This window comes from Streptomyces sp. DSM 110735, assembly GCF_016482685.1.
In the GTDB taxonomy this organism is placed as follows: domain Bacteria; phylum Actinomycetota; class Actinomycetes; order Streptomycetales; family Streptomycetaceae; genus Streptomyces.
On record NZ_JACYHF010000032.1, the window covers coordinates 1 to 57,671 of the forward strand.

The 57,671-nt window shown below is 72.1% G+C and carries 45 protein-coding genes; 23 read left to right on the plus strand and 22 right to left on the minus strand.

The annotated features are described in order from the left end of the window. Nucleotides 1–872: 872 nt before the first annotated feature. The 3 genes from IF655_RS29620 to IF655_RS29630 all read right to left on the minus strand — a co-directional run bounded on the left by IF655_RS29620 (nt 873) and on the right by IF655_RS29630 (nt 5,529). The gene (locus IF655_RS29620) at nt 873–3,176 is read right to left on the minus strand and encodes an FdhF/YdeP family oxidoreductase (RefSeq protein ID WP_199588282.1); all 2,304 of its coding nucleotides are present in this window, start codon (nt 3,174–3,176) and stop codon (nt 873–875) included. 327 nt (nt 3,177–3,503) lie between these two features. After that, complete coding sequence (locus IF655_RS29625; RefSeq protein ID WP_199588241.1) at nt 3,504–4,067, minus strand: DoxX family protein; 564 nt, start codon at nt 4,065–4,067, stop codon at nt 3,504–3,506. Nucleotides 4,068–4,158: 91 nt separating this feature from the next. Then, nucleotides 4,159–5,529 (minus strand): TrkA family potassium uptake protein, encoded by a 1,371-nt coding sequence (locus IF655_RS29630; protein ID WP_199588242.1) that lies wholly within the window; start codon nt 5,527–5,529, stop codon nt 4,159–4,161. 302 nt (nt 5,530–5,831) lie between these two features. Here IF655_RS29630 and IF655_RS29635 point away from each other — a divergent pair, with 302 nt between their 5' ends. Continuing rightward, on the plus strand, nt 5,832–7,118 hold the full coding sequence (locus tag IF655_RS29635; protein WP_199588243.1) for a YhgE/Pip domain-containing protein: 1,287 nt from the start codon (nt 5,832–5,834) through the stop codon (nt 7,116–7,118). Between the two features lie 517 nt (nt 7,119–7,635). On the opposite strand, the gene IF655_RS29640 is transcribed toward IF655_RS29635, so the two are convergent. Continuing rightward, the gene (locus IF655_RS29640) at nt 7,636–8,661 is read right to left on the minus strand and encodes a cation diffusion facilitator family transporter (RefSeq protein WP_242488992.1); all 1,026 of its coding nucleotides are present in this window, start codon (nt 8,659–8,661) and stop codon (nt 7,636–7,638) included. 288 nt (nt 8,662–8,949) lie between these two features. On the opposite strand from IF655_RS29640, the gene IF655_RS29645 reads away from it, so the two are divergent. After that, nucleotides 8,950–10,410 (plus strand): sugar porter family MFS transporter, encoded by a 1,461-nt coding sequence (locus tag IF655_RS29645; RefSeq protein ID WP_199588244.1) that lies wholly within the window; start codon nt 8,950–8,952, stop codon nt 10,408–10,410. Between the two features lie 82 nt (nt 10,411–10,492). Here the strand turns inward: IF655_RS29645 and IF655_RS31850 are convergent, their stop codons facing one another. Then, the gene (locus tag IF655_RS31850) at nt 10,493–10,570 is read right to left on the minus strand and encodes a 50S ribosomal protein bL37 (RefSeq protein ID WP_374100450.1); all 78 of its coding nucleotides are present in this window, start codon (nt 10,568–10,570) and stop codon (nt 10,493–10,495) included. 189 nt (nt 10,571–10,759) lie between these two features. Here IF655_RS31850 and IF655_RS29650 point away from each other — a divergent pair, with 189 nt between their 5' ends. The 3 genes from IF655_RS29650 to IF655_RS29660 all read left to right on the plus strand — a co-directional run bounded on the left by IF655_RS29650 (nt 10,760) and on the right by IF655_RS29660 (nt 14,066). Continuing rightward, a complete protein-coding gene (locus IF655_RS29650) occupies nt 10,760–12,151 on the plus strand; it encodes a glucose-6-phosphate dehydrogenase (RefSeq protein WP_199588245.1) in 1,392 nt (463 codons plus the stop codon). A gap of 126 nt (nt 12,152–12,277) precedes the next feature. Further along, a complete protein-coding gene (locus IF655_RS29655) occupies nt 12,278–12,754 on the plus strand; it encodes a GreA/GreB family elongation factor (protein WP_199588246.1) in 477 nt (158 codons plus the stop codon). 94 nt (nt 12,755–12,848) lie between these two features. Continuing rightward, nucleotides 12,849–14,066 carry a M20/M25/M40 family metallo-hydrolase gene (locus IF655_RS29660; RefSeq protein WP_199588247.1) on the plus strand — a complete coding sequence of 406 codons (1,218 nt, stop codon included), beginning with the start codon at nt 12,849–12,851 and terminating at the stop codon, nt 14,064–14,066. Nucleotides 14,067–14,078: 12 nt separating this feature from the next. Here the strand turns inward: IF655_RS29660 and IF655_RS29665 are convergent, their stop codons facing one another. Together IF655_RS29665 and IF655_RS29670 are read right to left on the minus strand one after the other, a co-directional pair. Further along, complete coding sequence (locus IF655_RS29665) at nt 14,079–14,360, minus strand: hypothetical protein (RefSeq protein ID WP_199588248.1); 282 nt, start codon at nt 14,358–14,360, stop codon at nt 14,079–14,081. A gap of 88 nt (nt 14,361–14,448) precedes the next feature. Then, nucleotides 14,449–17,097 carry an ATP-dependent Clp protease ATP-binding subunit gene (locus IF655_RS29670; protein WP_199588249.1) on the minus strand — a complete coding sequence of 883 codons (2,649 nt, stop codon included), beginning with the start codon at nt 17,095–17,097 and terminating at the stop codon, nt 14,449–14,451. Between the two features lie 213 nt (nt 17,098–17,310). Between IF655_RS29670 and IF655_RS29675 the strand changes: the two genes are divergently transcribed. Next, nucleotides 17,311–17,763 carry an Hsp20/alpha crystallin family protein gene (locus IF655_RS29675; RefSeq protein ID WP_199588250.1) on the plus strand — a complete coding sequence of 151 codons (453 nt, stop codon included), beginning with the start codon at nt 17,311–17,313 and terminating at the stop codon, nt 17,761–17,763. A gap of 92 nt (nt 17,764–17,855) precedes the next feature. Here IF655_RS29675 and IF655_RS29680 read toward each other — a convergent pair whose 3' ends face one another. From IF655_RS29680 to IF655_RS29690, 3 genes are all read right to left on the minus strand, one after another. After that, nucleotides 17,856–20,162: an FdhF/YdeP family oxidoreductase gene (locus IF655_RS29680; RefSeq protein WP_199588251.1), complete on the minus strand. Its 2,307-nt coding sequence runs from the start codon at nt 20,160–20,162 to the stop codon at nt 17,856–17,858. Between the two features lie 220 nt (nt 20,163–20,382). After that, on the minus strand, nt 20,383–21,345 hold the full coding sequence (locus IF655_RS29685; protein WP_199588252.1) for a Dyp-type peroxidase: 963 nt from the start codon (nt 21,343–21,345) through the stop codon (nt 20,383–20,385). Between the two features lie 139 nt (nt 21,346–21,484). Next, a complete protein-coding gene (locus IF655_RS29690) occupies nt 21,485–23,302 on the minus strand; it encodes an FUSC family protein (RefSeq protein ID WP_199588253.1) in 1,818 nt (605 codons plus the stop codon). 261 nt (nt 23,303–23,563) lie between these two features. Between IF655_RS29690 and IF655_RS29695 the strand changes: the two genes are divergently transcribed. Beyond that, nucleotides 23,564–24,487 carry a LysR family transcriptional regulator gene (locus IF655_RS29695; RefSeq protein ID WP_199588254.1) on the plus strand — a complete coding sequence of 308 codons (924 nt, stop codon included), beginning with the start codon at nt 23,564–23,566 and terminating at the stop codon, nt 24,485–24,487. A 63-nt stretch (nt 24,488–24,550) separates the two neighbouring features. On the opposite strand, the gene fdhD is transcribed toward IF655_RS29695, so the two are convergent. Beyond that, on the minus strand, nt 24,551–25,387 hold the full coding sequence (gene fdhD, locus IF655_RS29700; RefSeq protein ID WP_199588255.1) for a formate dehydrogenase accessory sulfurtransferase FdhD: 837 nt from the start codon (nt 25,385–25,387) through the stop codon (nt 24,551–24,553). 561 nt (nt 25,388–25,948) lie between these two features. Further along, the gene (locus IF655_RS29705; protein ID WP_199588256.1) at nt 25,949–28,255 is read right to left on the minus strand and encodes an FdhF/YdeP family oxidoreductase; all 2,307 of its coding nucleotides are present in this window, start codon (nt 28,253–28,255) and stop codon (nt 25,949–25,951) included. A gap of 719 nt (nt 28,256–28,974) precedes the next feature. On the opposite strand from IF655_RS29705, the gene IF655_RS29710 reads away from it, so the two are divergent. The 7 genes from IF655_RS29710 to IF655_RS29740 all read left to right on the plus strand — a co-directional run bounded on the left by IF655_RS29710 (nt 28,975) and on the right by IF655_RS29740 (nt 35,572). Further along, complete coding sequence (locus tag IF655_RS29710; RefSeq protein WP_199588257.1) at nt 28,975–30,537, plus strand: cytochrome ubiquinol oxidase subunit I; 1,563 nt, start codon at nt 28,975–28,977, stop codon at nt 30,535–30,537. A gap of 16 nt (nt 30,538–30,553) precedes the next feature. Continuing rightward, nucleotides 30,554–31,606 carry a cytochrome d ubiquinol oxidase subunit II gene (gene cydB, locus IF655_RS29715; RefSeq protein ID WP_199588258.1) on the plus strand — a complete coding sequence of 351 codons (1,053 nt, stop codon included), beginning with the start codon at nt 30,554–30,556 and terminating at the stop codon, nt 31,604–31,606. A gap of 410 nt (nt 31,607–32,016) precedes the next feature. Further along, the gene (gene moaA / locus IF655_RS29720) at nt 32,017–33,054 is read left to right on the plus strand and encodes a GTP 3',8-cyclase MoaA (protein WP_199588259.1); all 1,038 of its coding nucleotides are present in this window, start codon (nt 32,017–32,019) and stop codon (nt 33,052–33,054) included. Between the two features lie 110 nt (nt 33,055–33,164). Beyond that, the gene (locus IF655_RS29725; RefSeq protein WP_206776626.1) at nt 33,165–33,434 is read left to right on the plus strand and encodes a DUF6457 domain-containing protein; all 270 of its coding nucleotides are present in this window, start codon (nt 33,165–33,167) and stop codon (nt 33,432–33,434) included. Further along, entirely contained in the window at nt 33,431–34,678 is a 1,248-nt protein-coding gene (locus IF655_RS29730) for a molybdopterin molybdotransferase MoeA (RefSeq protein ID WP_374100445.1), read from the plus strand. Before IF655_RS29725 ends, IF655_RS29730 begins: the two co-directional genes overlap by 4 nt. A 71-nt stretch (nt 34,679–34,749) precedes the next feature. Continuing rightward, nucleotides 34,750–35,025, plus strand: coding sequence for a MoaD/ThiS family protein (locus IF655_RS29735; RefSeq protein WP_199588261.1), 276 nt, complete (start codon nt 34,750–34,752; stop codon nt 35,023–35,025). 76 nt (nt 35,026–35,101) lie between these two features. Beyond that, nucleotides 35,102–35,572, plus strand: a complete 471-nt coding sequence (locus IF655_RS29740) for a molybdenum cofactor biosynthesis protein MoaE (protein WP_199588262.1) — start codon at nt 35,102–35,104, stop codon at nt 35,570–35,572. A 19-nt stretch (nt 35,573–35,591) separates the two neighbouring features. Here IF655_RS29740 and IF655_RS29745 read toward each other — a convergent pair whose 3' ends face one another. Further along, entirely contained in the window at nt 35,592–36,227 is a 636-nt protein-coding gene (locus IF655_RS29745) for a DUF1345 domain-containing protein (RefSeq protein WP_199588263.1), read from the minus strand. A gap of 188 nt (nt 36,228–36,415) precedes the next feature. Between IF655_RS29745 and IF655_RS29750 the strand changes: the two genes are divergently transcribed. The 3 genes from IF655_RS29750 (at nt 36,416) to IF655_RS29760 (ending at nt 41,265) form a co-directional block, all read left to right on the plus strand. Continuing rightward, nucleotides 36,416–38,164 (plus strand): FUSC family protein, encoded by a 1,749-nt coding sequence (locus IF655_RS29750; RefSeq protein WP_199588264.1) that lies wholly within the window; start codon nt 36,416–36,418, stop codon nt 38,162–38,164. 160 nt (nt 38,165–38,324) lie between these two features. Beyond that, complete coding sequence (locus IF655_RS29755) at nt 38,325–40,814, plus strand: ATP-dependent Clp protease ATP-binding subunit (protein WP_374100452.1); 2,490 nt, start codon at nt 38,325–38,327, stop codon at nt 40,812–40,814. Between the two features lie 94 nt (nt 40,815–40,908). Beyond that, nucleotides 40,909–41,265, plus strand: coding sequence for a thioesterase family protein (locus tag IF655_RS29760; RefSeq protein ID WP_199588266.1), 357 nt, complete (start codon nt 40,909–40,911; stop codon nt 41,263–41,265). 15 nt (nt 41,266–41,280) lie between these two features. Here the strand turns inward: IF655_RS29760 and IF655_RS29765 are convergent, their stop codons facing one another. Beyond that, complete coding sequence (locus IF655_RS29765; RefSeq protein WP_199588267.1) at nt 41,281–41,643, minus strand: NUDIX domain-containing protein; 363 nt, start codon at nt 41,641–41,643, stop codon at nt 41,281–41,283. 99 nt (nt 41,644–41,742) lie between these two features. Further along, nucleotides 41,743–42,330 carry a thioredoxin domain-containing protein gene (locus tag IF655_RS29770; protein ID WP_199588268.1) on the minus strand — a complete coding sequence of 196 codons (588 nt, stop codon included), beginning with the start codon at nt 42,328–42,330 and terminating at the stop codon, nt 41,743–41,745. A gap of 156 nt (nt 42,331–42,486) precedes the next feature. Here IF655_RS29770 and IF655_RS29775 point away from each other — a divergent pair, with 156 nt between their 5' ends. Next, entirely contained in the window at nt 42,487–44,601 is a 2,115-nt protein-coding gene (locus tag IF655_RS29775) for a SpoIIE family protein phosphatase (RefSeq protein ID WP_199588269.1), read from the plus strand. A gap of 219 nt (nt 44,602–44,820) precedes the next feature. Then, nucleotides 44,821–46,749 carry a glycoside hydrolase family 5 protein gene (locus IF655_RS29780; RefSeq protein ID WP_199588270.1) on the plus strand — a complete coding sequence of 643 codons (1,929 nt, stop codon included), beginning with the start codon at nt 44,821–44,823 and terminating at the stop codon, nt 46,747–46,749. A gap of 46 nt (nt 46,750–46,795) precedes the next feature. Here IF655_RS29780 and IF655_RS29785 read toward each other — a convergent pair whose 3' ends face one another. The 4 genes from IF655_RS29785 to IF655_RS29800 all read right to left on the minus strand — a co-directional run bounded on the left by IF655_RS29785 (nt 46,796) and on the right by IF655_RS29800 (nt 51,500). Then, nucleotides 46,796–47,623, minus strand: a complete 828-nt coding sequence (locus IF655_RS29785) for a transferase (RefSeq protein WP_199588271.1) — start codon at nt 47,621–47,623, stop codon at nt 46,796–46,798. Then, nucleotides 47,620–48,891: a glycosyltransferase family 4 protein gene (locus IF655_RS29790; RefSeq protein WP_199588272.1), complete on the minus strand. Its 1,272-nt coding sequence runs from the start codon at nt 48,889–48,891 to the stop codon at nt 47,620–47,622. The genes IF655_RS29785 and IF655_RS29790 overlap by 4 nt, the downstream gene beginning before the upstream one ends. Before the next feature lie 107 nt (nt 48,892–48,998). Next, nucleotides 48,999–49,880: a diacylglycerol kinase family protein gene (locus tag IF655_RS29795; RefSeq protein WP_199588273.1), complete on the minus strand. Its 882-nt coding sequence runs from the start codon at nt 49,878–49,880 to the stop codon at nt 48,999–49,001. Nucleotides 49,881–49,916: 36 nt separating this feature from the next. Continuing rightward, complete coding sequence (locus IF655_RS29800) at nt 49,917–51,500, minus strand: FAD-binding oxidoreductase (RefSeq protein WP_199588274.1); 1,584 nt, start codon at nt 51,498–51,500, stop codon at nt 49,917–49,919. Nucleotides 51,501–51,604: 104 nt separating this feature from the next. Between IF655_RS29800 and IF655_RS29805 the strand changes: the two genes are divergently transcribed. The 3 genes from IF655_RS29805 to IF655_RS29815 are packed head-to-tail and all read left to right on the plus strand — an operon-like array spanning nt 51,605 to nt 54,490. Next, nucleotides 51,605–52,204: a TetR/AcrR family transcriptional regulator gene (locus IF655_RS29805; protein WP_199588275.1), complete on the plus strand. Its 600-nt coding sequence runs from the start codon at nt 51,605–51,607 to the stop codon at nt 52,202–52,204. Further along, nucleotides 52,201–53,772 carry a glycerol-3-phosphate dehydrogenase/oxidase gene (locus IF655_RS29810; RefSeq protein WP_199588276.1) on the plus strand — a complete coding sequence of 524 codons (1,572 nt, stop codon included), beginning with the start codon at nt 52,201–52,203 and terminating at the stop codon, nt 53,770–53,772. Before IF655_RS29805 ends, IF655_RS29810 begins: the two co-directional genes overlap by 4 nt. Before the next feature lie 37 nt (nt 53,773–53,809). After that, nucleotides 53,810–54,490, plus strand: coding sequence for a hypothetical protein (locus IF655_RS29815; RefSeq protein WP_242488994.1), 681 nt, complete (start codon nt 53,810–53,812; stop codon nt 54,488–54,490). Here the strand turns inward: IF655_RS29815 and IF655_RS29820 are convergent. Continuing rightward, the gene (locus IF655_RS29820) at nt 54,478–54,954 is read right to left on the minus strand and encodes a MarR family winged helix-turn-helix transcriptional regulator (RefSeq protein WP_199588277.1); all 477 of its coding nucleotides are present in this window, start codon (nt 54,952–54,954) and stop codon (nt 54,478–54,480) included. The two genes, IF655_RS29815 and IF655_RS29820, sit on opposite strands and share 13 nt — an antisense overlap. A gap of 107 nt (nt 54,955–55,061) precedes the next feature. On the opposite strand from IF655_RS29820, the gene IF655_RS29825 reads away from it, so the two are divergent. Then, nucleotides 55,062–55,481, plus strand: a complete 420-nt coding sequence (locus IF655_RS29825) for a DUF1398 family protein (protein WP_199588278.1) — start codon at nt 55,062–55,064, stop codon at nt 55,479–55,481. 30 nt (nt 55,482–55,511) lie between these two features. Here the strand turns inward: IF655_RS29825 and IF655_RS29830 are convergent, their stop codons facing one another. Beyond that, a complete protein-coding gene (locus tag IF655_RS29830) occupies nt 55,512–56,705 on the minus strand; it encodes an MFS transporter (protein WP_199588279.1) in 1,194 nt (397 codons plus the stop codon). 153 nt (nt 56,706–56,858) lie between these two features. After that, nucleotides 56,859–57,641, minus strand: coding sequence for an SDR family NAD(P)-dependent oxidoreductase (locus IF655_RS29835; RefSeq protein ID WP_199588280.1), 783 nt, complete (start codon nt 57,639–57,641; stop codon nt 56,859–56,861). Between the last annotated feature and the right edge of the window lie 30 nt (nt 57,642–57,671).

Genomic DNA, 57,671 nt, shown 5'->3' on the forward strand with positions numbered 1-57,671 from the left:
CGACGCCCAGGCAGGCGGGCACCGCACGGCGCGGCAGCGCCCACGACCGGCACATGGCGGCGGGCTGCCGCCTCCCATGCCGAGGCCGACCGCGAGGCCCGGACGGCGGCCACCGACGGCGCCAGCGGCTGCCACACCCGGCCGACCCGGCACAGCAGCGGCCTGCCACATCCGCACCAGGACCGACCGCGACGCCCAGGCAGGCGGGCACCGCACGGCGCGGCAGCGCCCACGACCGGCACATGGCGGCGGGCTGCCGCCTCCCACGCCGAGGCCGACCGCGAGGCCCGGGCAGCCGGGTGCGGGAGGCGCGGCAGCGCCCGGAGGGGCTTCCCCAATTCCGCTTCGAAGCAGGGGAACCTCGGCGTGCCGGGTTGTCGTAACGTGCCGCGCCACTAGCGATCGCGTGGGGGCCGACCCGGCACGGGGCGGCGGTGGCCTGCCGTGTCCAATGCCGAGGACGTGCGCGGCGCCCAGGCGGTGGTCGGCGGAGTCGGCAAACGTCCACTAGGGAAGCCGGGACCGATAGGGGCTGACCCCCTGCGAAACAAGGGATCCTTGGCACGCCGGATTGCCGCGCCAAGGCGCCCCGATGGCGATCCAGCCCCCGGGCCAGCCGCGGCACCCGGACATCGGACGTCGGCGGAGCGGTGGCGGCCACCAAGGCAGCTCCGCGACCGGGAAGGGGCGTCGGGGGCCGGCGGCGGAGCGGTGGCGCCCTTCAGAGCAGCCCGTCACCGGAGGGGCCGGGGGCACCGGACGCGGGCCGGAGGTGCAGGCACACGACAGCCCGCGCGCACCGCTCCCCCACGCCCCCGCACAGCAAGTGACCCCCCTCACCAGAAGGGGGCCACTTGTTCGTTGCGGAGGGTTCAGGTCGCCGGGGTGATGTGGACCCTGACCTGCTTCATGAGGGGCTGGTCGCTCTGGGTGCTGTAGTCGCACAGGGCGATGAGGACGTTCATCTCGGGCATGTAGCCGGCCGCGCAACCGCGGGGCATGTCGTACGGGATGGCGAGGTAGCCGTCGAGGTAGCGGTGGCTGCCGTCCTTCGCCGTGGAGACGATGTTCACCGGGTCGAACTCCGAGATCCCGCGCTCACGCATGTCGTCCTCGTTCATGAAGACGAGTTCGCGCAGGTTCTTGATGCCCCGGTAGCGGTCGTTGTCCGAGTAGATCGTGGTGTTCCACTGGTCGTGCGACCGCATGGTGCCCAGCATCAGCATCCCGGGCGGCGGGACCACGTCCGGCAGCGGCGCGTGGGAGAACTCCGCCTTGCCGGACTCCGTGAGGAAGATCAGCTCGCGGGCGGGCTGCTTGATGCGGAAGCCCAGCGGCAGCCGCACCCGGCGGTTGAAGTCCTCGAACCCGTCGAGCACCTCGGACATGGTGTCCCGGATGCGGTCGTAGTCCTCGATGTACCACTCCCACGGCGTGGGGCTCGCGGGCAGCGCCGCACGTGCCATGCCGGAGATGATCGCGGGCTCCGACAGCAGATGCTTGGAGGCGGGCCGCTTCATGCCGACCGACAGGTGCACCATGGACATCGAGTCCTCGACGGAGGTGCTCTGGACGCCGTTGCGCTGGTGGTCCTTGTCGGTGCGGGCGAGGCACGGAAGGATCAGCGCCTCCTTGCCGTGCACCACGTGACTGCGGTTCAGCTTGGTGCTGACCTGGACCGTGAGGTCGCAGTTGCGCAGCGCCTCGTAGCTGAACGGCGAGTCCGGCACGGCGAGGGCGAAGTTGCCGCCCATGCCGATGAACACCTTGACGTCGCCCCGGTTCATCGCCTGGAGCGTGCCGACGGTGTCGAGCCCGTGGTCGCGCGGCGGGTTGATCTTGCAGACCTCGGCCAGCCGGTCCAGGAACTCCGGCTCCGGACGGTGGTCGATGCCGCAGGTGCGGTTGCCCTGCACGTTGCTGTGCCCGCGCACGGGGGACGGACCGGCGCCCTCGCGACCGAGGTTGCCGCGGAGCAGCAGCAGGTTCACGATCTCGCGGACCGTGTCGACGCTGTGCTCGTGCTGGGTGACGCCGAGGCACCAACTGATGATCGAGCGGTCGGCGTCGGTGTAGATCCGCGCCGTCTTGAGGATGTCGGCACGGCTGAGCCCGGACTGCCGCTCCAGTTCCTCCCACGGAGTCGCCTCGCACAGCGCGCGGTACTCCTCGAAGCCCGCGGTGTGGCGGTCGATGAACAGCTTGTCGATCGCCTTGGGATCGGTCTTCGCCTGCTCCAGCACTGCCTTGGCCATACCGCGCAGCAGCGCCATGTCGCCGCCGACCCGCGGCTGGAGGTCCAGCGTGCTGGTCCGCGTGGCGTGGAACGTGGCCATGTCCAGGAAGTCGTGCGGGATGATCGCCTTGGTCGCGCCCGCCTCGATGAACGGGTTGATGTGCACGACCTGCGCACCGCGGTCGAACGCCTCGGTGAGCGAGGTCAGCATCCGGGGCGCGTTGGAGGCGACGTTCACGCCGATGATGAACAGCGCGTCGGTGGCCTCCCAGTCCTTGAGGTCGACGGTGCCCTTGCCGGTGCCGAGGGACGCCTGCAGGGCGCGACCGCTCGCCTCGTGGCACATGTTGGAGCAGTCGGGCAGGTTGTTGGTGCCCAGCTCGCGCGCCATGAGCTGGTACAGGAAGGTCGCCTCGTTGCCGAGGCGTCCGGAGGTGTAGTACGACGCCTGGTTCGGGTTCTCCAGGTTGCGCAGATGGCGCCCGACGAGTTCGAAGGCGTCGTGCCAGGAGATCGGGACGTAGTGGTCGGTGGCCGCGTCGTAGACCATGGGCTCGGTGAGGCGCCCCTGGTCCTCCAGCTTGTAGTCGCTCCACTCGTGCATCTCGCTCACCGTGTGGCGGGCGAAGAGTTCCCGCCCCGCGCGTTTGTGGGTCAGCTCCCACGTGACGTGCTTGATGCCGTTCTCGCAGATGTCGAGTTTCAGACCCTTGGTGTCATCGGGCCAGGCGCATCCGGGACAGTCGAAACCACCGTTCTCGTGGTTCATCTTCATGATCGCCCGTGGGCCCTCGACCAGCGTGCCCTCGCGCAGCAGGAACTTGGTCACGCTCGTGGCGGCGCCCCAGCCCGCGGCGGGGTGATGGTAGGGGTGGAAGTACGGCTCCCCTTTGGGGATCGGGCCCACGCGGGGTTCGAGATCCGACTCCGCTTCCATCATCTTTGACTGTTCTTCGTCCAAGGTGCTCAAGGCTCTCACCCTTCCGCCGTTGGGCAGGCATCCATATCCCATATATGGCGCTTTAAGCCAGACTATGCCGGTGAAAGACCCCCCGCCACGCGACGCGCAATAGCCGGGGAATTCGGGGCATAAACTCAACTCCCTTGCCGTGAAGGCACGTTGAGAATCGGTCGAAAGCCCGAGGACGAATGGCGGAAATGCGAAGGACCCGACCTGGAAAGCCGGGTCCTTCGTCGCATATTCGAGGCTTTTCGCTCTTTATGCTCGCATGTGCGACTCACCCGTGACCGGTGCGCGAGCAGATGCCTACTCCGTCGCCGCCGCGCTCGCCCGCGCCGCCGCCCGTGCGCTCTCCTTCGCCTCCTCCGACACCGCCCGCTCCCGGCGTCCCACGACCACGGCAGCGGCGGCGCCGCTCGCCAGGAAGGAGAGCGCGATCAGGGCGGGCCGGTCGAGGCGGTAGCCGATGAGTCGGTCCAGGGAATAGCGGCCCGGTCCGAACAGACCGACGGTCGCCGCGACGAATCCGAGGTAGGCGGGATATTCGTAGCCGCCGGAGGTGATGAAGAACCCGGACTTGCGGTGCACGGCGACGGCGCCCGACATGCCGCCCGCCACCGCGGCACCGGCAGCCGGGGTGGCAAGACCGAGCGCGAGCAGCAGACCGCCGCCGCCCTCGGTGAGCCCGGAGGCGATGGCGCTCGGCTTGCCGGGCTTGTAGCCCATGGCCTCCATCGCCTGGGCGGTGCCCTCGATCCCGCCCCCGCCGAACCAGCCGAAGAGCTTCTGCGCGCCGTGCGCGGCCAGGACGCCACCGGTGCCCAGGCGCAGGGCGAGGAGCCCGAGATCCTTGCGGTGCAGCAGACCCATGGGGAGATCCTTCCGTCGGGAGAAGCGGTCCTCCCCCAGTCTTCGGGCTCTCCGCCGCGCGCACCGCCCGAGGAGGCGCGCCCTGTGCCGCTCAGTGGTGCGGGGCGGGTGCCTCCGGGGCGGACGCGGTGCCGCCCGGGTGGGGGCAGTGGTCGCGGGAGGTGAGGGGGAAGGGGACGAAGGTCTCCTCGTCCGTCTGGAGGCAGATGCCGTGCTGGTGCGCGACCACTCCGGTGACCGGTTCGCGCAGCAGCCGGGCGAGGACGTAGGCGGCGGCGAGGCTGGTGACGTCGCGGACGGTGCCCATCGGGAGCAGGGAGCGGGTCTCCGCGATGGCCTCGTGCTCCCCGGCGCGGACGACGATGCGGGTGCCGGGGGCGACGCCGTGGGCGGCGATGGCGACGGCGATGTTGTCGAGGTCGTCCGAGCCGACGGCGGCGAGCGCGCGGGCGTGGCCGAGGCGCAGCCGTTCGAGGACGGCGCGGTCGCCGCCGTGGCCGGTCATGACGGGGATGCCGAGGGAGCGGGCGAGGCGCGCGGTCGTGGCGTGCGGGTCGCGTTCGACGCCGACGACGGGGATGCCGAGCCGCTGGAGTTCGGCGGCGAGCCGCATGCCGACCTGCCCCATGCCGACGACGATGACGTGTCCGGAGCGGGGCAGGGTGCGCGGGCCGATGAGCCCGATCAGTTTCAGGCCGAGCATCCGCTCGATGATCCCGGCGGTGAACAGGGCGCTGAAGACGAGGGTGGCGAGCATCGCGAGCCCGGAGGCGATCTCGTAGCCGGTCTCGTCCTCGCCCGCCGTCGCGGGTCCCACCCCGGCGACGACGCGGGCGGCGTGGAAGAACGCCTCGGCGGGCGGATGGTCGTGCGCGACCATCCAGGACCAGTCGCCCGCGAGGACGGCGAGGATGCCGAACAGCCCGATGAGCAGCAGCCGGGCGCCCGCGTCGTACGGCCGGAGCTGACCGGCGAGGCGTCCCACGCGGTGTGCCGTACCGCGCCGGTGGGGCAGCCACTCCTCCAGGCAGGGCACGCCGTCGCGGGCGCGTACGGCGCGCAGCCGTTCGCCGGAGCGCTCCAGGGCGAGGTTGGCCGGGTCGACGCAGGGTCCGGCGAGCGCGGGGGCGGCGAGGTCGGCGGGCGAGGTCACGTCGCACTGGGGCAGCAGGCGTTCGAGTTCGTCGGAGACGGTCCGGTCGAAGACGGTGGCGACGATGGGGGCGCTGGGCACCAGGTGGGCGACGGCGAGCGCGTAGCGCAGGGCCGCGACGTCGTCGTGCAGCAGGATCGCGACGCCCTCGGCGCCGTCCGCGAGCGCGGCGCGCAGTTCCCGGTCGCCGGGCTTGGTCAGGTGGGTGACCGTGTTGCCGCGTTCCTGGAGGGTCGCGCAGACCCGGCGGCCGAGGTTGGTGTTGCCGATCACGACGAACGGCAGGGGAGGCAGGCGTGGAGAGGTCACGGGGCCGGGGTGTCCCTTCGCTCGCGGGGCGCGCTCGCCGGGTGCCGCGGGGCACCGTCGTACGGGCGCGGTACGGGAACCCTACGAGGTCGGACCCGTCCGGTCACCCGGAAGGAGGCGGGCGTCCCCGGCTACGGAGGCGGGCGACCCCGGCGACGGCGGTGGGGCGGCGGGAGGCGTGCGCCCTCGCAGGCGAGAAGTGGCGAGAAGTGTCGTGTCGTCCGGTTCGTCCGCACGCGCTCTATCGTCGTCTGCGCGCGGGCCGTCCCGTGCGTCGTCCGCCGCCCCGACCTTGGAGTTGTATGGCCTCCGGGAAGCCTTCGCGCCCCTCCGTCCACCGGCTTACCGCGAGCCGGTTGCTGCGCAAGGGCAAGCTGTGGATCGTTCCGGCCGTGATGACCGGGCTGGTGTCGCTGCTCCTCTCCCTTCTTTACATGGGCGGCATCCTCACCCCCACCGGGAGCCTGCACCGGCTGCCGGTCGCGGTGGTCGACGAGGACACCGGCAAGCCGCTGCCGGGGCAGACCGCCAGCCTCGGCGCGCAGGCGACCCGCTCCGTGCTCGCGTCCACGCAGGGCGGCGAGGTGCGCTGGCTGAAGCTGACCCGGGCGCAGGCGCAGGAGCGGCTGGACACCGGGCGGATCTACGGCGCGCTGGTGATCCCGGCCGACTTCACGGACACGGTGGGCGCGCTGCCCACCTCCCGCGCGGCGAAGCGGCCGACGCTCACCGTGCTGACCAACCCCGGCGTGGGCAGCCTGGCCTCCTCGCTGGCGAGCCAGATCACGCAGCGGGCGGCGCACCAGATCTCGCTGTCGGTCGGCAAGCAGCTCTCCGCCTCCCCGGCGGTGCGGGGCGAGAGCGCGTCCACGCGGGTGCTGATCGCCGACCCGGTGGAGGTCCGTACCGCCGTCGGCCATCCCATCGGGGCGCACAGCGGGCTCGGTCTCAGCGCCTTCTACTACGCGCTGCTGCTGGTGCTTTCGGGGTTCATCGGCGGCAACATCATCCACAACACGGTCGACAGCGCGCTCGGCTACGCGGACAGCGAGATCGGTCCCTGGCACTCGCGCAGGCCGACGGTCCCGATCAGCCGGACCCAGATGCTGGTGCTCAAGATGGTCATGACGGCGGGACTTTCCCTGCTCACCACCTCGCTGATCATGTTGGCGACGATCGGCGTGCTGGGCATGGACGCCCCGCACCCGGGACTGCTGTGGATCTTCTCCTACTGCGCGACGCTCGCCGTCGGCCTCGGCGTCCAGGCCATCAACGCCGCGTTCGGCACCCTTGGGCAGCTCGTCTCGATGTTCGTCTTCATCGCCTTCGCCCTCCCCTCCTCCGGCGCCACGGTCCCCCTGGAAGCGGTCCCCGGCTTCTACCGCTTCCTCGGCGCCTTCGAGCCCATGCGCCAACTCGCCTCCGGCGTCCGCGCGATCCTCTACTTCGACGCCCGCGCCGACGCCGGCCTCGACCGAGGCTGGCAGATGATCGCCATCGGCTTCGCCGTAGCCCTCATCTTCGGCTTCACCGCCACCCGCTACTACGACCGCCGCGGCCTGTCCCGCATGGTGCCGCGCCCGGCGTGACGGGGGCGGGTGCCGGTCCCGGCGGGCGCCCCCCACGCGTGGTGTACGACGGCATGACCCGCCAGGGGTCGCTCCCACGCGGGCGGGGGTCGGGCATGAACCGAGACGGCACGACCGGGACGGGGCACGGTGAACCGCAGCCGCCCGGCTGGTGTCGACCCCGGGCCCGGCAGGAACAGCGCCGCTCCCGGCCGGGAAAGCGGGACTGCCCGAGACCGATGGAACCCACTGCCGCCGTCCCCAGCCCGAGACTCCGACCGGCATACCGTCCCCTCGGAGACAGGGCACGTCCGGGACCGACGCGGCTGCCCGCTGCCGGGGCGACCGACGCGAGCCGGGCACTCCACCGCCCCAGCCGCGAGCGCGGGCCAGCGGCCCGGCCGCCGTCGATGCGCGCCCCCACGTTGGCCGCCCCACACCACCCAAAACCAACGGAGGTGACAGATCAGCCCGACTCAACCTCCAAGGTATGAGCCTCACTTGCCCTACAGGCGGCAGACCGGTCCCACCCCACCCGTCAAACCGCCGGAGGTGCAGGCGTGCGCGGTGGCGTCGGGTCCAGGTACACCCGCTTCACCGCCGGAATCAAGGTGCGCAGGCGCGTCTCCGCCTCCTCGCAGGCCCATTCGATCTGGCTGGAGGTGGAGACGTCGCGGAAGTCGATCTTCGCGGCGATGAGGATCTCGCCGGGGCCCTGGACCATGGTGGTCAGTTCCAGGACCTCCTGGACGGCGTCGACGGAGAGCAGTTCGCGCCGCACGGCGTCCCGCATCGGTTTGGGCAGGGCGCGGCCGACGAGGAGTTCAGTGTTGGCGCGGCCGAGGACCCAGGCGACGATGATCAGCAGGACACCGATGAGGATGGACGCGACGCCGTCCCAGACGCCGGAGCCGGTGAGCTGGCCGCCGAGGAGACCGAGCGCGGCGAGGATCAGGCCGATGAGGGCGGCGGAGTCCTCCATGACGACGGCCTTGACCGCCGTGTCGGGGGTGTGCTGGAGGTAGCGCAGGATGGGCACGCGGAAGTGCTCGGCGCGTCCGGTGGCCTGCCTCAGACCGGTGCGCAGGGAGAGCCCCTCCAGGACGAAGGCGACCGCGAGCACGATGTAGGAGATCAGCGGGTTGCCCGGCTTCTCGCCGTGGGTGAGGGCGTGGATGCCGTCGTAGAGGGCGAAGACGCCACCGCCGACGAAGGTGGCGACGGAGGCGAGCAGCGCCCAGATGTACCGCTCGGGACCGTAGCCGAGGGGATGGTCCTCGTCGGCCGGTTTCCGGCTGCGTTTGAGGGCGACGAACAGCAGCCCCTCGGTGACGGTGTCGGCGGCGGAGTGCCCGGCCTCGGCCAGCATCGCGCTGGACCCGCTGAGGACACCGGCGACGGCCTTGGCGAGCGCGACGCCGAGGTTGGCGGCGGCTGCCACCAGCACCGTGAACGTCGATCCGCCCGCGCCCGGACCGGCCGCCGAGCCCACCCGCGCGTCCAGGTAGGGGCCCTTGCGCGCGTTCGTCCCGGGTTCCTGCTCGGGTTCACCCTGTTCGCTCATAGCCGGACAGTAATCCCCTTCGGTGCGGGACGTCCCGGCGTGGCGGCGCACGCGCGGGTGCGGCCCGGACGGGGCCGGTCCCGGGACGGCCTGGGCCGGTGCTCGCCGTCCAGTCTCGACGGCACTCGACGCCCCGGCCAGCGCTGCCGTCCGTCCGGGCGAAAGGCGTACCCGCCCAGGTCCGCGCCCGTTTCCCCGGCGGTCCGGCGCGGAAGACCTTGCCCGCACCGCCACCCGGCCCACACCCGGGACGCACTCTGAGGACACGCCGGACGAGGGGACGCGCAGATGCAGGGGTTCTCCCGCGAACCGGGGACGCACGGGCCGGTCACCGAGGTGCCGCCCGAGGGGATGCGGAGGATCTACCGGTGGGCGGCGATGATCGCCGTCGGCGGTTTCCTGTTCGGCTACGACACCGGTGTCGTCTCCGGCGCGCTGCTGTTCGTGACCGACGACTTCCGTCTCTCCCCCACCGAACAGGGCACGATCGTCAGCGTCCTGCTGATCGGCGCGATGGTGGGCGCGCTGTGCGCGGGGCGCCTCGCGGACGCGATCGGGCGCCGGAAGGCGGTCGCCCTCGAAGGCGCGGTCTTCCTGGTGGGTACGGCCATCGCGGCGACGGCGCCCGCGTACTGGACCCTGCTGATCGGCCGCGTGGTGCTCGGTCTGGCGGTGGGCGCCGCCTCGGCGACCGTGCCGGTGTACCTCTCGGAGATCTCCCCCACCCGCGTCCGGGGCCGGGTGCTCAGCGCCAACCAGCTCATGATCACGGTCGGCATCCTGGTGTCGTACCTCGTGGACCTGGCGTTCGCGGGCAGCCGCGACTGGCGGCTGATGTTCGCGCTCGGCGCGGTCCCGGCGACCGTGCTGACCCTGTGCTGTCTGCTGGTGGTGCCGGAGTCGCTGCCCTGGCTGGTGCGCCGGGGCCGCTGGCGGCAGGCGCGCGAGGTGCTGGGCCGGGTGCTGCCGCCCGAGGACGCGTCCCGGGTGGTGGCCCGGCTGCGCAACGAGGTGCCGGGTCCGCGCCGCAAGCCGGGCGAGGAGCCGGAGCGCCCGGTGGGCTGGCGCACGCTGCTCACGCCGGGCGTGCGTCCCGCCCTGGTCGTGGGCCTGGCGATGGCCGTGATCCAGCAGTTCGGCGGCATCAACACGATCATCTACTACGCCCCGACGATCATCGAGAAAACGGGTCTGAGCGCCTCGAACTCGATCTTCTACTCGGTGTTCATCGGCGTGATCAACCTGCTGATGACGATCCTGGCCACGAAGCTGATCGACCGCGCGGGCCGCCGCACGCTGCTGCTGGTCTCGCTGGCCGGGATGGCGCTCCTGGTGGCGCTGCTCGGGCTGAGCTTCATCGCGGGCTGGAACTCCGAGCTGTCCCTGGTGTGCATGATCCTGTACATCGCCGCGTACGCGGGCGGGCTCGGCCCGATCTTCTGGGTGCTGGTCGGCGAGGTCTTCCCGCCCCGGGTGCGCGCGCTCGGTTCGAGCACGGCGACGACCGCCAACTGGATCGCCAACTTCGTGGTCAGCCAGGCGTTCCTGCCCGTGGCCGCGGTGATCGGTCAGGGCCAGACCTTCCTGGTCTTCGCGGTGATCTGCTTCCTGGGTCTGCTGTTCGTGGCCCGCTTCGTCCCCGAGACCAAGGACCGCTCGTACGAGGAGATCGACGCGGCGCTCCAGGACCGCTTCGGACACCCGCGCGGCGGTCACGGCGCGATGAGAGAACCGGCGGGGCGAAGCTGAGGCATCGGGCAGAGAAATGAGGCAGGGCCCGGGTTCCTCCCCCGAGGGAGAGGCGCCCGGGCCCGTGCGTCTCAGGCCGGTGTCAGCTCTGAGGCCGCTTGCCGTGGTTCGCGGCGTTGCCGCGGCGGGCCTTCTTCTTACGGCGGCGCTTCGAGGACATGGGATACCTCCTGCGGCTGTCGACGGCTCGGTCAGGACGCACGGCGGAACGGGCCACCGCGCGACGCGTCCGGACACCGTACATGCCGTCCCCGCACCGAGCCACCGCTGCCCGGCCGAGTCGCGTACCAGGTCCGGGGCACGGACGATGGCCAGGAAGGGTCGCGTCCACGGTGAGGAGCGGGAGCCCATGCCCGGTTCGTGGGAAGCCGATGCTCTGGTGATCTTCGGGGTGACCGGGGACCTCGCGCAGAAGATGACGTTCCCCGCGCTGTACCGGCTGGAGCGGCGGGGGCTGCTCGACTGCCCGGTGATCGGTCTGGCCGGCCGCGAGCTGACGGGCGCCCAGCTCGTGGAGCGGGTCCGCGAGGCGGTGGAGGCGGCCGAACCGTCCGTCAACGAGGCTGTCTTCGACCGGCTGGCGAGCAGGCTGAGCTATATCCACGGGGATCTCCAGGGTCCGGACCCCTATCACCGCCTCGCGGATCAACTGGGCGGTCGCAGGCGCCCGTTGTTCTATCTGGAGACCCCGCCCTCGCTGTTCACGCCGATCGTGGACCAGCTCGCCGCCGCGCGGCTGCTCGGTCAGGCGCGGGTGGCGCTGGAGAAGCCCTTCGGACACGGGCTGGCCTCAGCACAAGCGCTCAACCGGCAGCTCACCCAGATCCTTGACGAGGGGCAGATCCTGCGCGTGGACCACTTCCTGGGCAAGGAGCCGGTGATCGAGCTGGAGTATCTGCGGTTCGCCAACTCCGCGCTGGCCGAGGTGTGGCACCGCGACAGCGTGTCGGCCGTGCAGATCACCCTGGCCGAGGAGTTCGGGGTGGAACAGCGCGGCCGCTTCTACGACGACGTGGGCGCGGTGCGGGACGTGGTGCAGAACCATCTGCTCCTGGTCCTCGCGCTGGTCACGATGGACCCGCCGGTCGGCTCCAGCGCTGCCGACCTGTGGGCCAAGCGGGTCGAGGTGCTGCGCGCGATGCCCGACGCCGACGCCCACGACTGTGTGCTCGGCCAGTACACCGGCTACCAGGAGATCTCCGGGGTGGCGCCGGGTTCGACGACGGAGACGTACGCCGCGCTCCGTCTCGGCATCGACAACTGGCGCTGGGCGGGGGTGCCGGTCCTCATCCGGGCGGGCAAGCGGCTGCCGGTGCGGGTGACCGAGGTGCGGCTGATCCTGCGCGAGCCGCCCACGCTGAACTTCCTGCCCGATCCGTGCCGGGTCGCCGGGAACCAGATCGTGCTGCGCATCGACCCCGAGGCGGGGATGCGGCTGCAACTGTCGGCGCTGGACGAGAACTCCGCGTGGCGCATGGTCCCGCTGGACAACATCTTCGCCCGCGAACTGGGCGCGCCGCTCGCGCCGTACGAGCGGCTGCTGTACGCCGCGCTGACCGGCGACGACCGCTACTTCGCGCCGCAGGACGTGGTGGAGCAGTGCTGGCGCATCGTGCAGCCGCTGCTGACCTATCCCCCGCCGGTGCACCCCTACCCGCCCGGCTCCTGGGGCCCGCCGCAGGCCGACGCGCTGGTGGCGGGCGGGGTGCCGTGGCAGCGGCCGTGGGTGCCGGGCGGGTGAACCGGCGTACGGGGCCGAGGACACCCGCCGGTCACCGGTCACCGCCGCCGACTGGCAGGCGACTTGACGGCCCACCTAAGGTTTCTCCTGTCCAGCCAGTCCGTCTGTACCACCTCAGGAGCAGGGATGACCGGTGACCCCGAGCCCATCAGCGCCGACGCACGTCACGCGCTCGAACAGGAGCTGGCCGACCTGCGCGAGGAACGCGCGCTGGTGGCCTCGACGCTGAAGGACCCCGAGGAGGTGGGCGACCGCGCCGACCAGGCTGATGAGTTGCAGCGCGCCGACCAGTTGCGCCGCCTCGACGGCCGCATCGAGGACGTGCAGGTCCGGCTGAAGCAGTCGGACCTCGCCGGTCCGCCGCCGGAGGGCGTGGTGGGCGTCGGCACGACCGTGACCATCCGGTTCGCCGACGACACGACGCAGACGCTGCACATCGGCGAGATCGCCGACGCGCGCGACGAGAGCCTGGTGACCTCCGACAGCCCGCTGGGACAGGCGCTGCTCGGCCGTCACGCGGGCGACACGGTGTCGTACGACGCGCCGGACGGCAAGGCGACGGCGGTCGTGGTCTCGCTCGGCGCGCCCGGCGACCAGGGCTGACCGCCCCCGGGGCACGCCCCGCCCACTGTCAGACGCTTCACGTAGACTCTCCCTGAATGTCCGGATCGCTCGGGGAGAGCCGGGGAGTGATGCCTTGGCAGGCCACGCGTACGACGGGTGGGGGCGCCCCGCCCCGGGCGAGGCGGTGTCCGGACTCGCCCGTCTCTACCGCGCGCTGCACGCCCACCCCGAGCCCGCCTTCGAGGAGCACCGCACCGCCGCCCAGATCGCGGAGCGGTGCTCCCGCCTCGGGTACGCCGTCACGGACCGGGTCGGCCGGACCGGGGTGGTCGCGACGCTGGCCAACGGACCGGGACCCACGGTCCTGCTGACGGCGGGTCTGGACGCGCCGCGGGTCACCGAACTCACCGGCGTGCCCTACTCCTCCGTGCACGACGGCGTGATGCACGCGCACGGCCACGACATGCACATGGTCTGCCTGCTCGGCGCCATGCGCGCCCTCACCGCCGGGCGCGAGCGCTGGCACGGCCGGCTGCTCTGTCTGTTCCAGCCCGCGACCGAGACCGGCCGCGGCGCCCAGGCCCTGCTCGGCGACGGGCTCTACGAGCGGTTCGGACGACCCGCCGTGGCGCTCGGCCAGCATCTGTCCGCGCTGCCGCCGGGCACGGTCGGCTGCCGCCCGGGCCAGCGCTTCGCCGCCTCGGACATTCTGCGTGCGACCGTGTACGGAACCGGTCCCGATTGCGGACCCACCGAACTCGCCACCGCCATCGCACGGCGCCTGCGCGGCATTCCCGACGGAATGTGGGACCCGGAAATCGCCCAGGTCAGCGCGGGAGTTCTGGCGGCACTTCCCGATGGCGTGCACAGCGGGGAGGATCGGGATTCCGGGACGTGCGGTCAGGCGCACCTCCTGATAAACGCGCGCACATTCCAGGAGAGCGTCCGCACCCGGGTATTGAGCGCGATCGTACGGGCCATTCATCTGGAGGCGCTGTCCGCCGGGGCGCACCGTCCCCCGGAGATCCGGCAGGTGTGCTCCCTGCCGGGAATGGGGAACGACCCCTTCGTCACCGCGCGGACGCTCGGCGCGTTCACCGCGCGCGGTATGCGGGTGGTCCGCCCCGGTCCGCGCGCGGAGAACATCGCGATGGGCCGGGTGCTCGCGGCCACCGACACCCCCGCCTGCTTCTGGCTGCTGGGCGGCGCGCAGGTCATGCCGGAGCCGTCGCCGGACGGCTCCGGGGCTCCCGCCCTGTTCTGCGCGCCCGCGCTGATCGAGCCGACGATCGCCACCGGGACCCGCGCGCTCGCGGCCGCCGCGACGAGATGTCTCGGGGCGGCGGCCTGAGCGAGGGGCGGCTCAGTCGTCGTAGTCGGAGGGCGGGAAGGGGTCGCGTTCCTTACGGGTGACGTCACCGGTCTCGATCTCGCCCCGGTCCACCTGGCGGTCGATCTCGCCGCGCTCCTGCTCGTAGACGCGCTCGGGGCTCTCGGGTTCGCGGACGGGCAGACCCACGTCCCGCTCGTCCTCCCGGGTGCGCTCCTCAAGGCGCTCCTCGTCGGGACGGCGGGGCATCCCGCGTCCGTGGTCGCGGTCGGGGTTGCCCTCGACTTCCTTGTTCGTCTTGTGGTGGTGCGCCATCGGTGCTCCCTCGATGAGAACCCGGGCGCCGGTCACGCCCGGGTCGCGCCTGCCGGGGACCGCCGCGCGAGGGCGGGTCCCGGGGCGGTCAGCTCTTCTTCGACTCCTCGTGGTCGGTGTCCTTGTGGTCCTTCTTGCGCCCGCCGGAGGAGGCGGTCTTCTTGGCGGCCGGCTCGGCGTCCTTCTTCGCCTTGCCGCCCTTCGCCTCCGTCTTCTTCTCGGCGTGCTTGTCCTTGTCGCCCTTGTCGCCCTCGTGCTCGTCGCCCTTGCGCACCGAGAAGTGGATCGAGTCGTCCCGGACGTCGGCGACGATCGTGTCGCCCGGCTCCGCCTCGCCGCTGAGCAGCAGCTCGGCGATGCGGTTGTCCAGCTCCGACTGGATCGTGCGGCGCAGCGGGCGGGCGCCGAACTCCGGCTGGTGACCGTGGGCGATCAGCAGCTTCTTGGCCGCCTCGGTGACCTCCAGGTTCAGTCCCTGGGCGTGCACGCGGCGCCGGCTCTGCTCCAGCAGGTGGTCGACGATCTGCGAGAGGTCCGTCTCGGTGAGGCTGTGGAAGATGATGATGTCGTCGATGCGGTTGAGGAACTCCGGCAGGAACCGGCCGCGCAGCTCCTCCAGCAGGTCGTCCTTGATCTCGGACACGTCGCCCTGGTGCGCGAGGATCAGGTGGGCGCCGATGTTCGACGTCATGATGATGACGGTGTGCCGGAAGTCGACGGTGCGACCCTGGCCGTCGGTCAGGCGCCCGTCGTCCAGGATCTGCAGCAGCGTGCTGAAGACATCCGGGTGCGCCTTCTCGATCTCGTCGAAGAGCACCACGCTGTACGGCTGGCGGCGGACCTTCTCGGTGAGCTGCCCCGCCTCCTCGTAGCCGACGTATCCAGGAGGCGCGCCGACCAGGCGGGCGACGGTGTGCTTCTCCTGGAACTCGCTCATGTCGAAGCGGATCATGCGGTCCTCGTCGCCGAAGAGCAGCTCGGCGAGAGCCTTGGCCAGCTCGGTCTTGCCGACACCGGTGGGACCGAGGAACAGGAAGGAGCCGACGGGGCGGTTGGGGTCGCCCATCCCCGCGCGGTTGCGGCGCACCGCCTGGGAGACGGCGGTGACGGCTTCGTTCTGGCCGACGATCCGCGCGTGCATCTCCTCCTCCAGCTTGAGCAGCCGCTCCTTCTCGCTGGCGGTGAGCTGGGAGACGGGGATGCCGGTGCGGCGGGAGACGATGTCCGCGATGTCGTTCGGGGTGACCGTGACGACGCCCTCGCGACGCTCCTCGATCCCGGCGAGTTCGCCCTCGACCTCGGCGATCTTGCCCTTGATCTCGTTCGCCCGCTCGTAGTCCTGGCCCGAGACGGCTTCGTCCAGCTCGCGCTGGAGCTTGGCGATCTGGTCCTCGCGGCGGACGACCTCGGTGGAGCGCGCCGCGCTGCGCAGACGGACGCGCGCACCGGCCTGGTCCATCAGGTCGATCGCCTTGTCGGGGAGGAAGCGGTCGGTGATGTACCGGTCGGAGAGAGCGGCGCACGCTTCCAGCGCCGAGTTCTCGAAGCGGACCTGGTGGTGCGCCTCGTAGGCGTCGCGCAGCCCTTCGAGGATCAGCACCGTCTCGGCGACGCTCGGCTCGGGCACCATGACCGGCTGGAAGCGGCGCTCCAGGGCGGCGTCCTTCTCGACGTACCTGCGGTACTCGTCGATGGTCGTCGCGCCCACCACGTGCAGTTCGCCGCGCGCGAGGGCGGGCTTGAGGATGTTGCCCGCGTCCATCGAGCCCTCGCCGGTGGCGCCCGCGCCGACGACGGTGTGCAGCTCGTCGATGAAGAGGATGATCTCGCCCTCGGACGCCTGGACGTCCTCGATGACCTTCTTCAGGCGCTCCTCGAACTGGCCGCGGTACTGCGCGCCGGCCACCAGACCCGACATGTCGAGGGCGACGACCCGCTTGTCCTTCAGCGTCTCGGGCACGTCCCCGATGACGATGCGCTGGGCGAGACCCTCCACGATGGCGGTCTTGCCGACGCCGGGCTCGCCGATGAGGACCGGGTTGTTCTTGGAGCGGCGGGAGAGGATCTCGACCGTCTGCTCGATCTCGTCGGCGCGTCCGACCACCGGGTCGAGCTTGCCCTGCTTGGCCTCCTCGGTCAGGTCGCGCCCGAACTCGTCCAGCGTGCTGGTGGGTCCGCCCCCGGCGCGACCCTGGTCGTGCCGGGCCGCCTGCTCGGTGCGGGAGGCGAGCTTCCTGCCGTCGACGCCCTCGGCGGACAGCAGGCGCCCGGCGCCGGAGTCGGCGTCGTCCAGGAGCGCGGCGAGGATGTGCTCGGGTCCGATGTAGGAGACGCCTGCCGCCTGGGACTGGGCGAAGGCGTCGGCGAGGGTGCGCTTGGCGGCGGGGGTGAGTCCCGGCTCGGCGGAGGGGGTGCCGGACTCGCTGGGGAGGACCTCGGCGATCGTCTGCGCGAGCTTGTCGGGGTTGACCCCTGCCTGGGCGAGCAGCCTGCGCGAGGGCTCGACCTTGGTGGCCGCCCACAGGAGGTGCTGGGTGTCGAGGTCGGAGGTGCCGTCCTCCTCCGCGCGCTGCGCCGCAAGGTTGAGCAGTTCCTGCGAGGACTCGGTCAGGAGCCGGCCGATGGGGACGCGCTGGACTGCTGGGGGCGAGGACGCCGGCGACATCCCGAAGAACCGATTCAGCAGGTCGCTGAATGGGTCGGACGAACCGAACGGTGAGCCGAACGACATCGACATGGCAGCTCCTGGTGCGCGACGGATCAGGTTTTCACTGAACCGCGATGTCCAGTGCGCCGCAACCGGAGCCCGGCGGGCTCCCGCAAGGGCTCCGGGGGGTTTTCCACACCGCTTTCCCCGGCCTTTTCACGGACTTCTCGGGATGCCTTCTCCTCTCTTATGGATGACACTCGACATGCGCAGGGAGCCGAGGAGAAGAATCGGAGACAGGGCATGGACGAACGAGCGGGCGACGCCAGGACCGCGAGGTCGGCCTGGTGGGCCGGTCACGATCCCGTGGTGGAACTCCAGCAGCTCTGGGGCGAGGTCAGCCGCCTGGTGGAGCAGTCCGCGCAGCCGGAGAGCCCGGCACGGCACTGGATGCCGCTGGTCGAGGAGGAGGACGCGGGCGACGCCTATCTGGTGCGCGCCGAACTCCCCGGCATCCCGCGCGAGCAGGTCAGCGTCGAGGTGGACGGCCGGGAGCTGCACATCCACGGCAGGCTCGACGACACCGAGGGCACCAACGCGCTGCGCCGCAGGTCGGGCACCTTCTCCTACGGCGTCCGCGTGCCCGGCGACGTCAACGTGGACGGCGTGCAGGCGGACCTCTCCGACGGCGTGCTGACGGTCCTGCTGCCCAAGACGGGCGCGCAGACCCGCCGCACCATCCAACTCGGCGGCTGACGGCGCGGCGGCGAACGCCACGCGTACGGCAGCCCTCGTACGGCACGGCGCGACCGGTCCCGCCACGGGAACCGGTCGCGCGCGCCTCGAAGCTACTTCGCCGGAGCGGCCGGGACCACCCGCACGTTGACGTTCTTCATCAGCGGCTGGTCGCTCTGCGTGCTGTAGTCGCCGATGGCGCACAGCACGTTCATCTCCGGCATGTACCCCGCCGCGCAGCCCTGCGGGATGTCGTAGGGCACCGCCTTGTAGCGGTAGAGGCTGCGGGTGCTGCCGTCCTTGGCGACGCTGGTGATGTCGACCTCGTCGAAGAGCTTCAGACCGCGCTCGCTCATGTCGTCCTCGTTCATGAAGATGAGCGTGCGCAGGTTCTTGATGCCCCGGTAGCGGTCGTCGTCCGAGTAGATCGTGGTGTTCCACTGGTCGTGGGAGCGCATCGTGCCCAGCTTGAGCATCCCGGCCGCGGGCACCACGTCGGGCAGTTCGGCAGCGGAGAACTCCGCCCGCTCGGTCGGGGTGCGGAAGACCAGCTCGCGGGCGGGCTGCTTGATGCGGAAGCCCAGCGGCAGGCGGACCCGGCGGTTGAAGTCCTCGAAGCCCTCCAGCGCCTTCGCCATGGTGTCGCGGATGCGGTCGTAGTCCTCGACGTACGACTCCCAGGGGGTGGCACTGTCGGGGAGCGCGGCCCGGGCCATCCCGGCGATGATCGCGGGCTCGGAGAGCAGATGCGGGGAGGCGGGGCGCTTCATGCCGCGCGAGAGGTGGACCATGCTCATCGCGTCCTCGACCGAGGTCGACTGCTCGCCCGCCGTCTGGCTGTCCTTCTCGGTGCGGCCGAGGCAGGGCAGGATGAGCGCCTGCCTGCCGTGGACCAGGTGGCTGCGGTTGAGCTTGGTGCTGACCTGCACGGTCAGCTCGCACCGGCGCAGCGCGTCGAAGGTGTACGGCGTGTCCGGCGCGGCGAGCGCGAAGTTGCCGCCCATGCCCACGAAGACCTTCACGTCACCGGCGTGCATCGCCTCGATGGTGCCCACGGTGTCGAGACCGTGCTCGCGGGGCGGGTCGATCCCGCAGGCGGTGGCGAGGCGGTCCAGGAACTCCTTGGACGGCCGGTGGTCGATGCCGCAGGTGCGGTTGCCCTGCACGTTGCTGTGCCCGCGCACCGGGGAGGGACCCGCGCCCTCGCGCCCGAGGTTGCCGCGCAGCAGCAGGACGTTGACGATCTCGCGGACGGTGTCGACCCCGTGCTCGTGCTGGGTGACGCCGAGGCACCAACTGAAGATGGAGCGGTCGGCGTCGCAGTAGACGCGCGCCGCCTGCTCGACCTGGGCCTGGGTGAGACCGCTCTGCTCCTCGATCTCCTTCCAGGTCGTCGCCTCGACCAGCGCCCGGTACGCCGCGAAGCCGCTGGTGTGCCGCTCGATGAACTCCCGGTCCAGCGCCTTGGGGTCGGTCTCCGACTCGGCGATGATCGCCTTCGCCATGCCGCGCAGCAGCGCCATGTCGCCGCCGATCCTCGGCTGGAGGTTGAGCGTGCTGGTGGGGGTGGACTTGAACAGCGCCATGTCCACGAAGTCGTGCGGGATGATCGTGCGGCGGGCGGCGGCCTCGACGAGCGGGTTGATGTGCACGATCTGCGCGCCGCGCTTGTACGCCTCGGCCAGCGAGGTGAGCATCCGGGGCGCGTTGGAGGCGGCGTTGACGCCGAGGATGAACAGGGCGTCGGTGACCTCCCAGTCCTTGAGGTCGGCGGTGCCCTTGCCGGTGCCGAGCGCCGCCTGGAGGGCGCGGCCGGATGCCTCGTGGCACATGTTGGAGCAGTCGGGCAGGTTGTTGGTGCCCAGCTCACGGGCCATCAACTGGTAGAGGAAGGTTGCCTCGTTGCCCAGGCGCCCGGAGGTGTAGTACGCCGCCTGGTTCGGGTTGTCGAGCCCGCGCAGGGTGCTGCCGACGAGGTCGAACGCCTCCTGCCAGGAGACGGGGACGTAGGTGTCGGTGTCCGCGTCGTAGCGCATCGGGTGCGTCAGGCGGCCCTGGTCCTCCAGGGCGGCGTCGCTCCACGTGGCCAGCTCGGAGACGGTGTGCGCGGCGAAGAATTCGGGGTCCACGCGCTTGCGGGTCATCTCCCACGTGACGTGCTTGATGCCGTTCTCGCAGATGTCGAGCTTGAGACCCTTGAGGTCGTCGGGCCAGGCGCAGCCGGGGCAGTCGAAACCCTTGTCCTCGTGGTTCATCTTGCGTATGGCCCGCGGGCCGTCCACGAACTCGCCCTCGCGTATCACGAAGCGGGACACGCTCTTGGCGGCGCCCCAGCCTGCCGCGGGGTGGTGGTAGGGGTGGAACTCCGGAGAGCGCGTCTCTTCGGCGCTTGCGGACCGTCCCGACGTGTCTTGGGTCATGGCAACTCCCTGTGCTCCGGGTCAACTCGCAGCGCGTGCAGGTCGCGAGTGTGCCCAGCCTAGGACACGGTCACGCGGCGGGACCCGGATCGCCGGGCGCCGTGCGGGAGATGGGCGGACCCGACGGGAAAGCCTTCGCAAAGAAAGGCTGTTGGGTTCGCCAGGAGCGGTCCCGCGCACCGCCGCTCCTCCGACTCGGCGGCGCGCGGGGGTTGTTGTACTACGACGCGGGGGCGGTCGCGCTCTCGTCCGGCTTCGGCGCGGGCGGCGGGTCCGCCAGGAAGTCCGCCGTGGGCACGTGGAAGAGGGTGCCGGTGACGGCCGTCGAGTAGTTCAGGATGCGGTCGGGCAGACCGGGTTCACGCCCGAGGAACATGTTCCGCAGCATGTGCTCGGTGACCTCGGGGGTGCGGGCGTATCCGATGAAGTACGTGCCGTACTCGCGGTCGCCGATGCGACCGAACGGCATGTTCTCCCGCACGATCTTCAGCTCGCGGCCGTCCTCGCCGGTGATGGTGTTCACGATGACGTGCGAGTCCGGCGCCTTCACGTCGTCCGGGAACTCGATGTTCTCCAGCTTGGAGCGGCCGATGGTCGCCTCCTGCTCCTCCAGCGAGGTGCTCTGCCAGGCGTCCATGTCGTGCAGGTACTTCTGCACGATGACATAGCTGCCGCCGGTGAACTCCGGGTCCTCGTCCCCGATGTGCACCGACTCGGCGGCGAGCCGCCCCTCCGGGTTCGCGCTGCCGTCGACGAACCCCAGCAGGTCACGGTCGTCGAAGAACTTGAACCCGTGCACCTCGTCCACGATCGTCGCCGCGCCCTTGAGCCGCTCCCCGAACTGCCGCGCCAGCTCGAACACGACGTCCATCCGGCGCCCGCGCACATGGAAGAGCAGATCGCCGGGGGTGGAGGGCGCGTGGTGCCGCTCCCCCTTCAACTCCACGAACGGATGCAGCTCGGCCGGGCGCGGCCCGCTGAACAGGCGGTCCCACGCCTCCGACCCGATCCCGACGACACAGCTCAACTCGGCGTCGGGGTCGCGGTACGCCGTGGACCGCCGCATCGACGCCACGTCACCCAGCAAGTCCCGGACCTTCTCCTCCCCGCCCGGGTCCACGGTGGCCACCAGAAACACCGCCGCCCTGGCCGGCGGGACGACTATCGGCTGCGTCTCGATCACGGAAAAACCTGCCTTCTCATCGCTTGCACGCAGCACGAACATAGACGCAGACGGGGGGTTGGGGACACGTTCGGGGAACTGCGGGGGTCGGGGGCGGGGTTCGGGCGAACCCGAGGTGGGAGCCCGGGGCACCCCCGGGTCAGGCGTCCGGGTGTGACGGGGGTCGGATGTTCTGGCGGGGCTGCCCCTCGCCGCGCAGCATCGCGTGGCTCAGGCGGCCCAGGAGGTCGTAGGCGCGATGCTGGGCGGCGGTGACGGTGGCGGGGTCGACTCGGGAGGGGCGCAGTTCGCCGCGCGCCGCCTCTTTCGCCTCGTAGAGCTCCACCGAGGCGGCGGCCAGTTGGACCTGGGCGAAGCGGCGCTGGCCCGGTGTGCCGGAGAGGGCGCGCTGGGCGCGGTCGGCGGCGTGGACGGAGGCGGCGAGGGCGTCGCGGAGGCGTTCGGCGGCGCGGCCGTGGACGAGGAGCAGGGCGCAGACCAGACCGACGCTGATGCCGATGACGCTTCCGACGACCCGGTCGTGGAGCAGTCGCTCGGCGGAGACCGGGGAGGACAGTTCGCTCAGCAGGAGGGCGAGCGGGGTCAGGAAGACGACGCCGAGTCCGTAGTTGCGGGCGACGACGTACTCCAGCAGGAACTCGAAGACGATGATCAGGCAGATGATGGCCAGCGAGCTGGGGTGCATCACCAGGACGGCGCTGGTGATGAGCAGTCCGACGGCCGTGCCGATGGTGCGCTGCACGGAGCGCTGGACGGTGCTCCAGACGTTGACGGAGTGCAGCACGGCGGCGGCGGAGATCGCGGCCCAGTAGCTGTGTCCGACGCCGAGGAACAGCGCGAGCCCGCCCGCCACGGCGGTGCCGACGGCGGTGCGTACGGCGGTCGGCAGCAGGGCGGCGGCACGGCGTCGTCCGGGACCGCCGCGCTTGGTCTGGACCCGGGTGCGCCGGTCGAGCGGTCGCGGGGCGTCCGTTCGCGGCGGCAGGGGCGGCAGGGTGGCTGCCGCGCCCTCGGCGGGTGTGACGGCGTCCCCGCTGCGGGCGTGGGGCGAGCCGTCGAGCAGTTCCTCGGGCAGGGGCAGCAGGGTGTGCCAGCGGCGGTCGGCCAGGACGCGCGCCTGTTCGCGCAGCCGCCGGGCGACCTCGGCGTCCTCGGTGGAGCGCCGGGTGTCGTCGGTGAGCAGCGACCAGACGAAGTCGGCCGAGTACACGGGTCTGGCGGACTGGTCGGGCTCTCCCCCGCCGGACTCGTTCAGCGCGTGGTAGGCGCGCAGTGCCGCCGCGACGGCCTGGTGCCGCGCCTTGGCGATCTCGGCGGGTCCGGCGGCGTCGAGGGCGCGGGCGAAGGCGTTCAGCGCGTCCGAGAGGGCCAGGCGCTGCAGCCGCTGGGGCTGGAGCGAGTTCGGCAGGCAGACCAGCCAGGCGACGGCGGCGCCGAGCGCGGCAAGGGCGGTGTGCGGGAGCACGTCGGCGAGTCCGGGCGTGCCCTCGGCGGTGACCGCGAAGGAGAGCAGGATCAGGACGGCGCCGAGCCCGCGCAGCCCGGCGTAGTCGCAGCCGAACTTGGCGAGACCGGCGACCGCCGCCATCCCCGCGACGGCGGCGACGCCCTGGAACCAGGGTCCCGAGGGTCCGGCCCAGACGGCGAGGAGCGAGCCGAGCCCGACGGCGACCGTCATGGTCGCGCCGACCAGCGCGAGCATCCAGAGCCTGCGCCGTCGGCTCATCGGCAGGCTGCGCTCGAAGGTGATCGTGAACGCGCCGAGAGCGGGGAAGAAGGCGAGCTGCGGGTGGCCGAGGAGCACCAGCGGCAGGGTCGGCAGCGCCATGGTCAGCGCGGCCCGCAGTGCGAAAGGAAGCGCTCCGCTCACCTTGGCCATGGCGAAGGAGCCCCGTGGTGACAGAACACGGGCCAGTCCGGCGAACAGAGAAGAGGAGTTGCCGCGATTCTTTCGCATCTCTCAATAACTCTAGCAAATCGGTGATCCGGCGGATCGCGCCGGTTCGATACGGCCACTGAATTTCCGGAAGTCCGGGAAACCGCTCCCGGTCCGGCAATGTGTGAATTCCCCTACATCCCGCAGGGCCCGCGTGAGGGTCCGTCGGCCCTGGTCACACGCCCCGGGAGCGGCCCGCGCCCGGTCCGGACGGGTGTCCGGCGCGACCGGCGCCGCGAGCGCCGATTGGCATTTCGCGGAGCATTCCGGTACACCCATTGCGTGCTGTTTCGCCAACTCGAGTACCTCGTGTCCCTCTCGCGGGAGCACCATTTCGCCCGTGCCGCCCAAGCCTGCTCCGTCTCCCAGCCCGCCCTGTCCGAGGCGATCCGCAAGCTGGAGGACGAACTTGACGTGCCGCTGGTCAGGCGCGGACGCAAGTACGAGGGCCTGACGCCGGAGGGCGAGCGCATCGTCGTATGGGCGCAGCGCATCCTCGCCGACCGCGACGCGCTGCGCGACGAGGTCGGCGCCCTGCGCAGCGGTCTGAGCGGCCGGATGCGGATCGGCTCGGTGCCGACCGCGTCCGCCGCCGTGTCGCTGCTGACGGGTCCTTTCTGCACCGCGCATCCCCTGGTGACGGTGGAAGTGATAGCGGATCTGCAGTCGGAGGACATTCTCCGCCAGCTCCAGCATTTCGAGATCGACGCCGGAATCACTTATCTTCCGGAGGAACTCTCGAGCCATTTCCACGCCTTTCCGCTCTACGAGGAGCGTTACGTCCTGCTGCTCACGGCAGCCGACGGTCTGGCCCATCAGGCGACGGCGACGTGGGCCGAGGCGGCACGGCTTCCGCTGTGCCTGCTGAACGAGTCGATGCAGGGCCGCCAGATCCTGGACGGCGTCTTCGCCATGGCCGGTGCCACTCCCTCGCCGCGCATCGAGACCGACTCGGTGGCCGCGCTCTTCTCCCATGTGCGCACGGGCCGCTGGGCCAGCGTGGTGCCGCACGCCTGGCTCCATGTGTTCGGCGTGCCGCACGGGATGCGCGCGGTGCCGCTGGTGGAGCCGGACTGGAAGGTGCCGGTCGGTCTGGTGACGACCGCCCAGACGCCGGGGTCGGTGATGGCGCGGGCTCTGATGGAGATCGCCCGGAGCACCGACGTGGCCGCCGACCTGGAGCGGCTGCCCGGCACCGCGGTCTGATCCGCCGGTACGGCGCCCGTGCGGGCGCCGTACACGGCAACGTCCAACCCGAAGGGGCTGCGGTCAGGCGACGGGCTGGGGCTCCAGGCGCTCGGCGCCGGTGTACACGTTCATCGAGTCGCCGCGCAGGAAGCCGACCAGGGTCAGCCCGCTCTCGGCGGCGAGGTCCGCGGCGAGCGAGGACGGCGCGGAGACGGCGGCGAGCATCGGGATGCCGGCCATGACGGCCTTCTGCACCAGCTCGAACGAGGCGCGCCCGCTGACCATCAGCACACAGCCGCGCAGCGGGAGCATCCCGGAGCGCAGGGCGTGTCCGACGACCTTGTCGACGGCGTTGTGGCGGCCGACGTCCTCGCGCAGGCACAGCAGCTCGCCGTCGGAGGAGAAGAGCCCGGCCGCGTGGAGTCCGCCGGTGCTGTCGAACACCTTCTGTGCGGCGCGCAGCTTCTCGGGCAGGGTCGCCAGCATCTCGGGGCTCATGCGCAGCTCGTCGTCGGCGACGGACCAGGCGGCGACCGTGCGGACCGCGTCCAGGCTGGCCTTGCCGCACAGTCCGCAGGAGGACGTGGTGTAGAAGTTCCGCTCCAGGGAGGCGTCGGGCGCCTCGACTCCGGGACCGAGGACGATGTCGACCACGTTGTAGGTGTTGCTGCCGTCGTCGGTGGCGCCCAGACAGTAGCGGATGCCCGCGACGTCGGTCTCCTTGTGCGCGACACCCTCGCTGACCAGGAATCCGGCGGCGAGGTCGAAGTCGTCGCCGGGGGTGCGCATGGTCACGGTGAGCGGGCGTCCGCCGACGCGGATCTCCATCGGCTCCTCGGCGGCGAGGGTGTCCGGGCGGTGCGTGGACGCGCCGTCGCGGATGCGGAGCACTCGACGCCGCACGGTCACTCGTCCCATGGTCTTGTTCCTCTCCTAGGCCCGGCGGCGGGGGTGCCGCGCCGGTGAGCTGGTTCGCTGGGCGGCCGGGGCGGGCCGCCGGTGGGGAGGGACGCGCCGGGCGACGGGGTCCGTGCGTCCCCGGTGGTCAGGGGGCGGTTCCTGCGGTGACGGCAGACAGCGGAGCTCTGAGAAATCCACTGTAGGTGACACCGTGGTACGGGGGGACGGCCGACGGCGCGAGCCGTGGCGCGACGGGTGGGTGGTCGGGGTGCGCGTGTGCCCCGCGTGGAGCGTGGGGCACGGCTCAGCGGGGCGGGCGGGGGCGGGGACGTACGGGTCCGGCGGGGCGTCCTGCCGGGCGGCCGGAGCCGGGGCGGCGGGGGTGCGGTCGGCGGAGCCGGGGGCGGGAGGTGTCAGGGCTCAAGGGAGTGACTCGTCGTCAGGCGGGTTTCCCCGCAGGACGTGCGTGGTGCGGGGATGTCCGACGGACGGCCCGGCCCGCCGGGGCTGCGGGGCCGGGCCGTCCGTGGCACTCCTTCCCCGCCGGACCGTCGGCGGGGAAGGGTCGCGCGCGTCGGCTCAGCCGGCGGCGCTGGTCGCACCCGCGGGGACGCGGGCGGGCTCCAGGCGGATCACGACGCCCTTGGAGGTGGGGCAGTTGCTGATGTCCGCGGTGCTGTCGAGCGGCACGAGGACGTTCGTCTCCGGGTAGTAGGCGGCGGCGGAGCCACGGCTGGCCGGGTAGGAGACGACCTTGAAGTTCTCCGCGCGGCGCTCCTTGTCGTGCCAGATGCTGACCAGGTCGACCATGTCGCCGTCCTCGAAGCCCAGCTCCTTGAGGTCGGCGGGGTTGACCATCACGACGCGGCGGGCGTTGTGGATGCCCCGATAGCGGTCGTTGGGCGCGTACCAGATGGTGTTCCACTGGTCGTGCGAGCGCGTGGTCTGGAGCAGCAGGTGGCCGTCGGGGACGTGCGGCGCGTAGAACTCGTTGGACCAGAAGACGGCCTTGCCGCTCGGGGTCGGGAACACGTCGCGGTTGACCGGGCTGCCCAGGTTGAAGCCGCCGGGCTCGCGGACCCGCTCGTTGAAGTTCTCGAAGCCGGGGACGACGCGGGAGATGTGGTCGCGGATGTTGTCGTTGTTCGCCTCCATCTCCTCCCACGGGATGCTCGGCTGGTCACCGAGGGTCTTGCGGGCGAGGCGGGCGATGATCGAGACCTCGCTGAGCAGGTGCTTGGAGGCCGGGGGCAGCTTGCCGTGCGAGCGGTGGACGTCGCTCATCGAGTCCTCGACGGTGATCCACTGCTCGACGCCGTTCTGGAAGTCGCGGTCGCTGCGGCCCAGGGTGGGCAGGATCAGCGCGTACTCGCCGCAGACGGTGTGGGAGCGGTTGAGCTTGGTCGAGATGTGCGCGGTCAGGCGGCAGGTGCGCATCGCCTGCTCGGTGTACTCGCTGTCGGGGGTCGCCCGGACGAAGTTGCCTGCCACGCCGAGGAAGACCTTGGCCTTGCCCTCGTACATCGCCTTGATGCCCTGCACGGCGTCGTAGCCGTGGTGGCGCGGCGGCTCGAAGCGGAACTCGCGGCCGAGCGCGTCCAGGAACTCGTCGGACATCTGCTCCCAGACGCCCATGGTGCGGTCGCCCTGCACGTTGGAGTGGCCGCGGACGGGGCAGACGCCCGCGCCCGGCTTGCCGATGTTGCCGCGCAGCATCAGGAAGTTGGTGATCTCCCGGATGGTGGGGACGCCGTGCTTCTGCTGCGTCACGCCCATCGCCCAGCAGACGATGGCGCTCTTGCTCTTCATGACGCGCTGGTGGATCTCCTCGATCTCGGCCATGGTCAGGCCGGTCGCGGTGAGGATGTCGTCCCAGGAGATCTTGCGGACGTGCTCGGCGAACTCCTGGAAGTTGATGGAGTTCTTGTTGATCCAGGCGTGGTCGAGGACGGTGCCGGGCGCGGCGTCCTCGGCGTCGAGGAGGAGCTTGTTGAGGCCCTGGAAGAGGGCCATGTCGCCACCGGCGCGGATGTGCACGAACTGGTCGGCGATCGCGGTGCCGTTGCCGATGACGCCGCGCGCCTTCTGCGGGTGCTTGAAGCGGATCAGACCGGCCTCGGGCAGCGTGTTGACGGCGACGACCGAGCCGCCGTTGCGCTTGGTCTCCTCCAGCGCGGCGAGCATGCGCGGGTGGTTGGTGCCGGGGTTCTGGCCGACCAGGAAGATCAGGTCCGAGTGGTGGATGTCGTCGAGGGAGACGCTGCCCTTGCCGATGCCCAGCGACTGGCCGAGTCCCCAACCGGTGGACTCGTGGCACATGTTGGAGCAGTCCGGCAGGTTGTTGGTGCCGAACGCGCGGGAGAAGAGCTGGAGGAGGAAGGCGGCCTCGTTGTTCAGGCGGCCCGAGACGTAGAACATCGCCTCGTCGGGGGAGGCCAGCGCGCGCAGTTCGCGGGCGAGCAGGGAGAGGGCCTCGTCCCAGCTCACCGGCTCGTAGTGGGTGGCGCCCGGGCGCTTGATCATGGGCTCGGTGAGACGGCCCTGCTGGTTCAGCCAGTAGTCGGACTTCGAGTCCAGCTCGGCGATCGAGTACTGCTTGAAGAAGTCGCGGGTGACGCGGCGCGAGGTGGCCTCGTCGTTGATGTGCTTGGCGCCGTTCTCGCAGTACTCGTTGAAGTGGCGCTTCTTGTCCTCGGGCCAGGCACAGCCCGGGCAGTCGATGCCGTCGATCTGGTTGATGTTCAGCAGCGTCAGCATGGTGCGCCGCGGGGACGTCTGGCTCAGGGAGTACTCGAGCGCGTGCGTCACGGCGGGAACACCGGTGGCCCACTTCTTGGGAGGCGTGACCGAAAGGTCGTCGATCGGATCCTCGATGCTGCTGCTCATGGTGTGCTCTGCCTCTTTCTCACATACGCCTGTACAGGCGGGTTCCGGTCGGCGGGGAGATGACGCGCCGCCGTGCGGAGGCCGGCTCGGTCCCGGGAGCGTGGTGTGAGGTCCCCTCGGGTCCGGGCGGGCGGCCGCTGCGGCAGACGTGCGGTCCGGAGGGAAAGCCTCGGGCGCCGTCCCCCGTACCCTGTCCGCGATTCGCGTTATCCGAATCCCGCTGCAAAGCAATTTTCTGCCTTTTCCCGGGGGAAGTCAAAGAGGCAATCCCGATCACCTAATAGGCGCCGCTTATCGTCCACTCACCCCCGGTGAACGGCGATTCATCCGAGCCGATACTCTACACAGGTCCGCCTTTCCGGGCGGACCGCGCCCGACCGCCCCGACCGGCCACACACGCCCGTGACCAGGGGAAACGTGACGCCGACGGCCACCCCGAACCGGCTTTCCGGAACAGAGATAAGCGCCGCCGATCATCCGATCAATCGTCCCTCTTTGACTTGTTCCGGAAATTGGCCGACGCTGACGGGCGAGCAGTAATCGAAGAATTGCCGCCCCGGACGGAAACCGACGACCGTCCCGGCAGCCGCCCGAGAAGACATGACCTGTGTCCCTTTCGGGTGACATGGGCGGCATAACCGAAACATTCACATTCACCCTCCACCGGTGGCCGAGCCCGGCTTCGCGAGCCACACCGGGGAGTTGAGGAGAGACCTGCCGTGGACCTGGCATTGGCCCCGGACACCATCGCGCGATGGCAGTTCGGGATGACCACCGTCTACCACTACCTGTTCGTGCCCCTCACCATCAGCCTGGTGGCGATCACGGCGGGACTGGAGACGGCGTATGTGCGCACCGGGAAGACCAAGTACTTCCACGCCACCAAGTTCTGGGGCAAGCTCTTCCTGATCAACATAGCCATGGGTGTCGTCACCGGGCTGGTGCAGGAGTTCCAGTTCGGCATGAACTGGTCCGCCTACTCCCGCTTCGTCGGCGATGTCTTCGGCGCGCCGCTCGCCCTGGAAGCGCTGCTGGCGTTCTTCTTCGAGTCCACCTTCATCGGACTCTGGATCTTCGGCTGGGACAAGCTGCCCAAGAAGATCCACTGCGCGTGCATCTGGATGGTCTCGATCGGCACGATCCTGTCGACGTACTTCATCCTCGCCGCCAACTCCTTCATGCAGAACCCGGTCGGCTTCAGCCTCGACAAGGCGGCGGGCAAGGCGCATCTGACCGACATCGGCGCGGTGCTCTTCCAGAAGCTCAACCTCGTCGTCGTCGCGCACACCCTGACCGCCGCGTTCCTGACCGGCGCCGCCTTCGTCATGGGCATCTCCGCCATCCATCTGTGGAAGGCGGCGCGCCGCCAGCGCCGCGGGCGGCCCAACGACCTCAAGAAGGTCGCGGCCATGCGCACCTCGCTGCGGCTCGGGCTGACGCTCGCCGTCATCTTCGGTCTGGGCACCGCGATCACCGGTGACAAGCTCGGCGAGGTCATGTTCGAGCAGCAGCCGATGAAGATGGCTTCCGCCGAGGCGCTGTGGGACAAGCAGTCCCCGGCTCCGTTCTCCGCGTTCTCCGTGCCGGACGTCGCCAACCACCGCAACAGCGTCAGCGTCGAGGTCCCGGGGCTGCTGTCCTTCCTCGCGCACAAGGACTTCCACTCGGCGGTCCCCGGCATCAACGACACGGCCAAGGCCGAAGCCGCCAAGTACGGCGGCAGTCCCTCGCAGTACCTGCCCAACATCCCCATGACGTACTGGGGTTTCCGGGCGATGATCATCTTCGGTATGACGTCCTTCGCCCTCGGCGCGGCCGGACTCTGGCTCACCCGGCGCAGGTTCTGGGTGGACCCCGAGTTCCGCACCGGCTCCTTCGACGTGCCGCGGCTGATGCTGACGAAGAAGCGCGAACTGAGCCCCGTCATGACGGGTCTGGCCTGGCGCGCCGCCATCGCGACGCTCGCCTTCCCGGTGATCGCCAACGCCTTCGGCTGGATCTTCACCGCGATGGGACGTCAGCCGTGGGCCGTCACCGGTCTGCTGCGCACCGTCGACGCGGTCTCGCCCAACGTCTCGCTCACCGAGCAGCTCATCACGCTCATCGGGTTCAGTCTGCTCTACATCGCGCTGGCCGTGGTCGAGTTGAAGCTGCTGGTCAAGTACGCCGGTGCGGGTCCCGTCACCGCCGAGCGTCCGCCGCTGCGCGACATCAGGATGGGCGGCGGGTCGCTCGACGGCGCCCCCCAGGACGCCGACAAGCCCATGGCCTTCGCCTACTGAGAGAAAGTCCCGGACCGTGCATCTCCATGACCTCTGGTTCTTCGTCATCGCCTTTCTGTGGACGGGTTACTTCTTCCTCGAGGGCTTCGACTTCGGCATCGGCATCCTCACCCGGGTCCTCGCCCGCGGTGAGACCGAGCGCCGCGTCCTGATCAACACCATCGGCCCCGTCTGGGACGGCAACGAGGTGTGGCTGGTCACCGCGGCAGGCGCGACCTTCGCCGCCTTCCCCGACTGGTACGCCACCATGTTCAGCGGCTTCTACCTGCCGATGTTCGTGATCCTGCTGTGCCTGATCCTGCGCGGCGTGGCGTTCGAGTACCGCGTCAAGCGCGACGGCGCCGCCTGGAAGCGCAACTGGGAGGCGATCATCTTCGGCACCTCCCTGATCCTGTCCTTCCTGTGGGGCCTGCTCTTCGCGGCGATGGTCCACGGTCTGCCGATCACGGCCGACCACGAGTACCACGGCGGCATCACCGAGCTGATCCGCCCGTACTCGCTGCTCGGCGGTGTGACCACGACCGTGCTGTTCACCTTCCACGGCGCGGTGTTCGCCTCGCTGAAGACGGTCGGCTCCATCCGCCCCCGGGCGCGTCATCTGGCCCAGAAGCTCGGCATCCTGACCGTCGTTCTGCTGCTCGCCTTCCTCACCTGGACCCAGTTCCTGACCGGCAACCTGGGCAGCGTGATCGCCGAGGCGGTCGCCGTGCTGGCCGTGCTGCTCTCGCTCGGCTTCAACTTCGGCTCGCGCGAGGGCAGGGCGTTCATCAGCTCCGGTGTGGGTGTCGCCGCCTCCAGCGCGGTGCTGTTCCTGGCACTGTTCCCCGAGGTCATGCCCTCCAGCCTCAACCCGGCCTGGAGCCTGACCGAGACCAACGCCGCCGCGGGTCCGTACACCCTGGGGATCATCACCTGGGTCGCGGTGTTCGCCACCCCGCTGATCCTGCTCTACCAGGGCTGGACGTACTGGGTGTTCCGCAAGCGCATCGGTGTGCAGCACATCCCGGTGTCGCACCCCCACGGCCACGGCCACGGCGACCCCCGCGCCCGGTACACCGTCGCCCGGTGAACACCCACCGCGTGATGACGTCCCACGCCCTGCGCCGCCTCACCCGCGCCCGCGTCCCGTACGCGGCGCGCGGGGAGGCAGGCGACGGCGTGGCGATGTCCACGGGCCGGGGCACCACCCGAGATGATCATCGGGAAGTGTCCCGGACCCGTGGGCGCGCGCCGCTCCGGCCGCGCCGTGCCCACACCCGCGAACTCCCGGCCGAAGAGCGGTCGGCCGGGGGGCGGGGGCACGGCGTGGCCGGGCGGCCGGCGGACCGGACGCCCGGCACGGCGACCCCGCCGAAAGGGGCGCCGACGGACCGTCACCGGACCGGATCACGCACCATACGCACCGGGGACCGCCCTCCGGCAGGGGAAGATCCCGCACCGTACGACAGCCTCCGGGCAGCAGAGGAAGAAGGCAGGACCGTGTCCCGACCGCACACCGATCAGCCGAGCGGCACCACCGGGACCGTCGCGCGGCCGCTGACGGACCGTTTCGGCCGGGTCCACACCGACCTGCGGCTCTCCCTGACGGACCGCTGCAATCTGCGGTGCACGTACTGCATGCCCGCCGAGGGTCTCGACTGGCTGCCGAAGAACGAGCTGCTGAGCGACGACGAGATCGTGCGCCTGGTGGCCATCGCGACCGGGCGGCTCGGCATCAGGGAGGTCCGGCTGACCGGCGGCGAGCCGCTGGTACGGCGCGGTCTGCCCGCCCTGGTCGCCCGGATCGCGGCGCTCGACCCGGCGCCCGAGCTGTCCATCACCACCAACGGCATCGGTCTGGCCCGCTGCGCCGAGGCGCTGCGCGAGGCGGGGCTGCGGCGGGTCAACGTCAGCCTGGACACCCTGCGCCCGGAGCGCTTCGCCGCCATCACCCGGCGCGACCGGCTGTCCGACGTGCTGGCGGGGCTCGCGGCGGCGCGGTCCGCGGGGCTCGCGCCGGTCAAGGTCAACGCGGTGCCGGTGCGCGGGGTCAACGACGACGAGATCGCGGACCTGACCGCCTTCGCCGTGGAGCACGGCTACCGGATGCGGTTCATCGAGTCCATGCCGCTGGACGCGCAGGGTGCCTGGGAACGGGAGAAGATGGTGCCCGCCGCCGAGATCCTGGAACGCATCGGGGAGCGCTTCGAGCTGGTGCCGGTCCCCAGGGAGGACAACGCCCCCGCCGAGGAGTGGCGGATCGCGGGCACGGACTCCGTGGTCGGCGTCATCGCGAGCGTCACCCGCCCGTTCTGCGGCAACTGCGACCGGGTACGGCTGACCGCCGACGGTCAGTTGCGCAACTGCCTGTTCGCGACCAAGGAGTCGGACCTGCGGAGCCTGCTGCGCGACGGCTCCGACGACGACGCCCTGGAGGCGGCGTGGCGCTCCTGCATCGCGGGCAAGGGGCCCGGACACACCATCAACAGCGCCGACTTCCGGCAGCCGGACCGCCCGATGTCCGCCATCGGCGGCTGACGAGGTCCCGGGTCCGAGCGGTCCGGGACGGCACGACGAAGACGCACGAAGACGCACGACAGACCTCAAGACGACGGACACGAAACGCGAGGACGACCGAAGTGAACCGGATGCACGAATGGATCGCCGCGGCCAAGACCGACCTGGGCATCGACCTCGATGTCAACGTCGGTGAGCTGCTCGACATGACGAAGGTCGTCGCCCACGGGGTGGCCCGCCCGGCGGCGCCGATCACCTCCTTCCTGGTCGGCTACGCGGCAGCCCTCCAGGGCGGCGGCGCGGAGGCGGTCGCCGAGGCCAACCGCCGGGTGACCGAGCTGGCCGAGCGCTGGATCGCCGAGCACGAGGCCGAAGGCGAGAACGGTCCGGCGACCCCGTGAACGACGCACCCCTGAGCGGCGGCCGGGCGACCGCCCCGCACGCGCACGGCCGGGGCGCCGCTCCCACCTGGGAGCGGGCCCGGTCGGTCGCGCGCACGGCGGGGCGCGCGCTGCCCGCCGTGCCGCGCACCCTTGACGACGCGCTCGGTCACGCGCTGGCCGAGCCGCTGACCGCGCTCACCGACCTGCCGTCGTTCGCCACCTCGGCGATGGACGGCTGGGCGGTCTGCGGCACCGGTCCCTGGCATCTGGCGGGGCGCCGGGTGCTGGCCGGTGAGCAGCCGGACCCGCTGGCGCCGGACACCGCCGTGCCCATCGCCACCGGCGCCCCGCTGCCCCCCGGCGCCCGCGCCGTACTGCGCCGCGAGCACGGGGAGACCGGCGAGCGGGACGGTCTGCTGTACGACCGCACCCCCGGCGGCCCGGTGACCGACGGGCGGGACGTACGGCCGCGCGGTCAGGAGTGCCGCAACGGCGAGCCGCTGCTGCCCTCCGGCACCACGGTGACCCCGGCGGTGCTCGGTCTCGCGGCGGCGGCCGGGTACGACCGGCTGTCCGTGCACCGCAGGCCGAGCGTGGAACTCCTCGTGCTCGGCGACGAACTGCTGCGCTCCGGCGTGCCCCGGGGCGGCCGGGTCCGCGACGCGCTCGGTCCGATGCTGCCCTCGTGGCTGCGCGGTCTGGGCGCCGAGCTGATCGGGCAGCACCGCATCTCCGACCGACTCGGAATGCTCTACGAGGCGGTGCGCCGCTCCCCCGCCGACGTCGTGATCACCACCGGCAGCACGGCGGCGGGACCCGTGGACTTCCTGCACGACACGCTGGAGATGCTGGAGGCGCGGCTGCTGGTCGACTCGGTGGCCGTCCGGCCGGGGCACCCCATGCTGCTCGCCGGACTGCCGCCCGCCGAGGACGGCCGCGCCCGCCGCCTGGTCGGGCTGCCGGGCAACCCGCTGGCCGCCGTCGCCGGGACACTCACGCTCGCCGCCCCGCTGCTACGCACCCTCGGCGGCCACGCCGACCCGGAACCGCGTCTGTCGGTCACCGCCGGGGAACTGCCCGGGCACCCGCGCGACACCCGGCTGCTGCCGGTGCGCCGGGCGGGCGCCGAGGTGGCTGCGCTGCCGTACGACGGTCCGGCCATGCTGCGCGGGCTCGCGCTGGCCGACGGTCTCGCCGTCGTCCCGCCCGGCGGCGCGCCCGCCGGTGCGACCGTGGAGGTCCTCGACCTGCCCGCACGGTGACAGCCCCGCCGCTCCCCCTTCCTCCCCCGCCCCCACGAGCCAGACGACGACCACCGGAAAAGGCACAGGACATGGAGACACAGACGGCACCCGCCGGGATCATCCGCTACTGGGCGGCGGCCAAGGGCGCGGCCGGTACGGCCGAGGAGCCCTACCGCGCCACGACCCTCGCGCAGGCGCTGGAGCAGGCGCGGGCCCGCCACGCCGACCGGCCGCGCTTCGGACAGGTGCTGGGCATCTGCTCGTTCCTGGTCGACGGCCGTCCGGTGGGCGACCGCGACCACACGGCGATCGCGCTGCCCGAGGGCGGCACGGTCGAGGTGCTGCCCCCGTTCGCGGGCGGCTGATCCCGCGCACTCCCCCCCTGCGACCGCTTCCCCGTACGACCGCTCCCCCATCGGAACCCGGACCCTGGACCGCGCCATGCTGCACCTGCCCGAGACCCTCTCCTCCTCCCTGTCCTCGTCCCTCGCCTCCCCCATCCGGCTGCTCGCCGTCCGCGACACCGCGCTCTCGCTCGACGAGGTGTACGCGGCGGTCGGTGACGACGCGGCGGGCGGCACCGCCCTCTTCGTCGGCACCGTGCGCGACCACGACGGCGGCAAGTCCGTGACCTCGCTGGAGTACAGCGCCCACCCGAGCGCGGAGGCGGAGCTGCGGCGGGTGGCCGAGAAGGTCGCCGCCGACTTCCCCGTGCTCTCCCTGGCCGCCGTGCACCGCACGGGTCCGCTGTCCATCGGTGACGTCGCGGTGATCACCGCCGTCTCCTGCCCGCACCGCGCCGAGGCGTTCGCCGCCTGCAGGCTGCTGACCGACACCCTCAAGCACGAGGTGCCGATCTGGAAGCGCCAGCTCTTCGTGGACGGCACGGAGGAGTGGGTCGGCGCCTGCTGAGGGGCGCGCGGCGCGCGGGTCAGCCCGTGACGATCCCGGTGACCAGGTTGATGGTGGTGGCGAGCACGCTGATGCCGAACAGGTACGACAGCAGGCAGTGCCGCAGCACGACCGAGCGGATCAGCGGGCTGGAGACGCTGGTGTCGGAGACCTGGTAGGTCATGCCGAGGTTGTAGCTGAAGTAGAAGAAGTCCCGGTACGCCGGCGGTCGCGAGGAGTTGAAGTCGATGCCGCCGTCGGCCGGACCGTAGTAGAGGTACGCGTAGCGGGCGGTGTACATCAGGTGCAGCGCCGCCCAGGCCATGAACACCCCGCACACGGCGACGGCGGCCGCCGCGGGTCCGGTGCCGGAGCGGTCCGCGACCAGCAGCAGCACGATGCCGACCAGACCGAGCAGCGAGGCCACCACGACCACGAGTTCCTCGACGTGCGGACGGAAGTCCTCGCGCCGGGCGTTGGTGTGGGTGGCCTTCGCGTCCATCGGCCACAGCACGATCCAGCCCGCGACCACGAAGAGGATGCCCGCCGCCGCGATACCGCAGAGGATGCCCAGCGCCGCCTGGGCGGTCAGTCCGACCGCGACGCCGACCGCCGCGCCGACGACGACCGCGCCGGCCAGCCTGGGAACCGCGGACACCGGCAGCCAGATGCTCATGCGCCACCACAGTAGTCGCCCCGGCCGCCGTCGGCCCGGTGTCCGCCGCCTCCGGGTCCGGCGGGCACCGGGCCGACGGCGCGTTGGAGGCACCGGCCAACCCGCCGCACATATCAGTCGAGCCCCAGGTCAGAAGGGGTTTCGTAAGTGATCAGGAATCCGACCGGAGCAAGTGATATACACCGAACATGCCCCTATCCCGCCCGCCCCAGCGCGCCGTGACCGGTGACGGCAGGCGGCGAGCGGCCGCCGCTCTCGCACGGGTGCTCTCCCCGCGGGGAGCCCTCGCCCTGCAGAAGGTGGACGGCGCGTTCACCTTCGCCCTGCGCGCCGCGCTCGCCATGGCGCTCGCCGCGCTGCCGGTCGTCGCCGCCGGGCGTCCGGATCTGAGCGTGTACGGGATGATGGGCGCCTTCACGACGACGTTCGGGCGCAATCTGCCCTACCGGCGCCGGGCCAGGGCGCTCGCCGCGGTCGCGGTGGCCATGACGTCGTGCGTGGGTCTCGGTTCGCTGCTCGCCGCGGTGGCGCGCCCCTGGGAGGGCAGCACGGGCGCCATCGTGGTGGTGGCGGCGACGGCGGTGGTCGCGGGACTGGCGAAGTACTGCTGCGACGCCACCCGGCTCGGCGGGCTCGGCGCGATCCTGCTGTTGTTCTCCTTCGCGGTGTCCGCGAACGCCCACACCACGCTCGGGGAGGTGCTGCCGCGCACCGGGCTGGCGGCGGCGGGCGCCGCGCTCGCCTGGGTGCTGGCGGTCCTCGGCCGGTTCGTGCACCCCGACCGTCCCGAGCGGCTGGCGGTGGCGGGCGCGCTGCGCTCGCTCGCGGAGCTGATGGACGCCGCCCGGGGCGGCACCGGACGCTCGCGGCAGCGGGCCACGGCCGCCGTGCTGCAGGCGTACCACAGCCTGGGTCTCGCCCCGCCGACGCACGGCGACCGGGTGAGCCGCGAGGCGACCACCGTGCAACTCACGGACCTGTCCTGGACGATACTGATCGACTCCTCCGTACGGCTCCCGCACGACCCCGCCGAGCTGGCGGGGCTGCTGCGCACCCAGGCGGATCTGCTGGCCGACCGGCGGATCAGCAATCCGCCGGTGCTGCCCGACCTGTCCGCGCACACCCCGGTGACCTCGGCGCGCCGCAGACACCGCTGGCAGCGGACGACGCCGGTCGATCCGGCGGCCCGGCGCGCCTGGGTGCTGGTGCGCGGCCGGGCGGGCGGGCACACGCCGATGGCGGTCCTCGTGGTGCCCGCGGTGCGGATGTTCCTCGGCACGCTGGTGGCGGGCGGGGTGGCCGTGGGACTCGGACTCGGGCACGGCTACTGGGCCGCGATCTCCGCCGCCGCCGTGCTGCACGCGGTCAACGTGCGCACGACGATGCAGCGCGCCGTCCAGCGCACCCTGGGCACGGCCATCGGTCTGCTGATCGCCCTCGGTGTGCTCGCCGGGCATCCCGCGCCCGCGCTGCTCGCCCTGGTGGTCGTGATCCTGGAGTTCCTGCTCGAGTACATGGTGGTGCGCAACTACGGTCTGGGCGTGGTCTTCCTGACCCCGCTGGCGTTGCTGCTGAGCGATCTCGCCGACCCCACCACGCCGGAGCGGCTGGTGTACGACCGGGGGCTGGGCAGTCTGCTCGGGATCGTCGTCGGGCTGGTCTGTTCGCTGCTCGTGGTGCACGACCAGGCGGCGGTGCGCGTGGAGCGCGCGCTGGCCGCCTGCACCGACGCGACCCGGCGGGCGGAGCGGGCGCTGACCGCCACCCGTCCGGTGCACCCGGTCGTCCCGGTACGCCTCGCGGTGACCGTGGTGGAGCTGCGGGACGCGGACGACGCGGCGGCGGGCGAACTGTGGTCGGCGGGGATCGACCCGGCGGCGCTCGCCGCGGCCGAACAGCGCGCCTATCTGCTGCTCGCGCGGCTGCTGCACCACTGACAAAGCGGCCCGGCGGAGCCTCCGCCGGGCCGCCGACGGCGGTTGCGCGAGAGCCCGTTGTGATTGTCCGGTAGTACGGGACTTCCTCAAGGACCCTGTGATTAGGTGGGGTTTCCCGCACGGGGAGATGAGGAGGCTGATGAACGTGTCAGTGCCACCGATGGGCTTCGGCTCTTTTGGATCGTCAGATCCTTTCTCCGATCTGTTGAATCGTTTCTTCGGGATGTCGGCCACGTCCTCGCCGCCCGCCGTGCAGCGGGTGCCGGTGGGCCGACTGCTCACCGAGTCCGCGCGTGAACTCATAGCGCGCGCCTCGCGCCGTGCCGCCGAGGACGGCAGCGAGGATCTGGACACCGAGCATCTGCTGTGGGCGGCGACCCAGGTCGAGCCGTCCCGTTCCCTGCTGGCCCGCGCCGGGGCGGACCCGGACAACCTGGCCAAGGAGCTGGAGGCGTCCCTGCCCGCGGGCAGCGGCACCCCGTCCGCCGAGCCGGGTCTCACCCCGGCCGCCAAGCGGGTGCTGATCGGCGCCCACGCCCGCTCGCAGGCGAGCGGCGCCTCGTACATCGGACCCGAGCACATCCTCCAGGCGCTGCTCGACCCGGGCAACGACCAGGCGACCACGGTCGCCCGCAACCTCGGGGTGGACACCGACCGCGTCGCCCGCGACGCCGGTACGGCCGCGCGCGCCGAGGTCCCGCAGGAGCCGAGCAGCACGCCGACCCTGGACGAGTACGGACGTGATCTGACCGCCGACGCCAGGGCCGGGAAGCTCGACCCGGTGGTCGGCCGGGGCGAGGAGATCGAGCAGACGATCGAGATCCTCTCGCGCCGCTCGAAGAACAACCCGGTGCTCATCGGTGAGCCGGGTGTCGGCAAGACCGCCATCGTGGAGGGTCTGGCGCAGCGCATCGTCTCCGGTGACGTGCCGCGCACGCTGGAGGGGCGCCGGGTCGTCGAGCTGGACGTGGCCGGGCTGGTCGCCGGAGCCAAGTACCGGGGCGAGTTCGAGGAGCGGCTGAAGAAGGTCATCAAGGAGGTGACCGAGGCGTCGGAGGAGGTCGTCCTCTTCATCGACGAGCTGCACACGGTCGTCGGCGCCGGTGGCGGCGGCGAGGGCTCCATGGACGCGGGCAACATCCTCAAGCCCGCCCTCGCCCGGGGCGAGCTGCATGTCGTCGGCGCGACCACGCTCGACGAGTACCGGAGGTACGTCGAGAAGGACGCCGCCCTGGAGCGGCGCTTCCAGCCGGTCAAGGTGCCCGAGCCCTCTGTCGAGGAGACCGTGCAGATCCTGGAGGGGCTGCGCGACGCCTACGAGGCGCACCACCAGGTGCGCTTCAGCGACGCGGCGCTGGTCGCGGCGGCCGAGCTGTCCGACCGGTACATCGCGGACCGCTTCCTGCCCGACAAGGCGATCGACCTGCTCGACCAGGCCGGTGCGCGGGTCCGGCTGCGCTCGCGCGGGAAGTCCAAGGAGGTCCAGGACCGCGAGGACCGGCTCGCCCGGCTCAACCGGGAGAAGGACGAGGCGGTCGCGAGCGAGGCGTTCGACCGCGCCAAGGACCTCAAGCACGAGATCGCCGAGCTGGAGAACGAGCTGGCGCAGATCGAGGAGCGCCGCGAGGGCGTCGTCGCGGTCACCGAGAACGACATCGCGGAGATCGTCTCCCGCAGGACCGGCATCCCGGTCGCACAGCTCACCGAGAGCGAGAAGGAGCGCCTGCTCAAGCTGGAGGACGCGCTGCACGACCGCGTCGTCGGCCAGGACGAGGCGGTCCTCGCCATCGCCCAGGCGGTGCGCCGCAACCGGGCGGGCATGGGCGACCCGAACCGCCCGGTGGGCTCCTTCCTGTTCCTCGGTCCGACCGGTGTCGGCAAGACGGAGCTGGCCAAGGCGCTCGCGGAGCTGCTCTTCGGCGACGAGGACCGGCTGATCCGGTTCGACATGAGCGAGTTCCAGGAGAAGCACACCGTCTCCCGCCTGGTCGGCTCCCCGCCCGGGTACGTCGGTTACGACGAGGCGGGGCAGCTCACCGAGAAGGTGCGCCGACAGCCGTACAGCGTCGTGCTGTTCGACGAGGTGGAGAAGGCGCACCCGGACGTCTTCCACACGCTGCTCCAGGTGCTGGACGACGGGCGGCTGACCGACTCCCAGGGACGCACCGTGGACTTCCGCAACACGGTGGTGATCCTCACCAGCAACATCGGCTCGCAGTTGATCCTCGCCCACCAGGGCAAGGTGGACGAGATCCGGGGCGAGCTGGAGTCGGTGCTCCAGGGGCACTTCCCGCCGGAGTTCCTGAACCGCATCGACGAGACGATCGTCTTCCACGCGCTGTCCGAGCAGAACCTCGGGCACATCATCGACCTGCTCCTGGAGCGCAGCGCCAAGCGGGTCCGGGCGCAGGGCATCCATCTGGAGGTCACGGAGGCGGCGAAGAAGCTGCTCGTCGCGCACGGCTACAAGCCGGAGTTCGGCGCGCGTCCGCTGCGCCGCACGATCCAGACCGAGCTGGACAACCGGATCGCGGAGCTGGTGCTCTCCGGTGAGGTGGACAAGGGCGACACGATCGTGGCGGACGTGGTGGACGACTCGCTGCACCTGAGCGTGCGTCACCCGGAGAAGTCCGAGGCGCCCGCGAAGTAGCGGACGGCGCCCGCGAAGTAGCGGACGTCACCGGTCGGAGGGGCGTACGGAGGCTTTCCGTACGCCCCTTCCGTTCGCCCGCTACCGTGTGGCCATGCGCCATGAGGTGACCGACGCCGACACGGCGGAGGCGGTGGGCAGCGGTGACGTACCCGTGCTCGCCACCCCGCGCCTGATCGCCTGGCTGGAGGCGGCGACCGTACGGTCCGCCGTGCCGTTCACCGGCCCCGGCCTGACCACCGTGGGAACCGCCGTGCGGGTACGGCATCTGCGGGCCACCCGGGTGGGCGGGCACGTGGAGGTGACCGCCGAGCCGCCGCCCGGCGAGCCGGGACGGCGGCTGACGTTCGCGGTGCAAGCCGTGGACGGCGCGGGTGAGTTGGTGGCGACGGGCGAGATCGACCGGGTGATCGTGGACCGCGCGGACTTCCTCGCGGCGGCGCCCGGCTGATTCTCGTTCTCCTGCTCAGACCGGGCTGTGCCCCCGGAGGTAGGCGACCACCGCCGGGGGCAGTCCGGCGCTCTCCGCCTCCTCGAACGGCAGCCACTTGATCGCCTCCGGCGAGAGCCGGGCGCCGCCCGAGGGGTCGTCCGTGAGCAGGCTGCACAGCACGGCCGGGGGCTCCTGTCCGGGCTCCAGGGGCTGGGAGCCGTCGACGAGATAGCCGGTGAGTTCGTACACGACCCGGGCGGCGGCTGCCTCCGCCGACTCCGCCTCCTCGGCGGACCCCGAGGGCAGCACCCATCCATTGCCCTCGGTCACCAGCAGCAGCCGTCCGTCGTACGGCACCACCGCTTGGACCCCGCCCCCGGTCTGCTCCCACGTCATGACCCGTGCACCCCATCCCTGTTCGCAGGTCGGCCGTCCGGCCGCGCGGCCGGACGGTCGTCTCCTACCCAGGGGCCGAGCGCCCCGCACTCGAACGGTTCAGGACGTGATCTGGGAGAGGAACTTCTGCGGGTCGGTGTCGACCTCGCCCTCGACGGTGACGACGGGGATGTTCTCCTTGTCGTACCAGACGGCAGGGGTACCGGGCAGCCCGAAGGTCTCGAAGGTGGAGATGGACTCGCCCGCCCAGGTCACATAGGTGTGCCCGGACACCTTCTGGTCGAAGTCGGAGGAGCGCAGCCCGTCCACGCCGTTCGCCACGGACAGCAGCACGGAGGCGTCGGAGAACTTGTCCTCGCCGGGCGGGAAGGGCTGGTTGTCGAACAGCGCCGCCAGATACCCGATGAGCTGTGCCTGCCCGGCATCGCTCGCGGCAGCCAGTGCGGCGACGGCCTGCTGGTCACCGTCCCCACCCACGCTGTCGTCGATGGCCCCGGCGAAGTGGAACTTCACGACAGCCTTGCCGTCGTCCGCGAGCTGCTTGATCGTGCCGAGCAGCGCCTTGGCCATCCGAGCGGACGCCCGGTCACGCATCTCCAGAAACACCTGCAGCTCATGCGGCGCCGACAGATCACCGTAGTAGAGCGTCTTCCCGTCGGACCCGGTCGTGTGTGCGGGAGTGGTCATGGTCTTGAGCTTGGCACAAACCGCCGCATTCTGTCCTGACAGAGCTGCGGGCAGTCGGCGCAGCGGCACCGGCCCGCACCCGCACACGACCCCGTCCGCCACATCGCCGAAGGCACCCCGCACGACACCCAGCCACCCCTGGCGCAGCATGGATAGGTGAACGCATCGCAGGACATGACCGCAGACCGAGGCAGAGGCCGGGACCTCGACGGCGCGGTGCTGGACGCCCTGTTCGCGGACTCCCCCCACCCCGTGTACGTCCTGGACACCGAACTCCGCCTCGTCGGCTTCAACGACGCCGCAGGACACTTCCGCCACCTGCCCCCCACCGGCGCCCTCGGCATGCCCCTGCGCCAGTGGGCACCCGGTCTGCACCACGAACAGGTCGAGGCGATGCTCCGCGAGGTCCTGACCACCGGCGAGCCCAGGTCGGACTTCGAGGTGGAGCACCGCCCCGTACCGGACGCCGCCCCCGGCGCCGGTCTCCCCCACACCGTCCTGTCCCTCGCCGCGTTCCGCCTGCGGGACTCCGTGCGCGGGGTGAAGGGACTGGCGCTGAGCGTGATGGACGCGACCGACCGCTACCGGGCGCAGGTCCGCCTGGATGTGCTGCGGCAGGCGAGCGCGCGGATCGGCACCACGCTCGACATCGTGCACACGGCGCAGGAGCTGGCGGACGTGTGCGTGCCCGATCTCGCGGACACGGTGGTGATCGACGTCCTGGACGCGGTACTGCGCGGCGACGTGCCCCCGCTGGACTCGCTCGGCCACGATCTGCTGCTGCGCTGCGCGGGCTACAGCTCGGTGCGGCCGACGAACGGACACCGTCCGATCGAGGTCGGCAGCGTGCTGGAGCCCGGTCTGTCCTCGCGCTACAAGCAGGTCCTCACCGAGCGGCGCCCGGTGCTGCTCGGCGGTCCGGACGGCCACGAGGAGGCGGAGACGCACGGCAGGAGCAACGCGCTGGTGCCGGAGCAGGACGCGCACTCGCGGATGGCGGTGCCGCTCGCCGCCCGGGGCGGCATCCTCGGACTCGCCCGCTTCTACCGGCAGCGCACCGCCGTCCCCTTCACCGAGGACGACCTCCGCCTCGCCGACGAGCTGACCCGGCACACCGCGCTGTGCCTGGACAACGCGCGGCTCTACACGCGCGAGCGCTCAGTGGCCCGCATCCTCCAGCTCAGCCTGCGCCCGGTGCACGTGCCCGGGCACAGCGCGGTGGAGACGGCGCACAGCTACCTGCCGAGCAGCACCAGCGGGGACTGGTTCGACATCATCCCGCTCTCCGGCGCGCGCGTCGGGCTCGTCGTCGGGGAGCCGCCGACCCGGGGCATCCGGGCGGCGGTGACCATGGGCGGGCTGCGCGCGGCCATCGGCGCCCTGGCGACCCTGGACCTGCCGCCGGAGGAGCTGCTGGAGCGGGTGCACGACCTGGTGTCCCGGCTGGACGCGGAGGAGTCCCGCCACCCGGACGAGACGCTGGACAGCAGACGCGCGGGCACGAGCTGTCTGTACGCGGTCTACGATCCGGTCTCGCACCGCTGCACCCTGGCCAGCGCGGGCCATCCGCCGCCCGCCGTGGCCCGCCCCGGCGAGCCGGTGGCCTTCGCGGACATGCCGATCGGACCCCCGCTGGGGCGCGGGGCGCCGCGCTACCACTCGGTGCGCGTCGAGCTGCCCGTGGGCACGCTGGTCATGCTCTGCAATCCGGTGCTGCTGCGTGACGCGAGCCCCGACTCCCAGGAGCAGTTGGCCCGGCTCGGCGAGGCGCTGCGCCCCGAGGACCGTCCGCTGCCGGACATCGTCAAGACGATCCTGAGCGATCTGGCGCGCCCGCATCCCACCGGCGACGGGGTGCTGCTGCTCGCCCGCACGCTCGGTCTGGGCAGCGACCGCGTCGCCTCCTGGTCCCTGCCGAACGAGCCGGAGGCGGTCGGTCAGGCACGCAGCCGCACGGAGGAGCGGCTGGACCACTGGGGTCTCGCGGAGCTTGCCTTCACGGCGACGCTGGTGGTCAGCGAGCTGGTCACCAACGCCGTGCGCTACTCGGAGGGACCGATCCGGCTGCGGCTGGTCCGTGACCATGCGGCGCTGATCATCGAGGTGACCGACGACAGCAGCACCGCGCCCCAGTTGCGGCACGCGGAGGACGACGACGAGCACGGGCGGGGGCTGTCCATCACCTCGCAGCTCACCGAGCACTGGGGCACCCGGCGCGAGCACCGGGGCAAGACCATCTGGGCGGAACTGGCGCAGCACGCGGCGGCCTGAGCGCCTCCGTCCGGACCTGCCCCCGTCTGTCCCGCCGCGCCGCCCACACCCGTGCGCGCGTGTGGTCCGTACCGCCGGGGAATCCCTTCCGCTCGGGGTGCGCGGTGGTGGAGACTGCCGCCCAGCCGGTGCGGCCGTCACTGCCGCCCGCTTGTGCAACTCCCTTATTTTTCAGGCGTGTTCACGCGCCTTCATCCCCGGAAGACCAAGGGCTCCCCCATGCCGACAGCTTCACCTTCCCTGCGTCTGGCCGCCACGGCCGCAGGGCTGCTTCTCGTCTCCACCGCGGCCACCGCCGCGCACGCGGCGCCCCACGCCACCGCGGCTCCTGCCGCCGACGCGCACGGCGCCCGGGCGGCGGACGCCGCCGCCGGTTGGCACGGTCCGCTGTCCACCCAGGGCCGCTACATCGTCGACAGCCGGGGCGAGCGCTTCCGGCTGAAGTCGGCCAACTGGGACGGCGCGCAGGGCTCGTGGAACGGCAGCGGCAGCACCGACGACCCGGCGAACCACCACGCGGGCCAGGACTCGCACAACATCCCGCTCGGTCTCGACCGGGTGCCGATGGCCCAACTGATGTCCGACTTTCACCAGTTGGGCATCAACAGCATCCGGCTGCCGTTCTCCAACGAGATGATCCACTCCACGGCGACGGTCCCCGACGCCGCCGTCGCCGCCAACCCCCAACTGCGCGGCAAGACCCCGCTCCAGGTCTACGACGCGGTGGTGAACGCGCTCAGCGACAGCGGGTTCGCGGTCATCCTCAACAACCACACCAACACCTCCCGTTGGTGCTGTGGCGTCGACGGAAACGAGCGGTGGAACACCAGCCAGACCACGCAGAAGTGGGCGGACGACTGGGTGTTCATGGCGCGCCGCTACGCCTCGGTGCCCGGCGTGGTCGGCGCCGACCTCTACAACGAGGTCCGCCGCAACATCCTCGACGACCCCAACTGGGGGCTGGGCGACGACCACGACTGGTATGCCGCCGCCCAGTTGGCCGGTGACCGCATTCTGACCGAGGGCAATCCGAACCTGCTCATCGTGATCGAGGGCATCAACTGGACGGGCCTGCCCGTGGACGGTCTGCCGCACGGCCGCCCGATGCTCACCCCGGTGCGCACCCTGTCCCACACCCTGGTGAACGCGCACAAGCTGGTCTATTCCGCGCACTTCTACGGCTACACCGGTCCGCACCACAGCGGCGCGACCGGCGTGGGCGAGACCCACGACGCCCGCTACCAGGACATGTCCCGCGACGAGTTGGGGCAGGCCATGTACGACGAGGCGTTCTTCGTGGAGGAGAACGGCAAGCACTACACGGCGCCGGTGTGGATCAGCGAGTTCGGCGCCGGGTCGGGTGACACCAACGCGAAGGCGCGTACCTGGTTCACCAACACCACCGACTACTTCGCGGACCACGACGCCGACTTCGCGTACTGGCCGCTGGTCGGCTTCGAGGGGCACGACGACTGGGCGCTGCTGCGCTACGACACCGCCGGGCACCGCTCGGGCATCCTCGACTCCGGCGACTGGCGGGCGGCGGGCTGGCAGCGGCTGATGGCCGACTCGGGCAAGACGGGCGCGGTGGCTGCGGTGCCGGTGTGGCGGATGCTGAGCACCGATCACGGGGACGCGGTGGAGTCCCTGAAGGCGAAGGCGGCCGGCGACTGGGACTCGGGCGCCTACAAGGCTGCCTGCCCGGACGGGCTGCGGCTGATCGGGCTGAGCCACACAGGCGGGCGCGGGCTGTGCACGGACGCGGGCGCCTTTGACCTGCGCGCCGCCGACGGCGGTCAGACGGTGGTGAACGACGAGCGGTACGTCCCCTCGGGCGGCGACTGGGCGTCGGGGTACACCAAGTTCCAGTGCCCGTCGGGGGCGTTCCTCATCGGGTACAGCCTGCGCGGCGAGCGGGTCTCGGCGGCGGTGTGCGCGCCGGGCAAGGGCGCGCTCGGCGGCAGCGGGCGCACGGTGTGGTTCGACCGCTCCGACAACCGTCCCTCCGACGGCGCGGGCGGCGACTTCGCCGAGGGCAACTACAAGGGCCAGTGCGCGGTGAACGAATACGCGGCGGGCATCGCCTTCACCACCCGCCTGGGCAGCCGCCCGGGACCCGCGGCGCTGCTGTGCCGCACCCTGCCCTGACCGACGGCTCGCGGCCCACGCTTCACGGCGCGGGCCGCGACCCCGGTCAGCGAGCGGGTCCGACGTCGAAGGACAGGTCGTTGTCGACCGTGTAGTACGGCCGCACGGTGGCACCCCCGACCCGTGCCGTCGGGTGGACGAAGGAGTGCTTGCGGTCGGCGACGTCGTCCAGGAGGCGCCCGGCGCGTACCGGCGCGGCACCGGCTTCGGGCAGGACGTACACGTCCCAGTAGCCCGGCGCGTCCGGCGTCTCGGCGCCGACCAGTTCGGCGTGGTCGACGGTGAAGGCGAAGCCCCTGCGGTCGGCGTCCACGGCGGGGGTCACGGTCACCTCCCGGTCCCGGCTGCCGCGCAGCCGTACCCGTACGACGCCGTCGTCGGTGAACTCGGTGCCGTGCAGGCGGGCGGTGACCCTCGTGGTGCGCTCCCCCACGTCGACGCGGTCGGTCTCGGCGTGCGCGGGGCGCAGCCAGGTCCGCAGCGCGAGGTGGCCGTCCTTGGTGGCGTACGGGACGCGCACCGCGACCGGCGCGGGCCACGCGCGCGAGTGGCCGTCGAGGAGGGTGCGCAGGTCGCGCGGACCGGAGCGCAGCCGCTCGGGTCCGGCGCCGGGCGCGCGGACCAGGAGCACGTCCCAACGGCCCTCGGTGAGCACGGGTTTGGGCTCCAGTACGGCGCGGAGGCGTCCGTCGCCCGCCGGTTCGAGGGGGAGGGCGTGTTCCTCGGGTTCCGGTTCGCCCTTGGCGGGTCTGCCGCGCAGCAGGACGCGGACCTCGGGGTCTCCGGCGACGGACGCGGGGAGTTCGAAGGTGATCCGCCCGTCGGCGTCGGCGCGGCAGAGCGCGCGGGGTGCGGTGCCGTTCGGTGTCGTCATCGGCGTGCTCCTCGCAGGCGCAGGGTCCTGAGGACGCGCGCGGCGGTGACGTGCGCGAGGTCGCGGGCGGCGTGGGCGGTGCCCGTGAGGGTGTGGCTCAGGGCGTCCGGGTCCGTGCCGGGGCGGTGTCCGGCGGCGCGGGCGGCGACCGCGTCGGTGAGCAGCCGTTCGGCCTCGGCCACCACGGACTCGGGGGCGTAGCGCCGGGCGTTCTCGGCGGCGGCGCGGCCCATGGCGCGGCGGCGCTCGTCGTCGCGGACGAGGTCGAGCAGGGCGGCGCCGAAGGCGTCGGGGTCGCCGGGCGGGACGAGCCTGCCGTCCACGCCGTCCCGGATGATCTCGCCGGGTCCGTAGCGGCAGTCGGTGCTGACGACGGGGAGTCCGCAGCGCATCGCCTCGACGATGGTCATGCCGAAGGGTTCGAAGACCGAACTGGCCGCTCCGATGGACGCCTTGACCCACTCGCCCTCCATGGGGGCGGTGGCACCCATCAGATGGACGTTGTTGCTGAGTCCGAGTTCGTGGACGAGGTCGCGCAGCCGGTCGCGTTCCTCTCCGATGCCGTAGACGCGCAGGCGCCAGTCGGGGTGTTCGGCGGCGACCTTGGCGAAAGCGCGCACGAGGAGGTCGTAGCCCTTGACCGGGACGAGCCGTCCGGCGGCGACGATCAGTTTGGCGCGGCCGTCGGCGGGCGGCAGTACGGGGTCGGGCACGCTGTTGGGCAGCGCCTGGACGGGGACGCGGGCGAGGCGTGCCTGGCGGCGGTAGACGCGGGCGTCGGCCTCGGTCACGGTGGTGAGCAGGTCCAGGCGGCGGTAGGCGCGGCGCAGGACGGTGCGCAGATGGGGCGAGTGGTGGTCCCAGGTGAGGTGCTCCTGCCCGACGCGCAGGACGCGGTCGGGAGCCTGGAGGGCGAGGTGCACGTTGAGTCCGGGGCGGGTGCCGATCACCACGTCGGCGTCGATGTCCGCGAGGCACCGGGCGATGCGCTCGTCGGTGAGCCGGCTGTACTGGCCGTGGCGCTGCTCGGCGGCGGGGAAGACCCGGGCGGGTTCCTTGTGCAGCGGGTCGTCGCGTTCGGTACGCAGGTCCACCAGGGGTCGCACCCGGACGCGGGGGTCCAGGGTGAGGGGTGGGTTGTCGCGGTTGCGCAGTACGGAGACGATCTCCACGTCGTGCCGTTCGGCGAGGGCTCCGGCCAGATTGAAGGTCGTGGTGATCGTCCCTCCGATTCCGTACGCGTTGTGCAGAAGGAAAGAGATCTTCATATTGGTTCAGACCTCGGTGACGCGCCGTTGGTTGCGCGACGTTATCAGTTCGCCGCTCGCGGGCGTCGGCGCCGTTGACCCGGTGCGGCGGGGCGCCTTCGGCGCGGTCAGCAGAGCACGGCGAGGTCGCGGGGGCGGACGCGCACGGTGACGGGCAGGGTGGCTTCCACCTCGCCGTCGGCGCCGTAGGGCAGCGCCCTGCCCGCCTCGATGCGCAGTTCCCGGCCGCGTACGACGCTCACCTCGGGGCGCCGCACATGGGTGCCGGTCTTGAGGTCGTTCATGAGGGCGAAGAAGAGGGTGCGGGGTGCCTCGCGGATGAACACGACGTCGAGGAGTCCGTCGTCGATCTCGGCATCGGGCGCGATGACCCGACCCGAGCCGTAATAGCGGGAGTTGGCGGCAACGACGGTGAAGCCCCGGTATTCGTGGGGGACTTCGTCGACAGTGACACGGAAGTCGGCAGGACGCCACCCGGCCACGGCGCGCAGACCGCCCGCGTAGTACGACGCCGAACCCCGCAGCAGGCGGGCGTGGTTGGCGTACTGGTTGGCGAGGGCGTCCACCCCGGCGTACACGCTGCCGAGGACGACGGTGCGGGGGTGGACGGCGGACTCGACCTCGATGGTGTCGACGTGCCGTGGCTCGGCGTGCAGCAGGACCTCGGCGAGGGCGGCGGGGTCTGCGGGCTGGCCGAGGGCGCGGACGAAGTCGTTGCCGCGTCCGGAGGGGATGAGACCGAGGAGGGTGCCGGTGCCGCTGAGGGCGCCGCCTATGGCGCCCGCCATGCCGTCGCCGCCGACGGCGAGGACGACGCGCCCCGATTCCCCTGCCGCGCGGGCGAGTTCGCGGGCGTGGTCGAGGTCGTGGCTGTACTCGGCCTCCAGTGTGGCGCCCGCCTCGCGGAGCAGGCGGCCGACCGCGAGGAGGGTGGCGGCCCCGGTGGAGCCGCCCGCGGTCGGGTTGACCACGGCGGTGAACTGGCGCATCGGTGTGCCTCCGGGGCGAAGCGGTCGGGGAGTCGGTCAGTCGGCGGGGAGCAGGACGCCGGGGTTGAGCACGCCGTCGGGGTCGAGGCGGTGCTTGACGGCGCGCAGGGCGTCGACGGCGAGCGGTCCCGCCTCGCGCACGTACCAGTCACGGTGGTCGGTGCCGACCCCGTGGTGGTGGGAGATGGTGCCCCCGGCGGCGAGGATCGCCTCGTTGGCGGCGTGCTTGGCGGGGGTCCAGTGGGCCACCGGGTCCTCGCCCTGGGCGCTGACGACGGTGAAGTAGAGGGAGGCGCCGTTCTCGTAGACGTGCGAGACGTGGCACATGACCAGCGGCGGGGTGCCCGCGCCGGTGAGGGTGTCGGTGAGCGCGGCGCGCACGGCGGCGTACAGCTCCGGGATGCGGGACCAGAACGCGGCGGTCTCCAGGGTCTCCGCGAAGGCTCCGGCGTCGAGGAGGGCGTCGCGCAGATAGGGCGCCGAGTAGCGCCCGTGGGCCCAGCGTTCGCCGGGTTCGGCGCCCGCGAAGGTGCCGCCGGACTCGCGCAGGACGGCGGCGGCGCGCTCGCGGCGCAGCGCGACGTCCTCCTCGGTGCCCTCGTACCCGGTGACGGCGAGACATCCCTGGTCCGAGGCGGCGCCGATGCGGTCGGGCTGGGCGAGGCCGATCAGGGTCTCGGTCTCGTCGGACAGGCGCAGCACGGTGGGCCGGGGTCCGTCCTGGGCGAGGCGGCGCAGCGCGGCGGTGCCCTCCGCGAAGGACGCGAACCGCCATGCCTCGTACACGCGTTGCTCGGGCAGCGGGCGGACGCGCACGGTCACGGAGGTGATGACGCCGAAGGCGCCCTCGGAGCCGAGGAACAACTGGCGCAGATCGGGTCCGGCGGCGGAGCGCGGCGCGCGGCCCGTCTCGATGGTGCCCTCGGGGGTGGCGAGGGTGAGACCGAGGACCATCTCGTCGAAGCGCCCGTATCCGGCGGACGCCTGTCCGCTGGAGCGGGCGGCGGCGAACCCGCCGACGGTGGCCCACTCGTAGGACTGCGGGAAGTGGCCGAGGGTGAACCCGCGCTCGGCGAGCAGGGCTTCTGCCTCGGGACCGCGCAGTCCGGGCTGGAGGACTGCGGTGCGGGAGACCGGGTCGAGGTCGAGCAGACCGTTCATGCGGCGCAGGTCGAGGGCGACGAACTCCCTTTGTTCCGGGGCGAGTCCGCCGACGACGCTGGTGCCGCCGCCGAACGGCACGACGGCGAGCCGGTGCGCGGCGCAGACGCGCAGCACGGCGAGGACCTGCTCGTGCGTGCCGGGCAGGACGACGGCGTGCGGTACGTCCGCGAGGTCGCCCGCGCGCAGGCGCAGCAGGTCGGGGGTGGACTTGCCGCGCGTGTGCCGGATGCGGGACTCGGCGTCGGTGCGCACGTGTTCGGGTCCGCCGACGGCGTCGGCGAGGGCGCCGAGCGCGGCCGGGTCGGCCGGGGTCGCGGGCAGGTCGAGGTCGGTGAGGGCGAGCGGGGCGGTGGTGCGCGGCCGGACGCCGAGCAGGTCGCGCAGCAGACCGGTCACGTTCTCGGGCAGCGGTGCCGCCTTGGCCGGGTCGCCCCAGCCGTTCCACAGCATGTCCATCGAACGGTCGTCCTCACCAACTCGGTTCACACGGAAGGCGGTTCACCCGGTGGTTCATCCGGCTCCGGGTCCGCAGAGCCCCTCGGGGCGTTACACTGTGACACATGACGTCCATCCGTCACAACAGTTCGGACGCCGACCCCGTGCTCGACGCGGTGCGCGACTGCGTCCTGGCCGTCGGCGTACGCCGCACCACCCTCGCCGACGTGGCCCGCCGCGCCGGGGTCTCCCGGATGACGCTCTACCGGCGCTGGCCCGATCTGCGGTCCCTGGTGGGCGACTTGATGACCCGCGAATGGCTCGCGGTCGCCACCCGGGTGCTCCCCGAGGAGCGGTCGGACACGCGAGCGCGCGAGCGGATCGTGGACGGACTGGTCACCGGGGTGGCCGAGTTCCGCGCCCATCCCCTCTTCCGCAAGATCGTCGACGTCGATCCGGAGCTGCTGCTCCCCTATGTGCTGGACCGGCGCGGCGCGAGCCAGCAGGCGCTGCTCGCCCTGCTGGTGGAGGCGCTGCGCGCGGGCGACGCGGACGGCTCGGTGCGCGTAGGACACCCCGAACGGCAGGCGCGCGCCCTGCTGTTGACCGTGCAGTCCTTCGCCCTGTCGCTGCGCACCATGACGGACGAGGACGACCCCGAGCTGGACTCCGCCGCCCTGCTCGGCGAACTGCGCACCCTTCTGGAGAGGACCCTCACGCCATGAGCCGTACGGACGCCTCCGCCGGGGCGACGCCGGGATCGTCCCTCGACGCCGCCCGGCGCACCCGTGAACTCGCCTCGTCCGCCGACGGATCGACGGCCGACGTACTGGTGGTCGGGCTCGGCGCCACGGGCGCCGGGGTCGCGCTGGACGCGGCTTCGCGCGGGCTGAGCGTGGTCGCGATCGACGCGCACGACCTCGCCTTCGGCACCTCCCGCTGGAGCTCCAAGCTGATCCACGGCGGGCTGCGCTATCTGGCCGCCGGGCAGTTCGACGTGGCGCACGAGAGCGCGGTGGAGCGCGGGGTGCTGATGACGCGCACGGCTCCGCATCTGGTGGCCGCGCAGCCGTTCGTGCTGCCGCTGACCCCGCTGGTCTCGCGCGGCCAGGCGTCGCTGGCGTGGGCCGGGTTCCGCGCCGGTGACATGCTGCGCCTCGCCGCCCGCACCCCGCGCCAGGTGCTGCCCGTGCCGCGCAGGCTCGCCGCCGCCGAGGCGCGACTGCTGGCCCCGGCGGTGCGTGCCGAGGGGCTGCGCGGCGGGCTGCTCTCCTGGGACGGCAAGGTGACCGACGACGCCCGTCTGGTCACCGCGCTCGCCCGCACCGCCGCAGCGCACGGCGCCCGGGTCCTCACCCGCGTCCGCGCGCTGCGCCTGGACGCCGGGGGCGCCCGGTTCCGCGACGAACTCACCGGTGAGGAAGGGGAGATCAGGGCGCGTGCCGTCGTCAACGCGACCGGCGTCTGGGCGGGCGGTCTGGTCGAGGGGCTGCGCGTGCGACCGTCCCGGGGCACTCACCTCGTCCTGCGCTCACGGCGGCTGGGCGCCCTGCCTGCCGGGCTGCACATCCCGGTCCCCGGCGAGACCAACCGGTTCGTCCTGGTCCTGCCGCAGGGCGACGGCCGTACCTACGTCGGTCTCACCGACGAGCCGGTGGAGGGCGAGATCCCCGACGAGCCCGAGGTGCCGGAGACCGACATCGGCTTCCTCCTCGACGTGCTCGGCTCGGTCCTCGACACACCGGTGCGCCGGGACGAGGTGGACGGCGCCTTCGCCGGACTGCGCCCGCTCCTGGACACCTCGGCGCCCGGGACGACCGGGGAGCGCACCTCCGACATCTCGCGCAGGCACGCCGTGCTCACCTCGGGCGAGGGCGTGGTCACGGTGGTGGGCGGCAAGCTGACGACGTACCGCCGCATGGCCGAGGACGCCGTGGACGCCGCCGTCGCCGCCCACCGCCTCCCGGCCGGACCCTCCCCCACCGCCGCGCTCCCCCTGGTCGGCGCCGCCGAACCGGCCGCCCTGCGCCGTCTGCCCGCCCCCACCCGCCTGGTCCGCCGCTACGGCACCGAGGCGGTCGCGGTGCACGCGCTGGCCGAGCGGGACCCGAGCCTGGCCGAGCCGGTGATACCCGGCCATCCGGTCACCCGCGCCGAACTCCTGTGGGCGGTGCGGCACGAAGCCGCCCTCGTGCCCTCCGACCTCCTCGACCGGCGCACCCGGATCGGCGTCGTCCCGCACGACCGGGCCGAGGCACTGGAGGCGGCGCGGGAGATGCTGGCGCGGGGGTAGGCGTTTCGCCGCACGCGTCCGGGGGGAGTCGGGGCGGATGGTGTCCCCCGGACCGGAACAGGCACGTCCCGCCCCGCACGAGACCCCCGGCGCCCCCGGGCAGCCCGCCCTGCTGCGCTTCGACGGCTGGATCACCGGCATCGGCACGACCTCCGGCACCCGGCTGGTCCTGGGTCACTGGCCGCGCTCGCCGTTCGGTCCGTTCAGCGACGTGATGGTGGAGACCGCCGAGGGCCACCGGGTGCTGCTGGCGCCGACCCGCCGGACCGCGGACTTCATCGCCGGGACGTACGGCTTCGACGAGGTCAGGATCGTGCCCATGGGGGTACGGACCGACGGCGCCCACTGGAGCGTGGACGCCGGTGCGCTGCTCGCCCTGCGTTTCACCGTCGGGCGGCGCGGACCGCTGGGGCTGCTGCTGCGGGCGGTGCCGGGACGGGTGGCGGCCAGTACGGCGTGCGCCACGGTGTTCGACCCGTTCGCCCGGCTGCTGGGCCTGCGCACCCGCGGCTCGGCGGGCCACGGCCGGTACGAGTGGTACGGCGCCCGCGATCTGCGCCGGGTCACCGCCGGGACGGCCGTGTACGAGGGGCGCGACCTCGGCGCCGTGGGACCCGTCGTGCCACCGGTGCTGTTCGGCTTCGGCTCGACACCGCGCGGACCGAGCCAGGCGCGGGTGACGACGACGGTACGGGTACCGGCGGGTCAGCGGTTCTGAGGCTCCGGGGTGCCCGCGTCCGTTTCGCTCGCGTCCGCCTCGTACCGGTCCAGTTCGGTCAGCAGCACCCGCAGGAAATCCCTGGCCGCGTGTACGTCCTCGCCCGGGATCTCGCCGAACACCGCGCGGTGCGTGGCGGCGGCGCGCTCGGTGACCCGGCCCAGCGCCTCGGCGCCCGCGCCGGTGAGGACCAGGAGGGGAGAGCCGCGGTGGTCCGGGTTGGGTTCGAAGGCCGCGAGGTCACGCTCCACCAGGTCGCCCGCGACCCGCTGGACGTTCTGGCGGCTCACCCCGAGCCGCCGCGCCGCCTGCGGAACGGTCAGCGGGCTCTCCGCCACCACGCTCATCACCTGCCACCGGGCCTGTGTGAGCCTCTCGGCGGCGGCGGTCCGCTCCCCCAGCCGCCGCAGCGCCCCCGCCGCCTCGTACAGGTCCGCGACCAGCAGCGCCGCCTCGTCACCCATGCCCAGCCTCCCGGCCCGCCGTCCGCTCTTCGTACCGCAACAGACTGCCACATCCGCAGCACCGAGCCACTTTGACAACATGTTGTCATGATGGCAACGTAGTGCCCATGACCCCACACACCGCAGTCCCGACCCTCAAGGCAGCCCTCGAACGCGGCGCCTCCCTCCGACCCCAGGTCGGCGGCTTCCCCCACCTCGCCGAGGCGCTGCGCCGGGCGGGGACCACCCGCTGCACGATGACCGTCCCGTCCGGGGCGATGCTCTACCTCACGGACGCCGGACCCGTCGCCGTCCAGGGCGAGCCGCTGATCACCGGAATGACCGACGTGCCGCCGTTCGACCGCGCCGCCCTGCTCGCCGCGCTCCGCGCCGACCAGGCGGGCGAGACGTCGTTCCCCGAGTTCGTGCGCGGCTGCTGGGAGGCGGGGGTCGTCCGGTACGACGTGGACCTGACGGCACGCACCTGCGTCTATCAGGGCGCCGGTGGCGAGACGTACACCGAGACGTACCCGGCGGTCGCCCTCTAGGGGCGGTCCCTTACGTCCCTGGAGGCACCGTCACAGCGCCTCCGGCGGCCGGTGTGCCACCCGGACGCCCACCGCCGCGACCAGCACGATCGCGCACGCCGTGAACACGATGCCCGCCTCGCGCACGCCGAGTGCCACGGCGAGGGCGCCCACGCCGACGACGGGCAGGGAGATGCCCAGGTAGGCGACGACGAAGAAGGCGGAGATGGTGGCGCCCCGGTGGTCCGGGGGCGCTGCCGCGCCGACCGCCGTGAGGCCCGCGCGGAACGCCATGCCCTGTCCGATCCCGCCCGCCACCGCCCCGGCGAGCAGCACCGGCAGCGACTCGGTCAGCAGCGAGACCCCGACCAGGACCAGTCCCGCCGCGAGCACCGCGCAGCCGGTCGGGAGCGCGGCGCGCGGGCCGAGGCGTCCCATGAGGACCTGGCCGACGGTCGAGGCGCAGAACACGCAGAACACGACGGCGCCGGTCACGGCGAGGTTGTGCTCGCCCAGGGTCTCGGTGAGGAAGGCGGGGGCGACCGCCGTGAAGAGACCGAGCAGGGAGAACCCGGCGAACGCGGCCAGCGCGCTCGGCCCGAACACCCCCCGCACCTGCGGCGGGATCGTCATGCCCTGGGGGCGCAGCGGAGGGCGCCGCCCCTCGTGGCGGACCGTCTCGGGCAGCAGGGCGGTGACGGCCAGCAGTCCGAGGTGCACGAGGAAGGGCAGGCTCAGCGGGCGGGGCGCGTACTGCGCGAGGAAGCCGGAGAGCAGCGGGCCGAGACCCAGTCCGCCCATGTTGGCGGCGGTGGCCGCGAGCGCGGCGCGCCCCCGCTGCCCGGCCGGTGCCAGATCGAGGACGGCCGCCGTGCCCGTGCCGCTGAGCAGCCCCGCCGAGAAGCCGGACAGCACCCGTCCGACGTAGAGCAGCGGCAGTCCCTGTTCGAAGAGGAAGCAGACCGCGCTGAGCGCCGAGAGCCCCAGGGCGCAGCCCAGCACCGGACGGCGTCCCAGGACGTCGGAGGCGCCGCCCGCGACCAGCAGCGCGGTGATGACGCCGACGGCGTAGACGGCGAACACCACCGTGACGATCAGCTCGGAGAACCCGATCTGCTGCCGGTAGAGCCCGTACAGCGGCGTGGGGAGCGTGGTGCCCATCATGCCCACGGCGAAGACGCCCGCGGCGGCCGCGTAACCCGGCCGCCGACGCCGACGCGCGGGCTCGGTGTCGGAGTCGATCACGCTCCACCATAGACACGGGCGCCCCGAGCGGGACCGGCGCGGATACGCCGGACGTGCGGGACGGCACGAGGCGCGCCGGACGCGCGGGACGTGCCGGACGCTCCACCCATGCCGGACGCTCCGCCCATGCCGGACGCTCCGGACGCGCCGGGCTCAGAGTCGCGCGCCCCCGTCGACCCGCAGGAGCGTGCCGCTGACGAACGACGCCCGGTCGCTGAGCAGCCACGCCGCCGCCTCGGCGATCTCCTCGGGCTCGGCCATGCGGCCCAGCGGGGTGTGCGCCGTGATCCGCTCCAGCAGACCCGGCGACTCGGTCTCCCACTCCCGGATCATCTCGGTGAGGGTGCCGCCCGGGGCGATGGCGTTGACGCGGATGCCCTCGGGTCCGTAGGTGACGGCGGCCGACTCGGTGAGGCTGTTCAGGGCGCGCTTCATCGCGCCGTAGACCGGCAGTTCGGGGTTGGCGCCGTGGCTGCCGACGGAGGAGGTGTTGACGATGGCGCCGCTCCCGGCGGTGGCCCGGATCGCGGCCACCTCGGCGGCCATGGCGAGCCACTGACCCTTGAGGTTGACGGCGTAGAGCCGGTCGAAGTCCGCCTCGGGGGTCTGGTCGAGCGGGCCGGGCTGCTGGCCGGAGGCGCCGTTGTTGAAGGCGACGTCCAGGCGGCCGTAGAGGTCCACGGCCCGCTCGACGGCGGCGCGCACCGAGTCGGCGTCGGCCAGGTCGCACACGGCGTACGCGGCGGTGCCGCCGTCGGCCGTGATCGCCTCGGTCACCGTCTTCAGTTGGTCCTCGGTGCGGGCGGCGAGCAGCACCCGGGCGCCCTCGCGGGCGAACAGCCGCGCCGCGGCGGCGCCGATCCCGCGTCCGGCCCCGGTGACGAGGGCGACCTTGCCGGCCAGCAGACCGAGGGAAGCAGTGGTGGTGTCAGTCATGTCTCCGAGCCTGCGCCCTCGCCGGGAACC

Bases quoted from the DNA above. Each gene is read 5' to 3' on its own strand.
- IF655_RS29825 (WP_199588278.1), top strand. From the start codon at position 55,062: ATGACCCCACACACCGCAGTCCCGACCCTCAAGGCAGCCCTCGAACGC.
- IF655_RS29665 (WP_199588248.1), bottom strand. From the start codon at position 14,360: ATGGCGCACCACCACAAGACGAACAAGGAAGTCGAGGGCAACCCCGAC.
- IF655_RS29810 (WP_199588276.1), top strand. From the start codon at position 52,201: ATGAGCCGTACGGACGCCTCCGCCGGGGCGACGCCGGGATCGTCCCTC.
- IF655_RS29755 (WP_374100452.1), top strand. From the start codon at position 38,325: ATGGGCTTCGGCTCTTTTGGATCGTCAGATCCTTTCTCCGATCTGTTG.
- IF655_RS29680 (WP_199588251.1), bottom strand. From the start codon at position 20,162: ATGACCCAAGACACGTCGGGACGGTCCGCAAGCGCCGAAGAGACGCGC.
- IF655_RS29835 (WP_199588280.1), bottom strand. From the start codon at position 57,641: ATGACTGACACCACCACTGCTTCCCTCGGTCTGCTGGCCGGCAAGGTC.
- IF655_RS29670 (WP_199588249.1), bottom strand. From the start codon at position 17,097: ATGTCGATGTCGTTCGGCTCACCGTTCGGTTCGTCCGACCCATTCAGC.
- IF655_RS29795 (WP_199588273.1), bottom strand. From the start codon at position 49,880: ATGCGCCAGTTCACCGCCGTGGTCAACCCGACCGCGGGCGGCTCCACC.
- IF655_RS29655 (WP_199588246.1), top strand. From the start codon at position 12,278: ATGACCGGTGACCCCGAGCCCATCAGCGCCGACGCACGTCACGCGCTC.
- IF655_RS29690 (WP_199588253.1), bottom strand. From the start codon at position 23,302: ATGCGAAAGAATCGCGGCAACTCCTCTTCTCTGTTCGCCGGACTGGCC.
- IF655_RS29800 (WP_199588274.1), bottom strand. From the start codon at position 51,500: ATGGACATGCTGTGGAACGGCTGGGGCGACCCGGCCAAGGCGGCACCG.
- IF655_RS29790 (WP_199588272.1), bottom strand. From the start codon at position 48,891: ATGAAGATCTCTTTCCTTCTGCACAACGCGTACGGAATCGGAGGGACG.
- IF655_RS29815 (WP_242488994.1), top strand. From the start codon at position 53,810: ATGGTGTCCCCCGGACCGGAACAGGCACGTCCCGCCCCGCACGAGACC.
- IF655_RS29675 (WP_199588250.1), top strand. From the start codon at position 17,311: ATGGACGAACGAGCGGGCGACGCCAGGACCGCGAGGTCGGCCTGGTGG.
- IF655_RS29750 (WP_199588264.1), top strand. From the start codon at position 36,416: ATGCCCCTATCCCGCCCGCCCCAGCGCGCCGTGACCGGTGACGGCAGG.
- IF655_RS29745 (WP_199588263.1), bottom strand. From the start codon at position 36,227: ATGAGCATCTGGCTGCCGGTGTCCGCGGTTCCCAGGCTGGCCGGCGCG.
- IF655_RS29780 (WP_199588270.1), top strand. From the start codon at position 44,821: ATGCCGACAGCTTCACCTTCCCTGCGTCTGGCCGCCACGGCCGCAGGG.
- IF655_RS29735 (WP_199588261.1), top strand. From the start codon at position 34,750: ATGGAGACACAGACGGCACCCGCCGGGATCATCCGCTACTGGGCGGCG.
- IF655_RS29645 (WP_199588244.1), top strand. From the start codon at position 8,950: ATGCAGGGGTTCTCCCGCGAACCGGGGACGCACGGGCCGGTCACCGAG.
- IF655_RS29765 (WP_199588267.1), bottom strand. From the start codon at position 41,643: ATGACGTGGGAGCAGACCGGGGGCGGGGTCCAAGCGGTGGTGCCGTAC.
- IF655_RS31850 (WP_374100450.1), bottom strand. From the start codon at position 10,570: ATGTCCTCGAAGCGCCGCCGTAAGAAGAAGGCCCGCCGCGGCAACGCC.
- IF655_RS29760 (WP_199588266.1), top strand. From the start codon at position 40,909: ATGCGCCATGAGGTGACCGACGCCGACACGGCGGAGGCGGTGGGCAGC.
- IF655_RS29805 (WP_199588275.1), top strand. From the start codon at position 51,605: ATGACGTCCATCCGTCACAACAGTTCGGACGCCGACCCCGTGCTCGAC.
- IF655_RS29650 (WP_199588245.1), top strand. From the start codon at position 10,760: ATGCCCGGTTCGTGGGAAGCCGATGCTCTGGTGATCTTCGGGGTGACC.
- IF655_RS29705 (WP_199588256.1), bottom strand. From the start codon at position 28,255: ATGAGCAGCAGCATCGAGGATCCGATCGACGACCTTTCGGTCACGCCT.
- IF655_RS29635 (WP_199588243.1), top strand. From the start codon at position 5,832: ATGGCCTCCGGGAAGCCTTCGCGCCCCTCCGTCCACCGGCTTACCGCG.
- IF655_RS29820 (WP_199588277.1), bottom strand. From the start codon at position 54,954: ATGGGTGACGAGGCGGCGCTGCTGGTCGCGGACCTGTACGAGGCGGCG.
- fdhD (WP_199588255.1), bottom strand. From the start codon at position 25,387: ATGGGACGAGTGACCGTGCGGCGTCGAGTGCTCCGCATCCGCGACGGC.
- IF655_RS29725 (WP_206776626.1), top strand. From the start codon at position 33,165: ATGCACGAATGGATCGCCGCGGCCAAGACCGACCTGGGCATCGACCTC.
- IF655_RS29625 (WP_199588241.1), bottom strand. From the start codon at position 4,067: ATGGGTCTGCTGCACCGCAAGGATCTCGGGCTCCTCGCCCTGCGCCTG.
- IF655_RS29785 (WP_199588271.1), bottom strand. From the start codon at position 47,623: ATGACGACACCGAACGGCACCGCACCCCGCGCGCTCTGCCGCGCCGAC.
- IF655_RS29740 (WP_199588262.1), top strand. From the start codon at position 35,102: ATGCTGCACCTGCCCGAGACCCTCTCCTCCTCCCTGTCCTCGTCCCTC.
- IF655_RS29640 (WP_242488992.1), bottom strand. From the start codon at position 8,661: ATGAGCGAACAGGGTGAACCCGAGCAGGAACCCGGGACGAACGCGCGC.
- IF655_RS29620 (WP_199588282.1), bottom strand. From the start codon at position 3,176: ATGATGGAAGCGGAGTCGGATCTCGAACCCCGCGTGGGCCCGATCCCC.
- IF655_RS29770 (WP_199588268.1), bottom strand. From the start codon at position 42,330: ATGACCACTCCCGCACACACGACCGGGTCCGACGGGAAGACGCTCTAC.